Origin of the sequence: Streptomyces sp. NPDC051576 (genome assembly GCF_040681835.1) — a bacterium.
GTDB lineage: Bacteria > Actinomycetota > Actinomycetes > Streptomycetales > Streptomycetaceae > Streptomyces.
In genome coordinates, this window is sequence record NZ_JBFAZO010000017.1 from 90,072 (window position 1) to 147,533 (window position 57,462).

Consider the following 57,462-nt stretch of genomic DNA (forward strand, 5'->3'; position numbering starts at 1 on the left):
GCACCACTCCACGGGCCCATGTCGTCGCCCGCCTCTGCGATGTCGCCCCGGACGGCTCGTCCACGCTCGTCACCCGTGGCGTGCTCAACCTGCTGAGCCGGCACGGGCGTGACCGCGCCGTCGAGTGGACGCCGGGGACGTACGAGGACGTCGAGTTCGAGCTGACCGGCATCGGCTACGCGATCCCGCCGGGGCACCGGATCCGGCTCGCCGTGTCCGACACATACTGGCCGTGGGTCTGGCCGCACGGCGAGCGGGGCGAGCTGCGGGTCGTCCCGGCCGACAGCGCCGTACTGCTGCCCCTGCGGGAGGCAGGCGACGAGCCGGTGATCCGCTTCGAGGAGCCCGAACAGGCGGCCCCGCTCGACGTGACCTACGACCGGCCGGCCGAGCCGACGCCCGAGCGGCTGGTCACGCACGATGTCGCCAAGGGGGAGTGGACGCTGGAGGTCGACCCCAACTACGGGGGATCGCGGACGTATCCGGACGGGCTGCGCTACGAGGAGAGCGCGCGGGAGACGTACCGCATCCGGAGTGACGACCCGCTGTCCGCGCGGGCCGTGTCGGAGTGGCGCGTCCGGTTGCGGCGCGGGGACGAGTGGGACGCTGAGATCATGGCGCGGACGGAGCTGCGCGCCACGGCCGACGACTTCGTCATGGACAGTCGCGTCGAAGCACGGGCGAACGGAGAGACAGTGGCCAAGCGCGCATGGCACCGCACCACCCCGAGGACGTCGGGATGACCGCCGCCAAGCAGCCCCAGCCGGCCGCCAAATCCCCGCGTCGTGCCGTCGCCGCCGCCGACCGCACCCGGCAGCCCACCGAGGTGCGCCGCCGGCTCATCGTGGAGGCGGCCGTCCCGCTGATAGCGGAACGCGGCTACGCGTCCGTCGGTGTGCGGGACGTGGCCGCCGCCGCCGGGGTCTCCGTCGGCACCGTCACGTACCACTTCGGCAGTGTGCAGGAGATCCTCTCCGAGGCGATGGTCCTGCACATCGAGCGCTACTACGCCGAGTTGAGCGAGGCCGCCGAGCAGGCGACGAGCGGGGCCGAGGCGCTGCGGCTGCTCGTGGACGCCCTGTTCACCGAGGACACCGACCGGCACTGGAGGATGTGGTTCGACTACTGGAACGCGGGCGAGCAGGGCACGGACGCGGCGTTCAGCAGCGGACAGGCCCGGCGGTACGAGGACTGGCATCGGCAGATCCGCGCGCTGGCCGAACGGGGCGTCGCCGACGGCGAGTTCGGCTCCGACGACCTCGGCGGCTTCACGGTCCGCTTCGCCGCCCTCGCCGACGGCCTCGCCCTCCAACGGCTGCGGCAGACACCGCCGTTGAGCACCCAGGACGCCCGCCGGCACCTCAACCGGCTGATCGAGACGGAGCTGGGGCGCCGATCACCCGGGTGATCTCGCGGGCGATCCGCAGGATGCCGGGGGAGGGGACCGGACACGGCCTGGGCTTCGAGGTCGTCGGCACCAGGCAGAAGTGCAGGTAGTCCGTGTCGAGGTGCAGGGCCGTGCGGTCGTTGCCGGGCTGGGTGCAGTAGTCGGGGTGGGCGCGCTCGTAGGCGGTGCAGGGCAGGTACTGGGCCCAGGTGTAGCGGGCTCCGGCGGGACTCACGGTCCTGCCGGCGTCGGCGACGGTGTCGCCCGTGGACCTGGCCTGTGCCGCGTAGAGCGCGTTGACGGCCCGGACGCGCTCGGGCGTGATCGGGTCGGGGCCCTGCAACACCCAGACGATCGTGGGGCGTCGCGCGCCCCCTGCGGTCGCGATCTGCGCGGTGAGTTTCCTGATGTCGGCCTTGTAGCGGGCGAAGTACGTCTCCCGGTCGGCGGCGTAGGTGATCCCGTCCATGCAGGGCGTGTAGGCCCACGCGTTGCCCCAGAACTGCAGCACCACGTAGTCCGGATGGAGCGAACGCACCAGCGCGGCGGCCTTGTCCGCGTCCGGGACCAGTGAACCCGTCCTCGCGCCCTCCAGGTAGTCGCACGGAGTCGTCCCCGAGTACGGGGCGCTCGTGTACGTCGCGTCCAAGGTGTCGCGGAGCTCCCGCCCGAGCACGTTCTGGCTCTCCGTCGCGAGGGAGTCCCCGAGGTACAGCACGCCCGGTGCCGACTTCGCGGGCGCGCTGGGCGAGGCCGGCTCCTGCCGGGGTGCGGTGGTCGGCACGGAGGGTGTGGGCGGGGCTGCTTCGGGCCCGGACGCCGGGTCCGTGCACGCGCCGAGCAGCACCGCGGCCAGCACCACACCCACGATCCACGGCTTCCGCATACGGCAACTCCCGCCCCGGGCACCGGAAAACGGCACCCCAGGCAAGCACAGCCCGGCGGAATGAGGAAGACGTGACCGCCGGCCGCCGAGACCTCAGATCCGGTCGGCCACGATCAGCAGATACTGGAAGCTGCCGTTGCGGTAGGCGCTCAGGAAGGTGTCCTCGATCCCGGTGACCAGATGGTCGGCCCGCCTGCGCAGCGCCCAGTACGGGATGGCGTCCTCGGTCAGGTCCTGGACGTGGACCGGCACCAGCCGGTTGCGGGCCATCGCCCGGAAGTACTCCGACCGGGGGTGGATGTCGCAGATGTAGTGGGCGTTGATGAGGGACACCTCGCGCGAGGCCCGGCCGTAGGTGTCGTTGTAGCAGCCGGTGATCACCGCATAGCGTCCGCCGCGGCGCAGCAGCCGGGCGTGCTCGGCGAACAGCAGGTCCAACTCGACGTACATCGTGGACTCGTTGTTCCACGACGCGGTGAACTCCCCTGTCGGGAAGCCGGTGTCGAGCATGTTGCGGTGGTGGTAGCGGACCTTGCCGTCGATGCCCCGTTTGCGTGCCTGCGCGTTGGCGAACTCGGCCTGCTTGGCGGAGATGGTGACCCCGTCGGCCCCGCAGCCGTAGCGCAGATGTGCCACCACGCTGCCGCCGCCGCGCCCGCACCCGGCGTCGAACACCCGGTCCTCCGGGGTGAGTCGGCCGAGCCAGGAGGCGAGCAGTTCGGCCTGGGCGTGCTCCAGGCGGTGCAGTTCGGCGGTGAGCCGCTCCCGGCGCCGGACGGGATCGGGCTCGTCGAGCACGGACTCGTCGGCCCCGCCGATTCCGTAGTGGTGGTGGTACAGGTCGTCGATCTGTCCGAGGTCGAGGTTGACCGGGTTCTCTTCGGCGTTCCAGTAGTCCGCGACACGGGTCTGGTACGTGGACTGGGTCGGCACCGGTGCTGCCGTGGTGCCGGCGTCGGTGGTGGTCAACGGTGACTCCTAGCGAGGTGCGTCTGACAGGACGTCAGGGGTCGGGCTGTTACCAGTAGTTGGGCAGGTGGTAGCGGTGGGTGTTGGTCGCGTGCCACTCGTGGTTGCCGGCCACCCAGGCGGCCAGGCCCTCGGTGTACCGGCCGAGGAGGGGCGAAGTGGCGGACAGGACCGCGGACTCCTCCTCGAAGGCGTCCATGACCCGGTTGTGGATCTCGACGGACTTCAGATAGGCCGCCTTCAGCCCGCGCCGCTCGTTCGCGGCGACGACCTGCGGCAGGTTGAGGTGGGTCGGGTCGCTCGCGAGTTCCTTCGTGAACGAGTAGAGGTCGTTGACGATGGTGGTGGCGTTGCAGGCGAGTGCCGTGACCCGCTGGACCTCGTGCCGGGCGTAGACCTGCTCGGGCAGTTCGTAGCCGTCGATCGCGTCGACGATCGACAGACAGGGCCGGAAGTTGTTGAACTGCCGCATCACCAGGTACTCCCAGACCCGCGGCGCGTAGCGGATCTCGGCCCAGGCGGCCTCGGCGAGATAACCCAGGTGCAGCCGGGCGATGTCGTGCACGAACCGGTCGGTCTGGCTCGGGGTGGCCAGCAGCGCGTAGTCCTTCAGCGCGAAGTGGTACGAGCGCAGCGGTCCGTCGGCCTGCACGCCCTGGCGCCATTCCGCCTCCAGTTCGGGGGTGCCGTGGAACGGGTCGAGCGCCGACTGGGCGATGATCAGCCGGCCGCCGAGCCCGCGGTGCGCGCCGCCCTTGCCCTCGTCCTCCTCGCAGTAGCAGTTGTCGACGATGTTCTCCGCGAGCAGCAGCTTCCCGGCGGCGGTCAGCCGCTCCAGGTCGGCCGCCCCCGGGTGCTGGAGCACCACGGCCCGGCCGAACTGGAACCCGGCGAAGTCCCCGTTCCACGCCGTGGGGAACAGATCGAGGCCGCGCGCCCAGGCCTCCAGCCTGCGGTCGATCTCCGCGGCCTTCTCCGGGTCGGCGGGCGCAGTCGGCCGGTACCTGAGGCCGGGGATCGCCCCGGTGCGACGGGCGCGCACCGTACCGGCCGGGCTCGGCGGTCCGGGCAGGGGGAGGTAGGTCGTGGCGGGTGTGGTCATGGGGTGCTCCAGGCCGTCATTCGGCGGTGCGGCCGATCTGGACGTTTTCGAGGATGCCCGCCGCGTCCGGGACCAGGATGGCCATCGAGTAGTACGCGGTGACGAGGTAGCGGATGATCGCGGCGGCGTCGATGCCCATGAAGCGGACGTTCAGGCCGGGTTGGTACTCCTCGGGGATACCGGTCTGGAACAACCCGATCACGCCCTGGTCGGCCTCCCCGGTGCGCAGCGCGATGATGCTGCTGGTGTGCTGGGGAGAAACGGGGATCTTGCCGCACGGGAGGAGCGGGACTCCGCGCCAGGCGGGCACCTCGTGCCCGTCGATGCTCGTCGTACCGGGCACCAGCCCCCGCTTGTTGCACTGCCGGAAGAAGGCGGCGATCGCCTTCGGATGCGCGAGGAACACCTTGGTCCTGCGCCGCATGGCGAGCAGTTCGTCGAGGTCGTCCGGGGTCGGCGGACCGGTGAAGGTGCTGATCCGCTGGGTGTAGTCGACGCTGTGCAGCAGCCCGAACTCCCGGTTGTTGACCAGCTCCCACTCCTGCCGCTCGCGGATCTCCTCGATGGTGAGCCGCAGTTGCTGCTGGGTCTGGTCCATCGGGTCGTTGTAGAGATCGGCGACCCTGGTGTGCACCCGCAGCACGGTCTGGGTGAGGGACAACTCGTATTCACGCGGGGCGAGTTCGTAGTCGACGTAACCACCGGGCAGCGTCGGCTCGCCGATGTGACCGGCCCGCACCGGCACATCGGCCTCGCCCTTGCGGTTCATCGGCAGCCGCTGCCGCTCGGCGTAGGCCTCCAGATGGGCCGCCAGCGACGGCACCCGCTCGGTGAACTCCTCGACGACGTCCCACGGGAGCACGAGCAGCACGCCCGCGGTCTCGGCGCGTACGGAACTCAGCCACAGCGGGTCGGACTGCCCGATCGCCTCGTCGCCCATCTGGTCGCCGTCCGTGACGACGCCGATGACCTCCTCCTCGTCGTACTTGCCGGCCGTGTAGCGGGTGAAGCGGCCATGAGCGACCAAGTAGGCCTCCGTGACGGGCTGTCCGGCCTCGAAGAGGACCTGGCCGGCCCGGACCTCCCGGACCCGGAACCGGCCCGCGACCTCCTTGAGGACCTCCGTGTCGGAGTAACCGCGCAGCACGGGCAGTTCGGTGAGCGTCTCGGGGATGACCCTGATGTCGTCGGCGCCGTTCTGCTCGAACCGCACCCGGCCGCGGCCGACGCGCAGTTGGAGCCGCCGGTTGACGCGGTAGGCGCCGCCCTTGACGTCCACCCACGGAAGCATCTTCAGCAGCCATCGCGAGGTGATGGCCTGCATCTGCGGTTCGGACTTGGTGGTGGTCGCGAGCTGTCGTGCCGCGTGGGTGCTGAGGCTGGTGAGCTGTCCGTCGGCGGTCGCTTCGGTGGTGGGTTCGTTGACGCTTTCCGGAGTGGACACATTCCCTCCCGGGAGGTGAACAGGGGTGAGCGCGTCGGGGTGCCGTCGTCGATGGCGATGGCGTCGTCGGTGTACAAGGCAAGCAGCCGTGACAAAGGCCGGTAACCGCGCGAAGGGGGCGGCTTCACGCCCTGGAGTTCGTAAACCGTCGATGGGGGCAGGGGCCGGAAGGGATCGTTCCCACGCCCCGGCGCGTGGGGCGCGCAAACGCCGCACCCACGCGAAACGCCTTGCGCCGCCTACCTGTTGAGGTCGTTCACCAGCACCGCGGCCCCGTCGAAGCGGCCGGCCTTCAGATCCGTGAGCGCCCGCGCGGCCTCGGAGAGCGGATAGGTGTGGGTGGTCGCGTGCACCCCGTAGCGGGCGGCCACATCGAGGAACTCCCTCGCGTCCGCACGGGTGTTGGAGGTGACGCTGCGCAACTCCCGCTCGTAGAACAGCTCGCGCTCGTAGCGCAGCGGCGGAATGTCGCTCAGGTGGATGCCCGCGACCGCGAGGACCCCGCCCCGGTCCAGAGCCCGCAGGGCGACCGGCACGAGATCACCGACCGGGGCGAACAGGATCGCGCTGTCCAGCGGCTCCGGCGGCGCCTCGTACGCGTCGCGTGCCGAGGCGGCCCCCAGGTCGAGGGCGAGTCGCCGGGCGGCCCGGCCCCGGGTCAGCACATGCACCCTCGCCCCCTCGGCGAGCGCCACCTGCGCGCACAGATGGGCGCTGCCCCCGAAACCGTAGAGACCGAGCCGTCCGCCCGGCGGGAGCGAGGCGCGGCGCAGCGCGCGGAAGCCGATGATCCCGGCGCACAGCAGCGGCGCCAGGGACACGTCGTCGAGGCCGGCGGGCAGCCGGTGGGCGAACGCGGCCGGTACGGTCGTGTACTCCGCGTAACCGCCGTCGGCGTCCCAGCCGGTGTACTCGGAGCGCGGGCACAGATTCTCGGCCCCGCGCGAGCAGTACCCGCAGTCGCCGTCGGTACGGCGCAGCCACGCCACCCCCACCCGGTCACCGACCGCCCAACCGGAGACCGCCGTCCCGAGGCCCGCCACCTCCCCGACGACCTCGTGCCCAGGAGTCACCCCCGGGCGGTGCACCGGCAGATCCCCCTCGCCGACATGCAGATCGGTACGGCACACCCCGCACGCGTGCACCCGCACGAGCAGTTCGTCGTGCGCGGGCACCGGAACAGGCCGTTCCACGAACCGGAGGGAGCCGTGCTCGACCGGCCCCGGATCGCCGACCGTCCATGCGCGCATCGTCGTCGCATCCGCCATGCGTCCAGTGTGGAACGGACTCCGGCGTTCGGCGCGCGCCCCGCTCCCCGGGTGACTAGCGTGAGAATTCGGACAACCCGACCTACCGGAGAGGGCCACAGTCATGGCCGTACAACCTGAGGGAACCCCCTGTTGGGCCGACGCGATGTTCGGCGACGTCGAGGGAGCCAAGAGTTTCTACGGCGACGTCCTCGGCTGGACCTTCGGCGAGGCGTCGTCGGAGTACGGCAACTACACCCAGGCCTACGTCGACGGAAAGGCCGTGGCGGCCGTCGTACCGCCGATGTCGGGACAGGAGGGGCAGTCGCAGTGGTGCCTCTATCTCGCGTCACCGGACGCGACGGCCACCGCGGCGAAGATCCGGGAGAACGGAGGCGAGGTGCTGATGGAGCCGATGCGGGTCGGCGACTTCGGCACGATGTGCCTGGCCCGTGAGCCCAGCGGCGCCGTCTTCGGCGTGTGGCAGGGCGGCACGCACGAGGGCTTCGAGGCCGCGGGCGTGCCCGGCGCCTACGCCTGGGCCGAAGTCTTCACCCGTGAGCCCGAGAAGGCGGACGGTTTCTTCCCCGCGGTCTTCCCCTACTCGGCGAAGCAGATGGAGGACGACAACGTCGACTTCCGCGTCTACAACCTCGGCGAGAACACGGTCCTCGGCCGGATGAGGATGGGCGACGAGTTCCCGCCCGAGGTGCCCTCGTACGTCAACGTCTACTTCACCGTGGACAACTGCGACGACGCCGTCGCCAAGGCCACCAAGCTCGGCGGCGTCCTCCGCTTCGGTCCGATGGACAGCCCCTTCGGACGGTTCGCGGCGCTGAGCGATCCGCAGGGCGCCTCGTTCTCGGTGATCGACATGTCGACCACCCAGGGCGAGATGCCGGGGATGACGGACGTCTAGCCGGGCAGCTCGCTCGTCACCGACACCCGGTGCACCACGGCGAACCCCCAGGGGACGCTGAAGAGGAGCACGAGAAGCAGGCCGAGGACGAGCGGTGCCGGGCGCAGCGCGCCCACGCCCACACAGAGGACGGCCATCGCGGCGCAGATGCGGGCCAGTGGCCGGTAGAGCCCGGGGTCCTCGTCCCAGACGCGCAAGGACGCCGCGAGCACCATCGTCGCGCAGAGGACGACGGCCGCACCCCCGCCGAGCACCCAGGCCGTGGCGGCGGGGGTGCGGCCGTCGTGGGCGTGCTCGACGAGGCCGACCATCGCGGCGCCCATGGCGGCCACCGCGGCCGTGAGCGGCAGATGGATCGTCATCCACTGGAGGGCGCCCGCGCGCGTGGGCCTCGGGAGCCGGTGCCCGGCGAAGTCGAAGTAGGTCCACCAGGCGCCGAATCCGACGACGACGGCGACGAGCCCGACCGCGAGGGTGAGCGCGTTGGTCGGCTCGTGGGCCAGTCCGTCGACCACCCCCGTCACGTTCTCGCCGAGCACGATGATGATGAACAGCCCGAACCGTTCGGCGAGCGAGTCCGTCACAGTGTGCCCGACCACCTGCCCCGGAACGGCCCTGCCGAGCACGAACACGAACCCCACCAGATATCCGGCGGCCAGCACACCCCACGTCAGTACTCGGGCGTCCGCGGGGAGCGCGGCGCTCGCCGCCAGGACGAGCGCGCAGAGCGCCGTACCCGTCACGAACAGCGCGCTGGGGCGCCGGAATTCGGGACTGTCACCGCGCGAGACCAACAGCCACAACAGCGCCAGCACCCCGAACAGCACCCCCGCGTCCACGGCGAACGCGGCGCCCCGCGCCCCGCCCGCCTCGGGGATGAACGCGCCCAGTGGGACGAGCACCAGGATCTGGAGCAGGAACGTGCTCCGGCCGCGGGCGTCCTCGCGCCCGTGCAGTTCGTGATGCAGGCTGCCGTTCAGCCAGGCGATCCACACCAGCGCGAACACCGCGGCGAACAGCCCGAGACCGTGCCAGGCGAGATCCCCGGCCAAATGGTGGGCGGCCTGGGCGACCAGCACGACCACGACCAGGTCGTAGAAGAGTTCGAGCGGCCCGACCACCCGCTCGCGCGGCTGCTCACCGTGCGGACGCGGAGGCCGCCACAACTGACGCCGGAGCCGGGCCCACTGCTCGTGTCGCGAGGTCATGCGCGCAGCGTAGAGCCCGGCGGACGGGATCTTCGGATACGGCCCACAGCGGGGCCGCGTCGGTTCGGGGGGACGCGGAAGCCCTCGCGCGGTCATGGCATGATCGGGCGTATGCGTGAACGTGTGGTGGCCGCGTGCGACGGGGCTTCTAAGGGAAATCCCGGGCCGGCGGCCTGGGCCTGGGTCGTGTCGGACGACAAGGAGAGCCCGGCCCGCTGGGAGGCGGGGCCGCTCGGCAAGGCCACCAACAACGTCGCCGAACTCACCGCGCTGGAGCGCCTGTTGGCGGCGACCGCACCGGACGTACCGCTGGAGATCCGGATGGACTCGCAGTACGCCATGAAGGCGGTCACCACCTGGCTGCCCGGCTGGAAGCGCAACGGCTGGAAGACCTCCGGCGGCAAGCCGGTCGCCAACCAGGAACTGGTCGTCCGCATCGACGAGCTCCTCGACGGCCGCTCGGTCGAGTTCCGTTACGTCCCCGCCCACCAGGTCGACGGCGACCCGCTGAACGACTTCGCGGACCGCGCGGCCAGCCAGGCGGCCATCGTCCAGGAGCCCGCGGGCAGCGACCTCGGCTCCCCACAACCGCCCCCCTCGCCCGACACCCCGAAGAAGCCCGCCCGTGCCGGCGGCGTCAAGTCGCCCCGCAAGAGCGCCGGTTCGGCCTCCCGCACCATCAAGGCGAAGTTCCCCGGCCGCTGTCTGTGCGGCCGCGCCTACGCGGCCGGCGAGCCCATCAGCAAGAACGCCCAGGGCTGGGGTCACCCGGAGTGCCGTACCGCTGAGGCCTGAGGTCTGAGGCCGAATCGGTCCACTTGTCCACTTGTTCACGTCCACGACGTTCGGCGCGCCCCCATGCTGCTACTCTGCGGATCCACTTGACCACTTTGAGTAAAATCCAGGGGTGTGCGCGTGAAGGTCGCCTGTGTCGGAGGCGGGCCCGCCGGCCTGTATCTCTCGATCCTGTTGAAGCGGCAGGACCCGTCCCACGACATCACCGTCTACGAGCGCAACCCCGAGGGCTCGACCTACGGCTGGGGCGTCACGTACTGGCGCGGACTGCTCGACCAACTCCGGGCCTGTGACCCGGAGTCGGCGCAGGCCGTCGACGAGCACTCGGTGCGCTGGAGCGACGGCGTCGCCCGCATCCGGGATCTGACGACCACTCAACCCGGTGACGAGGGCCACGGCATCGGCCGCCACCGGCTCCTCAAGATCCTCGCCGAACGCGCCCGATCCCTGGGCGTACGGCTGGAGTTCGACCACGACATCACCGCCGACGACCTCCCCGACGCGGATCTGATCGTGGCCGCCGACGGCGTCAACAGCGCACTGCGCTCCCGCCACGCCGACCACTTCGGCACCGACCTCAAGCCCGGCCGCAACCAGTACATCTGGCTCGGCACCAGCAAGGTCTTCGGCTCCTTCACCTTCGCGTTCGTCGAGACCGACCACGGCTGGATCTGGTGCTACGGCTACGCGTTCGGCCCCGAGGGCAGCACCTGCGTCATCGAGTGCGCACCCGAGACCTGGAGCGGCCTCGGCCTCGACACCGCGGGCGAGGCCGACGGACTCGCCCTGCTGGAGAAGCTCTTCGCCGACCTCCTGGACGGCCACTCCCTGATCGGCCGCGCCTCGGCCGACGGCAGCGCCCAGTGGCTGAACTTCCGCACCCTCACCAACCGCACCTGGCACCGCGGCAACCTCGTCCTGCTCGGCGACGCCGCCCACACCACCCACTACTCCATCGGCGCCGGCACCACCCTCGCCCTGGAGGACGCCATCGCGCTCGCCGACGCCCTGCGCGACCACACCGACCTGCCACAGGCCCTCGCCGCCTACGAACAGCGGCGCAAGTCCGCCCTGTTGTCCATCCAGAGCGCGGCCCGTTACAGCGCCCAGTGGTACGAGAACCTCCAGCGCTACATCCACCTGCCCCCGCACCGCATGTTCGCCCTGCTCGGCCAGCGTCACTCGCCCCTGCTGCCGTACGTCCCGCCGCAGGTGTACTACGGCCTCGACAAGGCGGCGGGACGGCTGGAGGCGCTGCGCCGGTTCAAGCGCTGGCTCGGCCCCCGGCTGGCGCGGACCGTGCACGCTCGGGCGCTCGCCTCCCGCAAGTAGGCCGCCCGTCGCGCGCGGCAGGGCCCCCGCGAGCGGTCCGAGGAGGTTGGGTGAATGGCTATTCACCAGATATGGTGAATAGCCATTCACCTTCTTTTCTTGTCCGCTGGAGTGCCCATGGGCCAGCCCGTTCCGATACCCCACCCGCCCGGCACCAGCACCGGGCGGCCCCCCTTGCGGGACCGGCTCACCGTGCCGGTGCTGGCGTTCGGCGGGATCCTCATGGCGGTCATGCAGACCGTGGTCGTACCGCTGCTGCCGTCCCTGCCCCGGCTGACCGGCTCCTCCGCCGGCGCAGTCTCCTGGATGGTCACGGCGACCCTGCTCTCCGGCGCCGTCCTCACCCCGGTGCTCGGCCGGGCCGGCGACATGTACGGCAAGAAGCGGGTGCTGACGGGCGCCCTCAGCCTGATGACCGTCGGCTCGGTGATGTGCGCCCTGTCCTCCGACATCCGCGTACTGATCGTCGCCCGCGCCCTGCAAGGCGCGGCCGCCGCCGTCGTACCGCTGTCGATCAGCATCCTGCGCGACGAACTGCCCCCCGAGCGCAGGGGCGGCGCGGTGGCGCTGATGAGTTCCACCGTCGGCATCGGCGCCGCGCTCGGACTGCCGCTCGCGGCACTGATCGTCCAGTACGCCGACTGGCACGTCATGTTCTGGGCGACCAGCGCCCTCGGCGCGCTGGGCGTGGCGGCGATCTGGTGGGCGGTGCGCGAGTCGCCCGTCCGGGAACCGGGCCGCTTCGACGTCCTCGGCGCGCTGGGGCTCGCCGCAGGCCTTGTGTGTCTGCTCCTCGGGGTGTCGCAGGGCGGTCAGTGGGGCTGGGGGAGCCCGCGGATCCTCGGGCTGTTCGTCGCCACCGTCGTCGTGTTCGGCCTGTGGTGGTGGCAGCAGTTGCGCACCGAACTCCCGCTGGTGGACCTGCGGTTGGTGTCACGGCCCAGGGTGGGCCTGTCCCACGTGGCGGCCCTGCTGACCGGTTTCGCGTTCTACGCCAACTCCCTGTCCACCGCACAGTTGGTGCAGGCGCCCAAGGCCACCGGGTACGGGCTCGGACTGTCGATCGTCGAGACCGGCCTGTGCCTGCTGCCCGGCGGCGTCATCATGCTGCTGCTGTCCTCCACGTCGGCCCGGATCTCGGCGGCCCGCGGCCCGCGCGTCACGCTCGCCATCGGAACCGCGATCATCGCGCTCGGTTATGTGGTGCGCATCATCGACAGTCGCGACCTGTGGACGATCATCCTGGGCGCGACCGTCGTGGCCACCGGCACCACCTTCGCCTACTCGGCGCTGCCCACCCTCATCCTGCGCGCCGTCCCGGCGGGCCAGACCGCGTCCGCCAACGGCGTCAACGTCCTGATGCGCACCATCGGCCAGGCCGTCTCCAGCGCCGTGGTGGCCGCCGTGCTGGTGCACCACACCAGCCTGGTCGGCGGGCTCCCGCTGCCCACGCTGCACGGATACCTGATGGCGTTCGGCATCGCCGGAGTGATCGCCCTGGTGGCGAGCGCGGCGGCACTGACCATCCCGGGCGACGCCGCTCCCGACGACACCCGACCCGCCCGGGACCGTGCCGAGGGCGCGCGGGACCAGGCGCTGGAGGGAGCATGAGTGCCGTGAGCACCACTCCACCCACCGCGTCCCCGCCCGCACGCCGCGACGCCGAGGCGACCAAGGCGGCCATCCTCAGGGCCGCCCGCTACCTCCTCGCCCGGAACGCGCACGCCGACATCACCCTCAAGGCCGTCGCCGAACGCGCCGGTGTGAGCGCCCCGTTGATCCTCAAGTACTTCGGCAACAAGGACGCCCTCTTCGCCCGCGTGATGTCCTTCGAGACCGACGCGGACGCCCTGCTGGACGCCCCGCTCGACGGACTCGGCCGCCACATGGTCCGGCACGTCCTGGTCAGTCAGCGCGAGCGGGGCGCCGACCCGCTGCTGCGCATCGCGTTCGCGCCGCTCCAGGGCGACCACGGCGACATCCTGCGCGTCAACTTCCGCGCCCAGGTGGTCGACCGCCTCGCCGACCGCCTCCCCGGCCCCGACGCCGCCCTGCGCGCCGAACTCGCCGTCGCGACCATCCTCGGCCTCGGTGTCATGTACGGCATCGCCCGCGGCACCCGGCTGCGCGCGACCGCGATCGACACCATCGTGGACCGCTACGGACCGTCCGTGCAGGCGCAGTTGACGTCCTAGCGGTGCTACCCGAACAACCGGTCCAGAAAGGCGTTCCCGAACACCCCGTGCGGGTCGAGCCGGTCGAAGGTCCCCGCCGCCTGTCCCCACACCGACTCCCCGAACGAGGCCGGGATCGCCGTGTTCAGCACCTCCGCGTCGCTCCACGCGGCCTGCTCGGTGTACGCCCAGCCCTTGGACCACTCGACCCGGGTCAGGGCGTCCGTGCCGTCGTACGTGCGGTACAGGAACTGCTCCAACTCCCGCAGGAACTCCTCCGCGTACGGAGTGCCGGGCAGCGTCAGGACGTCCAGCCAGATCGCCGTGTCCCACTCGGGGTGCTCGGCGCTGGGCCGTAGCGCGGAGAGCAACGGGGCTCGGGCGCCGGTGAGTTCGGTGTCGGCGGGGTGGTCGAGGCCGGTGACCCGGATCTCGACGGTGCCGTTGACCGGGAAGCGGTTGAGCGCGGCGTAAGCGGTGAGCCGCTCCCGGTAGAACTCGGTGAACTCGTGGACCACGCGCTGTACTTGGGCCCTGGTGGTGAGCACCGCGTAGCCGTTGGCGGTCTCCCGCAGTGTCGTCGGTTTGACGTAGAGCAGCGTGTTCTTCGACGGCCCCCAGATGTCCGCCGACAGGGTCGTCGTCAACCCCAGGGCCGCGTCCAGTTGGGCGTTGCCGAGCACCGGCGCCAGATACCACGCGGCATCGGACAGGATCCGCCCGACCAGATCCGCCACCACCTTGGGCACGTTGTCGGAGAACGGGTAGTTGTACGGCGACGTGACGTGCCGCGAGGTCAGCGGCCGGGTCGGTGCCACGCTCCACACCTTCAGCCAGGGGAACTCGGTGAACGCGAACCAGATCGCCTCGGCCCGTCCCGACTCGTCCAGGAAGCTCGCGAAGGTGCGCCCGCCGGACCCGGGTGCCGCGAACAGTTCGGTGGCCGGGATGTCCGTACGGCTCACACAACGCAGGTTCGCGTTCGACCCGACGCGCAGCACGACCTCGGTGACCAGCGAACGCCCCAGATGGGTGAGCAGCGCCGCACAGTCCCCCTCGTCGCGGGTGTAGGTCCGCAGGGCGTATTCGCCGGTGTCCGCGTCCCACACCACCGCCGTCAGCGACAGGACCAGATTGCTGAGCGACCCGAAGGTGTGCCCGGCCGTCCGCTGCTCGCCGTCCGCCGGAACGGCCGTGCCGTGCGCGTCGATGGCGAGGGCGCCGCCGAGGGTCAGATCGCCGGGCGCGGGCGCGGCGGTGAGACCGAGGCCCTGCCCCTCCAGGTAGGTGAGCAGCGCCTCCAGGGTGACTCCGGTGCCGGCCCGGACGGCGGAGGCCGAGTCCAGGGACACGGCGGTGAGGTGCGGGGCGGTGTCGACCAGCAGCACCGGCGCGTCCGACGCCGTACCCGACTCGATCGTCAGCGGCGACCAGCCGTGCGAGGAGCCCCGGGCACGCACCCTCCAGCCGTGCCGCCAGGCCCAGTTGACGACGGACACCACCTGGTCGGCATCGGTCGGCGCGCACGCCCACAGTCCGTCGGCGGTGATCTCGCCCACCCAGTTGCGGTACGCCGAGCGGTAGAGGCCGACCTCGGCCGGGAAGTCGGGCAACTCGGCCGCCGCCAGCGCCGGATCGGCCGTCAGGAGGACGGGTACGGCGGCCAGGGCGGCAGCGGAGCGGAGGAAGCCGCGACGGGTCCAGGCAGAGGAACTGCCCTCTCCCGACCGGAGGTTGTTCGGCACATGATCGGTCACGCGCACACGCTAGGGTCCGGTTGACACGAGTAGGCAATATGCCGACCCCTTTCACTCGTGTGAGTGAAAGGTTCACAGGTGACGGCCCGGAGGACGCCGTTCCGCGCATGTCAGTGGCGGATGACAGACTGACGGCATGGACGAACGGGTAATCGGCAGGTCGCAGCAGCAGGCATCGGTGGTCGGTCTCGGCACCTGGCAGTTGGGCGCCGACTGGGGAGACGTCGACGACAAGGAAGCCCTCGCGGTGCTGGAGGCGGCCGCGGAGTCCGGCGTGACCTTCTTCGACACGGCCGATGTGTACGGCGACGGACGCAGCGAGCAGACCATCGCCACATTCCTGAGCGGCCGGCCCGATCTGCACGTCCTGGTCGCGACCAAGATGGGCCGCCGCGTCGACCAGATCCCCGAGAACTACGTCCTCGACAACTTCCGCGCGTGGAACGACCGCTCCCGCCGCAACCTCGGCGTCGACCGCATCGACCTGGTGCAACTGCACTGCCCGCCGACGCCGGTGTACTCCTCGGACGAGGTGTTCGACGCCCTCGACACCCTGGTCGCAGAGGAGCGCGTCGCCCGGTACGGCGTCAGCGTCGAGACCTGCGAGGAAGCCCTCACCGCGATCGCCCGGCCGAACGTGACCAGCGTGCAGATCATCCTCAACGCCTTCCGCATGAAGCCCCTGCTCCAGGTGCTCCCGGCCGCCCAGGAGGCGGGCGTCGGCATCATCGCGCGCGTGCCCCTCGCCTCCGGTCTGCTGTCGGGCAAGTACACCAAGGACACGGTCTTCCCCGACAACGACCACCGCACCTACAACCGGCACGGCGAGTCCTTCGACCAGGGCGAGACCTTCTCCGGCGTCGACTACGCGACGGGCGTCGAGGCCGCCGCCGAGTTCTCCGCCCTCGCCCCGGAGGGATTCACCCCGGCCCAGCTCGCCCTGCGCTGGATCATCGACCAGCCCGGTGTGACCACGGTGATCCCCGGCGCCCGCTCACCCGAACAGGCCCGCGCCAACGCGGCCGCCGCAAAGCTGCCCGCCCTGTCCGAGCACACGCTCACCGCGATCCGGGACCTCTACGACCGCCGGATCAAGGACCAGGTGGAGAGCCGCTGGTAGGACCGGCTCCGTTTGAAGGTCATGCGGCGCGGTTACCCGTGCCGCATGACCCAGGTGGAGCGGCGTACGGGGCGCGACGAGACCGCGGAGGAGCGGGCGGACCGGATGTGGGGAGAACTCATCCAGGAGGTCCGCGTCGCGCAGACGGGCGTACAGATCCTGTTCGGCTTCCTGCTCACCGTCGTCTTCACCCCGAAGTACGCCCAGCTGGAGCACGCGAACCAGGTTCTCTACATCGTGACCGTCGTCCTCGGCGCCACCGCCACCGGAGCGCTGATCGGCCCGGTGTCCCTGCACCGCCTGGTCTCCGGCCGGCAGGTGAAACCCCAGGCGGTGCGCTGGGCGTCCCGGATGACCTTCGTCGGCCTCGTCCTGCTGCTCGCCACCATGGCCTCCGCTCTGCTGCTGATCCTCCGGGTCGCCACCCACGACGCCTATGTGCCCTGGCTGGTCGCCGGGGTGGCTACCTGGTACGCGCTGTGCTGGTTCGTAGTGCCGCTGTGGGCGCGGCGGCACGAGCGGACCCGGTGACACCGAGCCGCGCCATCTGCCGGTCGTGGACACGGCCGAGCAGCAGCACCGAGACCGTGGCCCCGATCAGTGCGCAGAACATGTCCCACTGGGTGTCCCAGACATCGCCCTGAGTGGCCAGGAAGGCGTCCGCGCCGTGCCCGCCGATCACGGCCGCCGCCCACTCGAACAGCTCGAAGAGGGCGCTGAACGCGAGACACGCGCACACCGTGAGCGGCGCCAGCCAGCGGCTGCCGCGCAGGGGCGAGGTGCGGGTGAGCACCTCGCGTACCAGGACCGCCGGTACGAAGCCCTGCATCAGGTGGCCGAGACGGTTGTAGGGATTCCGGCTGAGGCCGAACGTGTCCCGGACCCAGTCGCCCACCGGCACCTGCGCGTACGTGTAGTGGCCGCCCACGGCGAGGACCAGCGCGTGCGCCGCTAGCAGACAGCACAGCAGGCCGGTGAGCGGGAAGCGGCGCCAGGTCAGGACGATCACCGGCAGCCCGACGAAGACCCACACGGTCTCCAGGAACCACGTCGTGCGGTCGTGCGGATGCCATGCCGAGACGGCCAGGCCCGCGACCACCAGCGCCACCATGAGGGCGGGCAGCCGGCGCGGCGGCGCGGAAGGAACGACGGACACGATGGGGCTCCCTTGTCGTGGGGAGCCCCATCGTGTCCGAAGGTCCGGGCCGCTACATGAGTACGGCTACTCAGCCGGCGTGGTGGAACCGCGCAGCGCGGTGAGGCAGCTGCCGATGGCCTGCTGGAGTTCCTCCAGACGCTGCACCATGTCGTCCTCGTAGAAGTCCTGGGCGTCGTCGAAGGTCAGCTCCTCGAACGCCTTCGTGGCCTTCTGGAGACTGCTGTAGAACTTCGTCCGCCGCTCCTGGACACGGAGTTCGGGGTCGGCCTCCACCGCCTCGACGACCAGGTTCTTCATCGTGTCGTAGGCCTCGGTGGCCCACTCGCCGGTGTCCTCGCCGTCCTCCAGCTCGTCCAGCAGCGACAGGTGCCGCTCGGCCTCCTGGCGCAGGTCGACGGGCGCGTCGACGGTCTGGCCCGCGGGCGTCTTGATCTGGCCCGACTCGGCGATCTGGCGTACATAGCCGATCCGGTCCGCCGACCGGCTCTCCGTCGCCACCGCCTTCTTCAGGTCGTCGGTGCGCACCACGTCCCGGGCCAGCTCCGACTGCAGCTCCGGGTCCTCGCGGACGCGGTCCAGGAGCGCCTGCCGGGCCGCCCGCGCGGTCGACGGGTCGGCGAGGATCGCGGCACGCAGCGCGGTCGGGTTCTCCGCGACCTCCAGCGCCTTGGTGGGCCGGATGCCCTCGGCCTCGGCGGCCTCGGAGATGGCGGTGCCGCGCTCGGAGGCCGCGCTGGACCGGGAGACGTAGTAGTTCAACCACACGTCGGCGTCCGGCAGTTCGACCTCCTGGCCGGGTGCCAGCTCCTCGAAGTGCGGGACGAGACCGTCGTCCGCGGCCCGGTCCCAGGCCTTGTAGTAGCGCATCACGCGCTCGGGGGAGCAGTCGGCGAGTTCGGCGAACTCCTTCGCGGACACCTTCGGCGTCTCGTCCGCGCTCTGCCCGCCGGGCCGCACGCTGCGCGCCACCTTGAGGCCGAACGCCCAGCCGCCGGTGCGGGCGTAGGCTCCGAACTCGTGCGCGTCCCGGGCGACGAGGCCGGCGTCGTCGAGGGCGGTGAAGGACGTCTCGGCCTGGTCGATCACTACGGTCAAGGCGGACTCTCCTGGGCTGTTGATGAGGCTTGGTGCGAACAGGCAGCCTATATCCACCCATTGCCGCTGGTTTGAGCGCCCGGCCCTCGCGTCGCCGTCAGTCCGCGTCAGTCCGATTCCCGCCGGAAGGTCTTGAAGAAGGTCTGCAGGGCCTGGCGGTTGGCCGCGTCGTTCCACTCGTCGGCGGGCGTCGTCCACCGTAGCGAGAAACTCCGCCCGCCGCCGATCAGGAACCCGCGTCCGACAGTACGCAGCCGGGCGTCGCCGGTTCCGGAGAGCCACTCCAGGTCGGCGGCCTTGTCGCCCTGGAACGTGGTGGCCCTGATGTCGCCGATCTGCTGGAAGCCCTCGGTCTGCCTCAGCCCCGGCAGGACGTCGTCCCGCCACACCGCGACCGGGTCCGGACCCGCCTGGGTGCTGTATGTCACGGCCAGCGTCCGCGGGTCGCCGGAGGCACCGAAGGTCACGCGGTAGGCGGCATCCGACGCCCGCTGGGTCTCCAGCGCCTTCCAGCCCTTGGGGAGCGCGACGGAGAAGCCCTGCGGCGCCTTGAACACCCGGAAGCCGGCCGGCAGCGCCGAGGTGGTGGGGGAGGGGGACGCGGTGACCGAGGGCGAAGCGGACGCGGCGGGGGAGGTGGGCGGCGTGGGCGAGGGCGTGGCGGACGGGCTGGAAGCGTTCCCGTCGACATTCTCGCCGGAGGTGGAGACCGGGGCGGAGGCGGACGGCCGCGGGGAGGGGGCGGTGGCCGCCGAGGACTCGGTGCCGGGCAACTGATGGGTGGCGGCGAGGACGGCGACCGTGACCGTGCCCACCGCGAGGGCGGTCCCGGCGGCCATGCCGCGCCCGCTCCAGGTGGTCCCCGCCCCGCGAAAGGCGTCGTAGGCCCGTCGCAGCCGGGGCAGTTGGACCGGTTCCCGGTCGGCGTACGGGTCGTCGTCGAGGATGCGGGTGAGGGCGTCGCGGACCACCTGGCGGGTCGGCCGCTCACGGGATTCCTTGCGCAGCAGCCCCTGCACGACCTGCGCCAGCGGCCCGGCCCGGGACGGGCCGCGCATCGGGAGCCGGTCCACTCCCTTGAGCGTCGCCTCGGGGCGGCCCCGGTCGCGGAACGGCGGGTGGCCCTCGACCAGGGTGTAGAGGATCGCGCCCAGCGCCCACAGGTCGGCGGCCGGTCCGATGCGCTCGTCGCGGGCCTGTTCGGGGGAGGCGTACGACGGCGCGGTCACGCGCGGGGCGAGGGTGGCGCCGGCGAGGCCGAAGCCGGTGAGGACGACCGTGCCCCGGTCCCGCACGAAGACCTGGCCGGGGCTGAGTTCGCCGTGTGTGATGCCCTCGCTGTGCGCCTCCTCCAGGATGTCGAGCAGTTCGAGTCCTATGCGGGCGGCCCGCACATAGTGGAACGTGCCCTGCTGGGCGAGGAGTTCACCGAGCGGCGTGCCGTCGATCCAGTCGGTGACCGTCCACAGTGTGCCGGCCTCCTCGATCGCGTCGACGACCTGGGCGACCCGGGTGGGACTGAGCAGGACCATGATCTCGGAGGTGCGCAGGATGGCGGCGGTGGTCCGCCGGGAGCTCTCCTCGTCCAGGGCGGCGGGGAGCGTCACCTGTGTGAGGAGGCAGGGGCGTTCGGCGGCCGTGTCCTCGCCGTACCAGGAGACACGGTTCGTCTCCCGGTGCGCGACCTCCATGAGCCGGTATCTGCCGGCGACCAACTCGTGTACGGAGACATGTGTCTCGACCATGGCCATCCCTCGCTGAACCCCTGGCTCTCATTCCTTTCCCAGTGGTACGGAGGGTGTGATGGGGTGGTTCAAAGGAAGCCCAATTACCCGGTGGTTCTTGCCTTTTATTCAATCGCGGCGAGCAGGTGTGCGAAAAAAGGGAGTCGCGAGGGAGGTCCCAGGTCGCCGCTCGTGTCGCGGGGCCGGTGAATTCGCCTCCGGGGCCCGGCGAGCGAAATACCCCCGCCCCGACCTGGTGGTAACCAGCGGTAAACGCAGGCGTGAAGACCGCGAATACGGGCCCCCTTTTGTCGACAACGTAGTCAACGGTCCCGCCGAAGACCCGCTGACGGGAAGTCAGGAGAGCCCGAAGCGGTCCGACCAGTCCGCGACGTCCCCCACCGTAGCGTTGCCCCCGCACACCACGAGACCGAGCCGGGCGCCGTCGCCGACCCGCTCCAGCACCTGCCGTGCCGCCGGCAGCAGACAGCCCGCGGCGGGCTCGGTCCACACCTTGGCGTGCTCGGCGAGGTCGAGACACCCCTGTACGGCGTCCCGGTCGGGGACGGTCAGCACCTCGGTGACGAGGGCCGACACATGGTCGTACGTCAGTTGTGACACGGCCGGCGCGCTCAGCGTGGTCACGATCGACGACGGTACGACCGGCACCGGACCGCCCGCCGTGAGCGCCGCGGACATGGCCTCGGCGCCCTCGGTCTCCACACCCCAGATCCGCACACCGGGGCGGCGGGCGTGCAGGGCGGCGGCGATCCCGGCGATGAGCCCGCCGCCACCGATACTGACGAGGACGTCGGTGAGTTCACCGGCGTCCTCCGCCAACTCCAGCCCCACGGTGCCCTGTCCGGCGATCACCACCGGGTCGTCGAACGGGTGGACCAGGGTCAGCCCCTCGTCCCGCAACCGGTTCACCAGCTCGAACGCGCTCGGCATGTCGTCGGTCAGCCGCAGCGACGCGCCCGCCGCCTCCACCAGTGCGACGGACCGCGCCGGCGCCGAACGCGGCATCACCACCGTCGCCTTGACGTCCAGTGCCGCCGCCATCACCGCGAGCGCGATCCCGTGATTGCCGCCGCTGACCGCCACCACCCCGGCCGCCAACTCGCCCTCACCGAGCGACAGCAGCTTCGCCGTCGCACCGCGGGCCTTGAAGGACCCCGTGCGCTGCAACAACTCGAGCTTCGCCGCGACCGGAACACCGAGCAGCTCCGAGAGCCCGAAGCTCTCCACGGTCGGGGTGCGTACGACGTGTCCGGCGATCCGCTCGGCGGCGGCTTCGATCTCCGAGATGCCGATCAAGGCAGTTCATCCTCCCGGCACGGGGCAAGGTGGTCCGCGCCGTATCCGACCCTGACGCGTCAAGGACGCGCAGGTCAACACGTTTCGGAGTGCACGGCACGGACCATCCGCCCGGACCTCAGTGCTGCTGCGCCTTCTGCGGAGTCTCCTCGCTGGGGCGTACCACGACGAATCCCTCGCCCTGGAGCATGAGTTGGACGGCTTCCCCGGAGCCGCCGCGCAGCATCGACCCGATGGACTGCGAACGGTGCAGCGAGGTCTGGAGGTTGGCCGACCAGCCGACCACCGCGTCCGTGTCGACGTACACCGGGTACTGCGGCGAGACGGGTATCACCAGCGGGTTGCCCTCACAGACCAGGCCGAGCTTGCCCTGCCCGGTGAAGACGCTGTTGAAGAGACCGCCGCCCGCGATGCCGGAGCCCTTCACCGTCCTGATCGCGTACGACAACGAGGCGTCGAAACACAGGACGTTACGGCCGTTGACGGTGAACTCGTCCCCGGGGTCGATCTCGACCACGAAACAGTTCTGCGCCTCGTGCGCGAACCATGCCTCGCCCTGCCCGCGCACCGCCATCAGCGGCAGACCCTCACCGGTGACCGCGCGCTTGAGCATGCCGCCCACGCCCTGGCCCTTGCGCTCGAACTGGAGATTGCCGCGGTAGGCGATCATCGCCCCCTGCCGGGCGAGCATCTCGCCGTTGACCGCGTACCTGATGCACTTGGCATTCTCCACGGTCATGCCCGGCGCGGTGGCCGGCTGCACCATGTGCTCACTGGAAAACAGATCACCCTTCATGCGGGCATCCTGTCCCGGAAGATCTCATTCCGCCAAGATCGTGGCGCGGTCGACCGCGCGGACCGGTCAGGCTCCGAAGAGTTGCGTCCAGTACGTCCCCATCTGCCCGCCGCCCGCGAAGCCGATACCGATGTGGGTGAAGTCCGGCTTGAGGATGTTGGCGCGGTGACCGGGGCTGTTCATCCAGCCCTCCACGACCTCGGCGGGGGAGCGCTGACCGCAGGCGATGTTCTCGCCGATCGTGCGCCTGCGCGAGCCCGCGGCGGCGGCCCGGTCCCAGGGCTGGGAACCGTCGGGCGAGGTGTGCGAGTAGAAGGCGCGCGCCACCATGTCCGTGCTGTGCGCCTGCGCGGCGGCGGCGAGGAGTGGGTCCACGGCCAGCGCGGGCAGTCCGGCCCCGGCCCGCTCCCTGTTCGTCAACTCGACGACGCTCGCCGCCGTTTGAGCCAGGTCGCCCGCGGTGAGCGGCCTGGCCCACAACGCCGTCCAGTAGATGTCGCCGGAGCGGGGGTCGACGGCCTGGGCGAGGCCCGCGTGCGTGAAGTCCCGGTCCAGCAGCGTGCGGCGGGCCTGCTCGGTGCGGAGGCAGTAGTCGACGAACTCCTCGGGGGTGCGCGGACCGGAGACCAGGTGTTCGCCGACGGTGAGATAGGCGTATCCGACGTGGACCACCCGCTGGTACACGGAGGTGCCGTCACGGCTCTCGGCGCTCAGGTTCCCGGCGGCGGCCATGTCGGTGACGTGGGCCTGCGCGGCGGAGGCGAGACGGGCGTCAGGGGACACGGGCGGTGAACCGACGTCGGCGCGGGCGGAGTTGACCACGCTCAGGAAACCGGTGGGGTCGGGTGCCGGGCTCGGTCGGGACGCCGACCGGGGTGCGGGTACGGATGCGGACCCCGATCGTCGCGGGCTGGTGTCGCGGCGGGGTGCGAGTGGCGTCGTGGCGGCACCCCCTGCTCGTGCGACGACACCCGACCCTCGTGACGTCGTAGCGGCGCCGCCGCTTCGCCCGGAGGTTGACGCTTCGGCGGGACCGGGAGTCGCGTCCTCCACGATGTCCACGCCGAAGTCCCGCGCGATGCCCGCGAGTCCGTCGGCGTACCCCTGCCCCAGTGCGCGCAGTTTCCAGCCCGGGCCGCGCCGGTACAGCTCGGCGAGAAGCAGGACCGTCTCCCGCTGCGGGCGCGGCGGGGTGAAGCGGGCGAGGCGCCGGCCGTTCGGGTCGGTGAGGTGGAGAGTGGGTGCCGGGAGGCGGCCCAAGGGGGTGCCGGGGTCGGCGGGGCTGATGACGACCGTGACCCGGGCGGCTCCGGTGCGCAGACGGGCCGGGTCGACGGTCAGGGTGTCTCCCCGCAGACGGGCTCCGGGCGCGGTCGGCTGGTTGTAGAACACGAAGTCCGCGTCGCCGCCGACCTTGCCGCTCTCGTCAGTGATCAGCGCCGACACGTCGAAGGGGCCGGGCACCCGCAAGGTCAGGGCGCCGCCAGGGAGAGGCAGATTGCCGCCCGGCACCAGCTCGTCCATGGCGCTGCCCTCGCTGTTCGTGCCCGGTGGGGGAGTCCGTCCTCCACTCAACGTCCCGCCGATGCGGGAGGGTTCCCGCACGACGTGCTGGGGGCGGGCGAGGCTGCCCGGCCCGCCCCCACCTTCACGCGGACTCAGTCCCGGGCGATCCCGGGAGCGATGTCCTCGTAGGCCATGTGCCGTTCGGTGACGTAGGAGCCCCGGCCGGTTTGCGACGAGCCCTCGATCGCCTTCGTCCGCTTGCCGCAGAACGCCGACTCCAGGGTGCCCGCCATCGTGTTCAGCACCGTGCCGTTGTTGGAGGTGTTGGCCAGCGCGGTGAGGCTGCGCCGGCCGTCCTTCGAGGTGAAGGAGTAGGTGTAGAAACCCTGGACCGCGCCCGTGTGGCCGTACACGGAGATGCCGCAGGACAGATCGCGGCGGCGCAGCCCGAGGCCGTAGCGCGTCGTGCTGTTGACCGGGGTCCAGCGCTCCATCTGCGCGAGCTGTGCGGCGGAGGTGAGCCTGCCGCCGAGCAGTGCGGAGAAGAAGGTGTTCAGGTCGCGGGTGGTGGAGATGACCGCCCCCGCGCTCTGCGCCCAGGACACCGTCTGGTCGGTGGCGTCGACGAGTTCCGCGCCCGCCCGGTCCGGGGTGAGATAGCCGCGGGCGTGCCGGCCCGGGATCTTCGTGTCCGGATGGACGTAGAAGGTGTCGCGCAGCTTGAGCGGCTCGATGATGCGCTTGCGGTACTCGGTCGCGACGGAGTGGCCCGTCAGTTTCTCGATGAGCATCCCGGCGACCACGAAGTTGGTGTTCGAGTACGAGTAGGCGGCGCCGGGCGCGTTGGTGCGCGCGTGCTTCAGGGACAACTGGACCAGTTGCCGGTAGGTGAAGACCTTGTCGCGCACGGCCTCGAAGCCGGAGACCGAGCTGGCGAACATCGAGTTCGTGTAGTCGTAGAGGCCGCTGCGGTGGCTCAGCAGATGCCGCACGGTGATCCGCTTGTCGGGCAGCAGCCCGGGGAGGTAGCGGTCGACCGAGGCGTCCAGGTCCAGTTTGTGGGCGGCGGCCAGTTGGAGCAGGACGACGGCCGAGAACGACTTGGTGACGCTGCCGATGCGGAAGCGGTCGGCGTTGCCGATGGCCCGGCGGGTGGTGCGGTCGTCGATGCCCGCGGCCGCCGTGCGGACAATCCCGTGGTCGTCGATGCGGGCGATCGCCCCGGGCGCGCCCTGGGTGGTGAGTGTGCGCAGCACGGCACGCAGGCCCGCCATGTCGGGGGCGGGGAGCGCGACCGCCGCGCGGTTCTTCGAGTCCGGCTCGTGGGTCGCCGCGTGCGCCGGTACCACCGCGAGCGTCAGCAGTGCCGCCGCCGATGCCGTTGCCCTGCGCGCCGTTCTTGAGACCAGCCAGTCCATCCGGTCCATCCGGTTCTCTCCCGTTCTCTGTATGCGAGATCGGTCACAGTCGCGCGAGGCAACCTTCTCGCATCCCGTCACATCTCCACAGGCGACGCACAGTTGGTCACTCGCTGATCACTGAGCGACGTGGATATGCAAAGTATTGCCGTGAAAGGTGAGGAAACCGCTCATTTCGGCTTTACATGCACATGACGGATCCGCAAGGGTTTCGCCTCGGGGCCCGACCAGCCCCCTGGGTGCGTTCAACAGCGCCCTGTCTCAAGGCGGTTGGTGATCCGGCTGCCTTCGTACGGAGGAGCCCTCATCCATGCGTAGACCCCACATACGCAGCCTGGCGGTCGCCGTCGCGGTGACGACAGCCGCCACGGGCCTGGCCGGAACGGCCTTCGCGGGACCGGAACACGCGGTCGCCTCGACGACCGCCACCACCGCGGCGTCGGTTGTCTCTGCCGCGCGTGCCGCCGCCTTCGCCCACGCGTCCGCGACCGGTGTCACACCGGGCGACGTACTCCGGGCCCAGGACGTGATGATCGACCCCGAGGGTGCCCGCCATGTGCGGTTCATACGCACCCACCAGGGCATGCCGGTCCTCGGCGGCGACCTCGTCGTCCATCTGTCCCACCGGCTGGCCTACACCGGCGTCACCCGGGCGGCCGATCAGAGCGTCGAGCCCGCCGCCACACGCGCCGAACTGACGGCCGCTCAGGCCGAGGCGAAGGCCGCCGCGGTCGCCAAGGGCGAGGCGGGCACCGCCCACCTCGTGGTCGACGCCCGGGACGGGGGAGCCGCCCTCGCCTACCAGGTGCCCGTCAGCGACAGCACCACCGCCGAGGCCGCCGGCACCCGCACGGTCGTCATCGACGCCGTCACCGGCAAGGTCCGCAGCAACACCCCCGACAGCGACGAGTTCCTCTCGCCCAAGCTGCTCGACACCCTGCGCGAGCGCGGCGAGAGCCTCAACCCCGCCACCGGCACTGTCCCGTCGGCGGTGTCGCTCACGTCGGCCGCCGCGGCCCGCGCGGTCCACTACCCCGTCGCCGCCTCGGGCACCGGCACCTCCCTCTTCGTCGGCAAGGTGCCGCTGACCACCACCCGCACGGCACGCACCAGCTACCTCCTCAAGGACCCGACCCGCTGGGGCACCGAGACACGGGACGCCAAGGGGCAGGAACTGGAGAGCTTCGCCCGCGGCAAGGCGTTCACCAGCACCACCAACAAGTGGGGCAACGGCGCTGTATCCCACCGCGACAGCGCCGCCGTGGACGCCCAGTACGGCATCACCGCGACCCTGGACTTCTACAAGAAGACCTTTGGCCGCAAGGGCATAGAGAACAACTCCAAGGCCGCGCGCGGCATGGTCCACTTCGGCGACAAGGTGGCCAACGCGTTCTGGGACTCCACCTGCGACTGCATGCTCTACGGCGACGGCGACGGGGACATGTTCAAGAAGCCGCTCGTCGTCCTCGACGTCACCGGCCATGAACTCACCCACGGTGTCGTGGACGCCACGGCAAAGCTGGAGCCGACCCGCGTCGACGCGGACGGCAACCAGTACGGCGAACCGGGCTCCCTGAACGAGTCCCTCGCGGACATCTTCGGCTCCAACGTCGAGTTCAGCGCCAACAACCCGAAGAACCCGCCGAACTACCTGATCGGCGAGAAGCTCGGCCTCGCCCAGAAGTTCCTGCGCCGCCTCGACCACCCCTCCCTCGACAAGCTCGAAGGCACCATCGACTACTGGTCGCCGCAGACCTACGACGCCGAGGTGCACGCCGGGTCCGGTGTCTCCTCGCACGCCTACTACCTCCTCGCGGAGGGCAGCGGCCGCAAGACCGTCGGTGGCGTCGCGTACGACTCGCCCACCTACGACGGCTCGACGGTTACCGGCATCGGACGCGCCAAGGCCACGGCGATCTTCTACCGCGCGCTCACCCGCTACATGGTGTCCACCACCGACTTCCACGACGCCCGCACCGCGACACTGAAGGCGGCGGCGGACCTCTACGGCGCGAACAGCGCGGCCTACCGGACCGTCGACAAGGCCTGGGCCGCCGTGAACGTCACGGTCGCCAACACCCCCGCCCCCAGGCGCTGATGACCGTCCGGGCGCCCTGCCACGAGCGGGGCGCCCGGCCTCACACCCACTGCTTCTCGACCTCCTCCGACACCGTGAACACGGCCTCGCACGACGGGCAAGTCGCCTTCCCGAAGACGTACGTCAACGCCGTCGCGACCTCCGTCCGCCCCGACTCGACCGCCTCGCCGTGCAGCCGCGCACCGATACCGTGGAGTCCCTCGGGCGCGGCCGGTATCAGCTCCGTCCGCCCCTCCGTGTCCGGCTCCCGGCCCGTCCCGGTCACGTAGTCGCCGGCCGAGGTGAAGACGCCGTACGAGCCGAACGCGACGAACATGCTCTCCTCGCACTCGGGGCACGCGAGGTCGTACTCCTCGCTGTTCACACCCTCCAAGGCCTCGGCCCATATCCCGCCGTCCTCGAAGGCGAGCACGGCCATCTGGAGGTAGACGAAGGTGTGCGCGTCCTGCGTGGGGTCGGCCCGCAACCGGCGTGCCACGTCGAGGAGTTGACTGATCTCGTCCGCATACCGCTCGCGGCTGTCCTCGTCCGGGTCCGTGGCGATCAGGCCGGCCATCGTGACCGCGTGGACCGGCCCGCCCGGTGCCCGGCCCAGTGCGATGTCGACAAGCACGGGCATTGCCGCCCAGCTCGCGTCGTACACCGAACCCTGGTGACACAGCGAACCCCACAACTCCTGCCACACCGCGTCGTCCTCAGTGCCGCCGAGGCGCGCGAAGAGGTCCGGGATGTTCTCGGCGCTGCCGTAGGCGTGGGTCAGCCCGGACCAATTGATCGTCGTCATACGGCGATTGTGCCGCCCGGCACCGACAACGCCCCTTCGACGAATCCTGCTTCTTTTATTGACGGCGGAAAAGAACGCATCTAGGTTCCGGCCATGCGCTCGATCCCCCGTACCGAGTCGTTCCCGGCCCACACGCCGGCCGTCTCACAGGTCTTCACGACCGTTCTGTCCCACGGCCCCCTCACCCGGCTTGAGGTGGCCCGTCGGGCGGGGCTGTCGGCGGCCGCCGTGACCAAGGCGGTCCGGCCGCTCATGGAGGCCGGGTACCTGGCGGAGGGCGCCGACCAGGACGCGCCCCCGGCGCTCGGACGGCCCGCGAACCTCGTACGGGTCGACGGCGGGCGGGCGTTGTTCATCGGGGTCAAGGTGACCGGCGACGAGATCATCGCGGTCCTCACCGACCTGTGCTGCCGTATCCGCGTCGCCCGCCATGTGCCGCTGACCGACCACGACCCCAAGGCGGTGCTGGCCTCCATCGCGGACCTGGCCCAGGAACTCCGCACCCAGGCCGACGAGTTCGGCGTACAGGTGCTCGGCCTGGGGCTCGCGGTCTCCGGTGACGTGGACCGCGGCGAAGGGGTCGTCCGCTACTCGCCGTTCCTGGAGTGGCATGACGTACGCCTCGCCGAACTGGCCGCCATGACCACCGGGTTGCCGGTCACCGTCGACAACGACGTACGGGCGCTCACCGTCGCCGAGCAGTGGTTCGGCGCCGGCGCGGGTCTCACCGACTTCGCCGTGGTGACCGTCGGCGCGGGTATCGGCTGCGGACTGGTCGTGCACGGCCAGGTCGTCGCCGGCGCCCATGGGGTGGCGGGCGAGATCGGCCATGTGGTCGTCGACCCCGCCGGGCCCCGCTGCCACTGCGGCAACCGCGGCTGCGTCGAGGCGATCGCCGGGGACGCCGCGATCGTCGCCCGCGTCCGGGAGGTGACGGGCGTGCAGGTCGCCGACACCTCGGAGGCCGTGGCCCTCGCCCACCGGGGCGACGCCGGAGCGCGCGAGGTGTACGCGCGCGCCGGCGAGGCGATCGGCCGCGGCATCGCCACCGTGGCCAACCTGCTCGGCCCCGAGCGCGTGATCATCTCCGGCGAGGGCCTCGCCGCCTACGACCTGTTCGCCGAACAGATCCGCGACTCCTTCGCCGCGGCCGCCTTCGGCTCCGCCGCCCGGTGCGACGTGCACACCCGCCCCCTGCCCTTCGACGAATGGGCGCGCGGGGCCGCCGCCACCGCGATCCAGTCCTTCATCCGAGCCGCCGACTAGCCCGACAGATCACTCTCCGCACCCGCACAAGGAGCCGATGATGTCTTCCCGTACGTCCTTCCGCGCCCTGAGATCCATGGTCGTCCTGGCTCTCACCGCGGGCTTCGCCACGACCGTCCCCGCGGCCGCGCAGGCGGACCCCCCCGCGCCGGTCGCCGCCAAGCCCTATATGGGCTGGTCGAGTTGGAGCATGCAGTCGTCCAAGTACCCCGGCCTCAATCCGGACGGCGACTACAGCTACCTCACCGAGGCGAACGTCGCCAAGCAGACCGACGCCCTCGCCGGCAAGCTGAAGAAGTACGGCTACGACTACCTCAACATCGACGCCGGCTGGTGGATGGACAAGACCTGGAAGTCCGGATACGACCAGTACGGACGCCAGAAGGCCGACCCGGTCCGCTTCCCCAGCGGCATGAAGGCCGTCGCCGATCGCATCCACTCCAAGGGCCTCAAGGCCGGCATCTACCTTCCCGCCGGCCTGGAGAAGGGGGCCTACGGCGACGGCAAGACACCCATCTGGAACGCCGACGGCTGCACCACCGCCGACATCGTCTACAGCGACCTGCGCACCACCAACGGCTGGGACAGCGCGTACAAGATCGACTTCTCCAGGCCCTGCGCCCAGAAGTACATCGACTCTCAGGCCCAGTTGATCGCCGGCTGGGGTTACGACTTCCTCAAGCTGGACGGTGTCGGTCCCGGCTCCGGAAAGAGCGGCGACCAATACGACAACGTTGCCGATGTGGCCGCCTGGAACAAGGCCATCACCGCCACCGGACGCCCCATCCACCTGGAAGTCTCCTGGTCACTGGATTACGGACACGCGGCCGACTGGCAGAAGTACTCCAACGGCTGGCGCATCGACACCGACGTCGAGTGCTACTGCAACACCCTTGTCACCTGGGAGAACTCGGTCGACGACCGCTGGGACGACACCCCCGCCTGGACCGACAAGGCGGGCCCCGGCGGCTGGAACGACCTCGACTCCCTCGACGTCGGCAACGGCGCGATGGACGGCCTGACCAAGGCGGAACGGCAGAGCTACGCCACCCTCTGGGCCGTCGCCAAGTCCCCGCTCTTCACCGGTGACGACCTGACCCGCCTCGACGACTACGGCCTCTCCCTGCTGACCAACCGCGAGGTCATCGCCGTCGACCAGAGCGACGCGCCGCCCGCCCGTCCGATCACCCCGTCCGACTCCCAGCAGGTCTGGGCCGCGAAGAACCCCGACGGCACCTACACCGTGGCGCTGTTCAACCTCGCCGACTCTCCCGCCGCCGTCTCCGCGAACTGGACGGCCCTCGGCTTCACCGGCAAGGCCGCCGTCCGCGACCTCTGGAACCACGAGGACCTGGGCACCTACACCAACAAGGTCACCCAGGCCCTGCCCGCCCACGGCTCCCGCCTCTTCACCGTCACCCCGCACGGCAGCGCCGTCACCGCGACCGCCTACGAGGCCGAGGCCACCACCAACACCCTCAGCGGCAACGCCGTCGTCGCCGACTGCTCGGCCTGCTCCGGCGGCCACAAGGTCGGCAACCTCTACGTCGGCGGCAAGCTCACCATCAACAACGTCGTCGTCGCCAAGGCCGGCACCTACCAGGTGAAGATCGCCTACGTCAGCGGTGATGCCCGCTCGGCCGCCGTCTCCTCGAACGGCAACGGCGCCACCAGCCACAAGTTCCCGTCCACCGGCGACTGGGGGACCGTCGGGACGGTCAGCGTGCCACTGACCCTCAAGGCGGGCGCCAACACCATCACCTTCGACAGCGGTTCGGGCTACGCGCCGGACATCGACCGGATCGACGTACCCAAGTCCTCCTCCTGAGCCGACCCTTTCGGAGCCCCGCCATGTCCAGTGCACCGTCCGCCCTGCCCAGACGTAACCTGCTCGCCCTCGCCGCGGCCACCGGCGCCCTCGCCGGCCTGCCCGCCTTCACCGCCTCCGCCGCACCGCAGCGGCCGGCCAACACCTCGTACAGCAGCGGCACTTCACGCCACACCCTGTGGTGGCAGGCCCCCGCCGCCGACACCTCGATGATCGAACAGGGCCTCCCCGTCGGCAACGGCCGGCTCGGCGCCCTCGCGAGCAACGACCCCGGCCACGAGGTCCTCCTCGTCACCGACGCCACCATGTGGACCGGGGGCCTCAACGACACGCTCGACTCGGACGGCCAATTCCCCTACGGCCGCGACGACTTCGGCTCCCTCACCCTGCTCGCCCGGCTCACCGTCGACATCCCCGACCACGACCTCGGCGCGGTCTCCGGCTACCGCCGCACCCTCGACCTCGAACAGGGCGTGGTGAGCGCCTCGTACGTCCGCTCCGGAGTGACGTACGAGCGGCGGCTCTTCGCCAGCCGCCCCGACGACGTGATCGTCCTGCACCTCACCCAGAGCGGCGGCGGACGCTACACCGGCACCGTCGACCTCGCGGGCACCCACGGCGAAACGATCGATGACGCCCGCTCGTTCGGCGCCACCCTCGGCAACGGCCTGCGCTACGGCGCCGCCGTCACCGCGTACGGCACCGGCGGCAGCGTCACGGTGACCGGCTCCCGCGTCGCCTTCTCCGGCTGCAAGGACGTCACCGTCCTGCTCAGCGGCGGCACCAACTACGCGCCCAACTCGGCGGCCCACTACCGCGATCCGTCCCTCGACCCGCGGAAGCTGGCCCGCACCAAGGTCGCCGCGGCCGCCCGGCACTCGGCGGACACCCTGCTGCGCACCCATGCCGCCGACCACGGCGCGCTGTTCGGGCAGTTGGACATCTCGCTCGGCACGTCCTCCGCCGACCAGCGCGCCCTGGACACCTGGGAGCGCATCCAGGCCCGCGCCCGGGATGGCGCGCCCGACCCCGAACTCGAAGCCGCCTACCTCCAGTTCGGCCGGTATCTGATGATCGCCGGCTCCCGGAACAGTCTCCCGATGGGCCTTCAGGGGAACTGGCTCGACGGCAACGACCCCGACTGGATGGGCGACTACCACACCGACATCAACATCCAGATGAACTACTGGATGGCCGACCGCGCCGGACTCTCCCAGTGCTTCGACGCGTTCACCGACTACTGCGTCGCCCAGTTCCCGTCCTGGACCGACCTCACCCGCAGGCTCTTCAACGACTCCCGCAACCGCTTCCGCAACTCCAGCGGCAAGAACGCCGGTTGGACCGTCGCCTTCTCCACCAACCCGTACGGCGGCTCCGGTTGGTGGTGGCATCCGGCGAGCAACGCCTGGCTGTGCAACAGCCTCTGGGAGCACTACGAGTTCACGCGGTCGCGATCCCACCTGGAGAAGATCTACCCGCTCCTCAAGGGTGCCTGCGAGTTCTGGGAGGCTCGGCTGCTGACCATCACCCTCCCGGGCACCTCCCGCGAGGTACTGGTCGACGACAGCGACTGGTCGCCGGAGCAGGGTCCGCAGGACGCCAAGGGCATCACCTACGCCCAGGAACAGGTGTGGACGCTGTTCGGCAACTACTGCGCGGCGGCGGCCGAACTGAAGGGGGACAAGGAGTACGCGGCGACGATCGCCGAACTCCGCAAGCGGTTGTATCTCCCGCAGGTGAGCCCGAAGTCCGGTTGGCTGGAGGAGTGGATGTCCGAGGACAACCTCGGTGAGACCACGCACCGGCACCTCTCGCCGCTCATCAACCTGTTCCCCGGCGACCGCATCCGCCCCGACGGCTCCACCCCGAAGGACATCGTCGCCGGCGCCACCGCCCTGCTCACCGCCCGCGGCATGGAGAGCTTCGGCTGGGCCAACGCCTGGCGCAGCCTGTGCTGGGCGCGGCTCAAGAACGCCGACAACGCCTACCAGCTGGTCGTCAACAACCTCCGCCCGTCCTCCGGCGGCAGCAACGGCACCGCCTTCAACCTCTTCGACATCTACCAGACCGAGCCGGGCCGCGGCATCTTCCAGATCGAGGCCAACTTCGGCACCCCCGCCGCGATCATCGAGATGCTGCTCTACTCCCGCCCGGGACATCTGGAAGTGCTCCCCGCCCTCCCCGACGCCTGGGCCGAGTCCGGCTCCGTGACGGGTGTCGGCGCACGCGGCGGCTTCGTCGTCGACCTCCACTGGCGGAACGGGAAACCGACCGAGGTGAAGCTCCGCAGCATCGGCGGCCGGACCACGACGGTCGCCTTCGGCACCACCAGCCGGACGGTGAGCCTGTCACCCGGCGCGTCCGTCACACTGCGGGACCTGGCCCGGTGACGGCCCGACGGGCACGACTGCGCCACGCGGTGGCACTGCTCCTGCTGGCCGCAGCCTTCCAGGCCGGGCCCGCACAGGCGCAGCCGCAGGCACAGGCACCGGCGAAGCCCTCGAACGCCACGAAGGACGTCATCACCTGGGGAGCCAGCGCCGACCACCTCGGTGACGGTGTCGCCGACCGCGGCTACCGCCTGGTCGTGCACACCAGCGTCGGCGGCGGCGATCTGCGCATCCGGCTCTCCAACGCCTTCGGCGACCGGCCGGTGACCTTCGACGACGTCTACGCGGGCGTCCAGCAGACCGGCGCCGCACTGGTGCCCGGCTCCAACCGCCCGCTCACCTTCGACGGCGCCCGATCCGTCACCATCCCCGCCGGCGCGGTCGCCTACAGCGACCCGCTGTCCGGCAGGCTGCCCGCCGCGACCAACCTGGTGGTCAGCATCCACAGCCCGGACGCGGCGGGCCCGGCCACCGGCCACGGCATGGCCATGCAGACGTCGTACGCCACCCAGGGCGACCACACCGCCGAGGAGGGCGCCGCCGCCTGGACCGACACCACCGGCTCCTGGTACTACCTCGACGCCGTCTCCGTACGGCCGAGCGCGGGCACCGGCGCCGTGGTCGCACTCGGCGACTCCATCACCGACGGCTGGGCCTCCACCACGGACGAGAACCGGCGCTGGCCGGACTACCTGGCCCGACGGCTCCAGAGCGCCCACACCACGGTCAAGGGAGTGGCCAACGAAGGGATCTCGGGCAACAAGGTCCTCGCCGACGGCGCCGGGCAGAGCGCCCTCAACCGGCTCCAGCGGGACGTCCTGTCCCAGCCCGGCGTCCGCACGGTGTTCTTCTTCGAGGGCGTCAACGACATCAAGTCCCACAGCGGTGTCACCGCCCAGGACATGATCGCCGGCTACCGCGAGGTGATCGCGCGGGCGCACGCGGCCGGGAAGTGTGTCGTCGGCGCCACCGTAGGACCGTTCGAGGGCTGGTCCGAATGGGACCCGGCCGCCGAGGCCGTACGACAGGAGGTCAATCAATTCATCCGGGACAGCGGGGAGTTCGACGCCGTCACCGACTTCGACCACATCCTCCGCAGCCCCTACGACCACGAGAGGATCCTCCCCTTCTTCGACGGCGGCGACCATCTGCACCCCAACGACAAAGGGATGGCGGCCATGGCCGACGCCGTCGACCTGAAGAGTCTCGACTGCGCGAAGTGATCCGAACGTCAGCCGGACGCCGTCGCCTCCGGGGTGATCAGGCCCTGGCGGTAGGCGATCGCCACCGCTTCCGTGCGGCTCGCGGCGCCCAGCTTCGCGAGGATGTTGGACACGTGGACGCTCGCCGTCTTGCCGGTGATGAACAGCTCCTCGCCGATCTGGCGGTTGCTGCGGCCGAGGGCGAGCAGCCGCAGCACGTCCCGCTCGCGGGCCGTCAGCGGCGAGGGGCGGTCCCCGGCGTCCGAAGCCTGGTCGCCGAGACGGCCCCGGCGGACCAGCGTGTCCACCTGGGCGAGCAGGGGTGCGGCACCGAGCCGGGTGGCCGTCTCCCGGGCCGCACCGGCCTGGGCGGCGGCCTCCTCACGGCGGTCGGCCGCCAACAGGGCTTCCGCGAACCGGAATTGGCAGCGGGCCCGCTCGTACGGGTCGCCGTAGTCGAAGGCGGCCACCGTCTTCTCCCAGGCCGCCGCGTCCGTTCCCGTGGCCGCCCGTACCCACTCCGCTTCGGCGCGGGCCAGCCAGGCCATCCCCTCGGGTCCCTGCGGAAGGCCGTTCCGTCCCTCCGTCGCCGTGGTCCGCGCCAGCTCGACGAGCTCCGTCGCGGTGTCCGTCCAGCGGCCCGTCCCCGCCTCGTCACCGGTGAGCCGCAGCGCGGCGGCCCGGTCGGCGACGGCGGACAGGGCGAGCGCGGCGAGCCGGACCGTGACATCGGGACGCCGGCCGGAGTCGTCGGTGAGCGCCGTGACCGCCGCCCGCATCCGCTCCACGGCCGCCTCCGGATCCCCCTGGAAGGCGGCGGCATCCGTCAGCACGATGCCCGCCACCAGCGCGGCCATCCAGTCGAACGGCCCGTCCAGCAGGGCACGCGCCCGCTCGGCGGCCCTCGAGTCACCCCGCGCCAGCGCCACATACAGTGCCGGCCCCATGGTGAAGCCGCCCGCACGCGGCAGCACCTGCGCGTCGCTCGCGGCGACCTTCGCGCACTCGTCCCAGCGGCCCAGCGTGTACAGCACCAGCAGGTGGAGATAGCGCATCTCCAGCGGATACGGCGACGAGAGCAGCCCGGCGCGACGGGCCCGGTCCAGCCCCTCGGTGAGCCAGGGCAGGCACTCCTCCAGGTCCCCGGACTCGAAGCTGCCGATGGCGAGGTTGAACAGGGCGCGCATCTCCAGGGGCGCGTGTCCCGCGCGACGGGCCAACTCGCGTGCCTCCGCGAGCCGTTCGCGCCCCTCCCGGGTGCGTCGGCCGCCGCCTTCGAGTCCGGCCAGCGAGATCAGCAGATCGGCCCGGGCGTCGTCCAGCCGGAGTTCCTCGGCAGTGCGCAGGGCCTGGCGGGCGACCCGCAGCGCGATCTCGTCCTCGCCGACCTGCCGCGCCGCCATCACATGCGTGGCCGCCGCCCACACCCAGGTCCGCGAGGGCGGTTCGGCGGGGATCATCGCCAACGCCTCGCTGCTGTAGGCGAACGCGGCCGTCAGGCTGTCCACGCCGATGAGATTGCCGGCCAGGGTGTAGCGGACCCGGGCGGCCAGCTCGGAGTCGGTGTCCTGGCCGATCCCGGCGAGTGCGGACCGGGTGAGGGAGACCGCCCGGTGCGCGTCCCCGGCGTGCGCGGCCGCGGCCGAGGCGCGCAGCGTGAGGGTCACACTGTCGATGCCCTCGCGGGCGGGCCGGGCCGCCGGGTCGACCGAGGTCCACAGGTCGAGGGCGGTTTCGAGATGCCGTAGCTCCTCGGCGGGCGCGCCCACCCGCTGGGCGTGGTCGGCGGCCTCCAGCGAGGCGGCCAGGGCCTCGGCCGGATCATGGCTCTCGCGGTAGTGGTGGGCGCGCTCGGCCGCGCTCTCGGCGGGGTGCCCGCGCCCGGCGAGGAGACGGGCGAACGAGCCGTGCAGCCGGGACCGCTCGCCGGGCAGCAGATCCGCGTACACCGCCTCGCGGGCGAGGGCGTGCCGGAAGGAGTACGTGTCACCGTGCCCGGGGACCAGGAGCTGCCGCTCGACGGCCTCCCGCAGCGCCGACTCCACCTCGTCCTCCGGGAGTTGGACCGCGTCCCGCAGCAGGTCGTACTCGACCCGGCGTCCGGCGACGGCCGCGGTGCGCAGCACCTGCTGGGCGGTGTCGGAGAGTTGCTCGAACCGGAACAGCAGGACGTCGGCCAGACCGCTGGGCACCCCGCCCGCCTCCAGGTCGGTCGCCGCGAGCAACTCCTCGGCGTAGAAGGCGTTTCCCTCGGCGCGCTCGACGATCCGGCGGACCGTGCCGTCCGGCACCGGAGCCGTGCGCAGGGCGCGCACCAGCCGGGCGACCTCCGCGTCCCCCATGGGCCGCAGCTCCAGGCGCTCCACGGCGGGCAGCCGCACGAGCTCGGCCAGCAGGGGCCGTAGCGGATGCCGGCGGTGGAGGTCGTCCGCGCGGTACGAGGCGAAGACCGCGAGGCGGTGGGTGGGGGCCCCGCCGGCCGGACGCTGGAGGATGCCGCGGCTGAGCAGGAAGCGCAGCAGGTCGCGGGAGGACTGGTCGGCCCAGTGCAGGTCCTCCAGGACCAGGAGCAGGGGAGCGAGGTCGGAGAGGTCGGCGAGCAGTCCGGCCATGCCCTCGAAGAGCCGCAGCCTCCCGCCCGCGTCCCGGGCCGCGTCCGTGCCCGCGCCGAGCAGCCGGTCGACCGCCGGATGCGCGGCCAGGGCGGCGGCGAACCGCTCGTCGTCGGCGAGCACCCCGAGGATCTCGGTGAACGCCAGATACGGCAGACCGACGTCACCGAGATCGACACAGTGCCCGGTGAGCACCGTCATCCCGGCGGTCGCGGCCCGCCCGGCGATCTCGTCCAGGATCCGGGTCTTGCCGACGCCCGCGTCCCCGGCGACCAGCACGGCCCCGGCCGTGCCCGCGCGGGCACGCTCCAGTACACCGGTGAGACGGGCCAGTTCCTCGTCCCGGCCGATGAGCGGCGCGGCTGCTACGGATTGCGACACGTCCCCATCCTGGCACGCGCCACCGACAACGCACCTGGCCACCGGGCAGGAGGCACCTCCCGCGCGATGGGCCGGTTCAGCGCAGCGTCTCGGCCCAGTTCGCCGGCACCCGTCCCGCCGGACCGGGCGTCGGCTGGTCCTTCGGGTGGCTCACCGGGGCGGCGAGTTCGGGCCCGGAGTCGTACAGCTCGGAGGTGCCGAAGTTCCAGAACCAGTTCTCGCCCGGCTCGTAGCTCTGGATGAACGGGTGTCCCGTGGACTGGTAGTGGGCGGTGGCGTGCTTGGCGGGGGAGTCGTCGCAACAGCCGATGTGACCGCACTGGGCGCACCGCCGGAGGTGGAACCACCAGCCGCCGGCCGCGTCGCACTCCACGCACCCGGCACCGCTCGGCGGGACACTGGGGTCGATTCCGGTGATGTCGTTCATGCGGACTCCTCGGGCGTCTCGTTGTCCGTGGCGGTGAGGGGGAGCAGGACCTGGAAGCGGGTGTCGCCCGGTGCCGACTCCACCTGGAGCGTGCCGTGGTGCTTGTTCACGACGATCCGCCAGGAGATGTCCAGACCGAGGCCCGTGCCCTCGCCCACCGGCTTGGTGGTGAAGAACGGATCGAAGATACGGCCGCGGATCTCCTGCGGCACACCCGGTCCCGTGTCACGGAACTCCACCATCAACTGGTCGCGCACCAGGGCCGTCCGTACCGTCAACGTGCCTTCCCCGCCCGCGCTGTTCATGGCCGAGACCGCGTTGTCGATCAGATTCGTCCACACCTGGTTGAGCTCGGCCGGGTAGGCCGGGATCCTCGGGAGCGTCCGGTCGTACTCCTTGACGACCTTGATCCGGTCGCCGAACTTCCCCGCGAGCATCAGCAGTGTGCTGTCGAGGAGTTCGTGGACGTCGGCGACCTGGTAGGGCGCGCGGTCCAGCTGCGAGTACTGCTTGGCGGCACCGACGAGATTCGAGACGCGGGTCGTGGAGTCCTCGATCTCCGTCATCAACAGCTCTGTCTCGACCGTGTAGTTGAGCCAGCCGATCGCCCCGGGCAGGATCTCCGCGTCGACGGCCGCCGCGATCTGGTCCAGCCACTCGACGTCGAGACCGGCCTGCACGAACGTCGGCGCGATCTGCCAGCTCTCCGTGATGCCGTGGTCGTCGAGCCAGTCCGTCAGCTCGTCCTCGCGGTCCGAGGCCTCCAGCGGGCTCAACGAGGGTGCCTTGGCGACCCGTTCGGCCGTGCGCTCCTGGATGTCGATGAGGTTGGCGAGGTCCTCGCGCGAGTACGGGCCGGAGGAGATGACACGGAGCTTGTGCCGCATCTTCGCCACCCGCTCCCGCAGCGTCGAGGTGGCCCGGACCGCGGCCGCCGCCGGGTTGTTGAGTTCGTGGGTCAGCCCGGCCGACAACGAGCCGAGCGCCAGCAGCCGTTCACGCTGGCTGATCGCCAACTGGCTGCTCTTCTGGCCGAAGAAGAGCCCCTCCAGCAGATGGACCGCCATCGGGAACCACTCGCTCATGATGGCCGCGAACGTCTCGGCGGGCAGCACGAAGAACCGCGTCGGCTCCGTCACCCGCATCGAGTTGAGGTACACCTGCTGCACCCGGTCCCCGATGTAGGCCTGCATCGCGCCCGTGTACACCCCGCGTTGCGAGGTCCGGGCCACCTCCACGTCGTCGCCGCCGACCCGGCGCGACAGCACCACGGTGCCCTCGATCATGACGTAGAAGCAGGTGGCGGGATCGCCCTCGGTGTAGACGGGCCCGGCCTCGAACAGCTCCACCCGCCCGTCGCAGCACAGCCTGCCGAGCTGCTCCGGCGTCAGCTTCTCGAACAGGAACAGCGTGCCGATCTCCTGCGGGCTGCACGGCAGCACCTGGCCGCTCATGACTGCTCCAGGTAGCGGTGGACGAGCATCACGGCCATGGCTCCCTCTCCGACGGCGGACGCGACACGTTTCGCGGACTCGGCGCGCGCGTCGCCCGCCACGAACACGCCGGGAATGTTGGTCTCCAGGTGGTACGGCGGCCGGTCCAACTCCCAGTCCGCGGGCGGCTTTCCGTCCGCGGTGAGGTCGGGCCCGGCCAGGATGAACCCGCGCTCGTCGCGCGCCACCGCGCCGTCCAGCCAGTCGGTCAGCGGGGCCGCGCCGATGAACACGAACATCCACTGCGCGTCGACGAGTTCGGTCTTCCCGCTCTCCGTGTCGCGCAGGGTGAGCTGCTCCAGGTGGTCGGAGCCGTGCGCGGCGTCCACGACCGTGCCGGTGCGCACGGAGATGTTCTCCGCCTCGTTGATCTGCTGGATCAGGTAGTACGACATCGACGCGGCCAGCGAGGAACCGCGCACCAGCAGGGTCACCGACTTGGCGCCCCGGGCCAGGTACATCGCCGCCTGCCCCGCCGAGTTGGCGCCGCCGACGATGTACACGTCGTGCCCCTGGCAGGAGGCGGCCTCGGTGAGCGCCGAGCCGTAGTAGACCCCGCAGCCCGTCAGGTCGGGCGTGCCGGGCGCCTCCAACTGCCGGTAGGACACACCGGTCGCCAGGATCACGGCGTGCGCGGCGACCGCCGAGCCGTCCGCGAACCGTACGACCCGCGCCGACCCGTTGGCCTCAAGCCCCGTGACCTCGCGCGCGGTCAGGATCTCGGCACCGAACTTGGTGGCCTGCCGCCTTGCCCGGTCGGTGAGTTGAGCCCCCGACACACCGTCCGGGAAGCCGAGGTAGTTCTCGATCCGCGAACTCTGCCCGGCCTGGCCACCGGTGGCCGACCGTTCCACGAGAACCGTGCGCAGCCCCTCCGAGGCCCCGTACACGGCCGCGCCGAGCCCGGCCGGTCCGCCGCCGATCACGACGAGGTCGTAGAAGTCGGCCGTGGGCGTGGTCGCGAGCCCCACCTCCGCGGCCAGCTCGGGTGCCTCCGGCTCGACCAGCACCGACCCGTCGGCGGTGATGACGAGCGGCAGCCGCTGCCCGTCCTGCCCGGCGGCGGACATCAGCCGCAGCCCCTCCGGGCTGTCCGCCGCGTACCAGCGGTACGGAACCTGGTTGCGGGCCAGGAACTCCCGCACGTCCGAGGAGCGCGCGGACCAGCGGTGCCCGACCACCTTCGTGGCGGGCACCGGCCGGTAGTCGCTGTTCCGCCACGCCTCCAGGAGGTCGTCCAGGACCGGGTAGAGCTTCTCCTCCGGCGGGTCCCAGGGCTTCAGCAGATAGTGGTCGAGGTCCACGACGTTGATCGCGTCGATCGCCGCGTCCGTGTCCGCGTACGCGGTCAGCAGCACCCGGCGCGCGCCCGGATAGACATCGAGGGCCTGCTCCAGGAACTCGATGCCGTTCATCTGCGGCATGCGGTAGTCGGCCAGGATCACGGCCACGAGATCCCCGCGCAGTTTCAGTTCGCGCAGTGCGTCCAGCGCGGACTCCCCGGACTCCGCGCGCACGATCCGGTACGACTCGCCGTAGCGCCGCCGCAGGTCACGGGCGACGGCCCGGGACACTCCCGGGTCGTCGTCCACGGTCATGATGACGGTCCGCGCGGCTTCGGCGGCCTGTGCCATACGTCTCCCACCCCGAGTGGTCGGCTTCACGGCACGGCGGCGCCGTTGTCACCGCGCCGGCTCCCGACCATCGTATGTTCGATCGCCCCGGTGCGCTCCGCTACACCCGATACGGCGGCCTCAGCGGCGCCGGGAGCGCAACACGCAGAACTCGTTGCCCTCCGGATCCGCCAGCACCACCCACGACCGCTCGCCCTGCCCGACGTCCGCCGTCCGTGCGCCGAGTGCCAGCAGCCGGATCACCTCGGCCTCCTGGTCGTCGGGCCGGAAGTCCAGATGCAGCCGGTTCTTGACCGTCCTGCTCTCGGGCACCGGCACGAACAGCAGCCCGGGCAGGCGGTCCGGCTCCGGGCGGATCTCGAACTCGTCCGGTGCCTCGCCCACCACCACCCACCCGAGCGCCTCGGCCCACCAGCGCCCGAGCACGACGGGATCGGCCGCGTCCACGACCACCTGCTCCCACTCCAAGGTCATGCGCGCAGGGTAGTGAAGACTGGGTCCGGTACAGGTGACCGCAACACAGGGAGGCCGCGGGATGACACGCCCGATCACGGCAGGGGTCGACGGATCGGCGGAGAGTCTCGCCGCGCTCGCCTGGGCGGGCCGGGAGGCGGTACGGCGGGGGCTGGCGCTGCGGGTGGTGCATGTCTGGCGGTACGAGCCGCATCAGGCGCTCGGCGCCGGGGACCGGGACACCCAGGACCGCTGGGTGCGCGACGCGGCCGCCGAGGCCGCCCGGACCCTCGCCGAACGTCACCCGGAACTGGACATCACCACCGACATCCTGGAGGGCGACCCCGTCGCCACGCTGACCGCCGCCGCTGCCGACGCGGAACTGATGGTGCTCGGCTCGCGCGGGCACGGGCCCGTCGTCGGCTTCCTCCTCGGTTCGGTCGGACAGCAGGTGATAGCCGATGCCGTACGGCCTGTCGTGCTCGTGCGCGCAGGGGACGAGGCGTCCGGGGAGGCCGCCGGGCGCGACATCGTCGTAGGTCAGCAGGGCGACCCGGAGGACAGTGCCGCCGCACTGGGCTTCGCCTTCGCGACGGCGGCGGCCCGCGGTGCCACCGTGCGGGCGGTACGGGCGTGGACCCTGCCGCCCGTGTTCGCCTACAGCCCGGGCTCCCTGAAGCTCCTGGACGAGGTCGGCGGCCTCGAACCGTACGAGAAGCAGGCCCTCGCCGAGGCACTGGAGCCATGGCGGGAGCGCTTCCCCGACGTCCCCGTGATCGAGCACGTGGAGATGGGCAGCGCGGGGCAGGTGCTGCTGGCGTTGGCCCGGCGGGCGCAGTTGACGGTCGTCGGGCGGCGCGCCCACCGGACGGCGGTGGGCGCGCGGATCGGCTCGGTCGCGCACGGGGTGCTGCACCACGCGGAGTGCCCGGTGGCCGTGGTGCCGTCGCCCCGGGCCTGAACCCGGGTCAGACGGTGAACGCGGTGCGGAAGCGGTCCAGGGCGCGCTCGCTGTCGCTCTCCGAGGCCCAGGCCTCCATCGCGACCGTGCCGTCGTAGCCGATGTCGGTGAGGGCGCGGGCGATCGCCGGGTAGTTGATCTCGCCGGTGCCGGGCTCCTGGCGGCCGGGTACGTCGGCCACCTGGATCTCGCCGATCAGGTTCAACAGGTGTGCCTTGCGGACGAGTTCGATGAGGTTTCCCTCGCCGATCTGGGCGTGGTACAGGTCCAGGTTCATGCGCAGACCGGGACGGTCCACGGCCGCGACCAGGGCCAGGGTGTCGGCGGCCGTCCCGAAGGGGACGCCCGGGTGGTCGACCGCGGAGTTGAGGTTCTCCAGCGTGAAGGTGACCCCGTTGCTCTCGCCCAGCTCGGCGAGGCGGGTCAGGGTGCGGTGGGCGGCGATCCACATCGGACCGGTGGGCTCGCCGCGCACCGGCACCACCGGCAGGCCCTCGGAGTCGAGCCCCGTGCCGTGCAGGTTGAGGCGGGGGCAGCCCAGTTGGTCCGCTGCCTTGACCGACTCCTCGGCGGTGCGCAGGAGTTCGTCGGCGCCCGCCTCGTCGGTGAGGCTGCCCCGGATGTAGCCCGTCATCGACGAGAACTCGGCCGGGGTCCGCGAGAGCGCGTCCAGGTCGTGCCGGGTCCAGTCCCAGATCTCGACCTGGAAACCGGCCTCGTGGACGCGCCGCGCCCGCTCGTGGATCGGCAGGTCCCGGAAGACCATCTCGGCACAGACCGCCAAGGTGTACATGACTTGCTCGCCCTCTTCTAGAACGTTCTAGACGGCAGTAGTACGCCATCGCCCGATGTCCGTGTCAAGGCTTCACGGGGGAGAGGTTCTAGAACGTTGTAGAACCTCTCCGAGCAGCTACGATCCTCCGGACGAACACACCCCGACCCCTCGACCGGGAGGACATCCGTGCCGGCCAACCCCGCGGTGCCCGACGGCAAGCGGCCCACCCTGGCCCATGTCGCGGCCCGCGCGGGCGTGTCCGTCGCGCTGGTCTCCATCGTGATGCGCGGTGCCTACGGCGCCAGCGCCACCACGCGTGAGCGGGTGCTCAGGGCCGCAGAAGAGATCGGTTACCGGCCGGACACCCGGGCGAGGGTGCTGCGCAGCAACCGCTCACGGCTGCTCGGTGTGCAGTTCGGGCTGCGCCATCCCTTCCACACCGACCTGGTGGAGGGCATCTACGCCGCCGCCGAGCCGGCCGGCTACCAGGTCGCCCTCAGCGCGGTCGCGCCCACGCGCGGTGAGCGGCAGGCCGTGGAGGCGCTGCTCGCCGACCGGTGCGAGGCGCTCGTGCTGCTCGGCCCCGAGGTCCCGGCCGCCCGCCTCGCGCACCTGGCGACCCAGGTGCCGGTGGTCTCGGTGGCCCGGCGGCTGCGGCCCGCCCCGCCGGGCGTGGACGTCGTCCGCACCGCCGACGACGAGGGCGCCCGCCAGGCCGTGGACCACCTCGTCGCGCTCGGCCACCGGGCCGTCGCCCACATCGACGGCGGCCGGGCGCCCGGCGCCGCCGACCGCCGCCGCGGCTACCGCACCGCGATGCAGCGGCACGGCCTCGCCGGCCACGTCCACATCGTGCCGGGCGGGCCCACCGAGGAGGACGGTGCGCGGGCGGCCCGCGCCCTGCTGGCGGAGAAGTCCCGGCCCTGTGCGGTCCTCGCCTTCAACGACCGCTGCGCCACAGGCGTCCTCGACACCTTCCTGCGGGCCGGTGTCACCGTCCCCGGCGAGATCTCCGTGGTCGGCTTCGACGACACCAGCCTGTCCCGCCTCGCCCACATCGACCTCACCACCGTCGCCCAGGACGTCCCCCGCCTCGCGGAACTCTCCGTCGGCCGCGCGATCGCCCGGCTGGACGGGATCGACGTACCGGACGGCGAGCAGGTCGTACCGCCCCGCCTCGTCGTGCGGGGCACCACGGGCCGGCCCGGGTCACCCCGGTGAGGTCGGCTCCAGGGTCTCGCGGGCCTTCGGCAGGATGTTCTTGACGTAGTCCGCGACCACCGTGTCCAGGTCGATGTCGTGCTGGGCCCGCTCGGCGAGATACCAGCGGTGTTCGAGCAGCTCGTGGTAGATCTCGGCCGGGTCCATAGAGCCGCGCAGTTCTAGCGGCACGGCGCGCACGGTCGGCCGGAACACGTCCCGCACCCAACGGTGCGCGAGCACCTCGGGCCGGGCGTTGAGCGGATCGCCCGGGGCGTAGTCGTCCTGGGTGGCCATCCAGCTCTCCAGGTCGTTGAGCAGCCGCCGCGCCTGGTTCTCCTCGGCGTCCAGGCCGGTCAGGCGCAGCAGTTGACGCTGGTGGTGGCCCGCGTCGACGACCTTGGGCACGAAGGTGACCGTGTCGCCGTTCGAGGAGTGCTCGATCTGCATCTCGGCGACGTCGAAGCCGAGTTCGTTCAGGCGCCGGATCCGGCGTTCGATGAAGTGGTACTTGCCCGCCGGATACACCGAGACCCGGGTCAGCTCCTCCCACAGGCTCTGGTAGCGGGCGCAGATCTCCATGCCGAACTCGATCGGGTCGACGGCCGGGTGCAGCGCCCCGGACGCCTCCAGGTCGAGCAGTTCCCCGCTGATGTTCACGCGGGCGAGGTCGAGGTCGTACTCCCGCTGTCCGTCGCTCAGCCGCGGGTGCAGATCGCCGGTCTCGGCGTCCACCAGATACGCGGCGTAGGCGCCCGCGTCCCGCCGGAACAGCGTGTTGGACAGCGAGCAGTCGCCCCACGCGAACCCGGCCAGGTGCAGCCGCACCAGCAGCACCGCGAGCGCGTCCATCAGGCGGTGCATGGTGGCCGGGCGCAGCGTCGTCTCGAACATAGAGCGGTACGGCATCGAGCCGCCCAGGTGCCGGGTGATCAGCACCGGTTCCAGCGGCTCGCCGAGGGCGTCGGCGCGTCCGGTGACCACGGCGAGGGGGTCGACGGCCGGGATGCCGAGCCGGTCCAGGTCGCGCAGCAGCTCGTACTCGCGCAGCGCGGGCCGTTCCGCCAGCTCCTTGACGGCTATCACCTCGCTGCCGGCCCGGGCGTAGCGCACCACGTGGCGGGAGATGCCGCGCGGCAGGGGCACCAGGTACTCGTCGGGCCACTCCTCCAGGGGAACGTCCCACGGGAGTTCCAGCAGGAGGACCGGATGCTCCGGGTTGGTCGCGTTGATCTGCAGGGCCATGAGGTGACCTTAGATCGCGTGTTCGCGGGCGCGCTGTGCCGCTCCACGGACCGGACCGGTGTGCACGGGGCCGTGGCCGGGCAGCAGCGTGTCGGCGTCCAGCGCTTCGAGGACGTCCAGCGAGGCCACGGCACGGTCGCGCTCGTGATGGAACATGTCGGGCAGCAGTTGCGGGCCCTTGATCCGCGAGGTGGGGTGGCCGCTCACCAGGGCGTCCCCGGAGATGACGATCCCGCGCTCCGGGAGGTGGAAGACACAGTGCCCGCTCGTGTGGCCGGGGGTGTGCACGGGGACGGGCCGACCGGGCAGGTCCAGCGGGCCGCCCGCGCCGGGAAACGCCTCGGCCGTGGCGACCGGATGCTGCTCGGTGCCTCCGACCCGGATCGTGTGCACCATCCACGGCAGCACTCCCGGACGCCAGACGTTCCTCAGCACGTCCGCGACGGTCACCTGCTGGAGGAACTCCCGGCGGGCGTGCGGCACTTCGGCCTCGTGCGCGTACACGGGCGTGCCGTGGGCGCCGTGCAGGTACGCGGCCGAACCGAGGTGGTCGTTGTGGGCGTGGGTGATCAGCACCGCCGCGACCGCCTTCGGTGAACTCCCCACCTGCTCAAGGGAGTCGAGCACGAGCTCGCGGTCCCCGGGGTAGCCGGTGTCCACCAGCGTGGCCGTGTCACCGTCCTTGAGGATCACCCAGTTGGTGTTGCTGCCGTGCACCAGGTAGGTGCCGTCGGCGACTTGGTGTACTTCTGCCCGCATGATCGTCCCTTGCGTGGTGGTGCGTACGGGGACAGCCAACCAGACGTGCGCGTTCCCGGCGCGCGCGGGGGAAGCCGCCTCCGGCACCGTCCGCCGGAGGCGGCCCCCGCGTGCCTCCGAAGCGGCCGCCTCTCCGCCTCAGCGCACGCCGTGCGGGCGGAACTGCACGCTGATGCGTCCTCCCGCGGCTCGGGTGGTCTTGGGGACGCAGTGCTCCCAGGTCCGCTGGCAGGAGCCGCCCATCACGATCAGGTCGCCGTGCCCCAGCGGGCGGCGCACCGACTCGCCGCCGCGCAGCGGACGCAGCAGCAGATCACGGGGCGTGCCCACGGAGAGGATCGCCACCATCGTGTCCTCCCGGGCACCCCGCCCGATCCGGTCGCCGTGCCAGGCCACACTGTCCCGGCCGTCCCGGTAGTAGCACAGCCCGGAGGTCGCGAACGGTTCGCCCAACTCCCGTGCGTAGTACGCCGAGAGCGCGTCCCGCGCCTCGGCCAGCACCGGGTGCGGCAGCGCGTCCCCGTCGTCGTAGAAGGCGAGCAGTCGTGGTACGGCCACCATCTGGTCGTACATCTGACGGCGCTCCGCGCGCCACGGCACCTCGGCGGCCAGTTCCTCGAAGAGGGCGTCGGCGCCGCCGAGCCACCCGGGCAGCACGTCGATCCAGGCGCCGAAACCCAGTGCGGTACGGCGTATCCCGTCGAGGGAGCCGAGGCGAGGCCGGTCGGTCTGGTCGAAGAGGGAGCCCTGGAGGTGGTGCGCGGTCATGGAACCAGCGTACTCCTTATTCGAATATCTGTTCCCATGAAAATCGCGGCCTTTCGATACACGACCTTTCGATACATCGGTGTATCGGATACATTCGCGTATCCAGCAGCGGACGCACGGAGGGACCGGGCATGGCGGCGGAGGCGACGGCCAAGCGCGTGACCAGGCGCCGGGTCCGCACGCGCGCCAACCTGCTGGACGCCGCGTTCGCCGTGTTCGCCGCCAAAGGGTTCGGCCGGGTCTCCATCGAGGAGGTCTGCGAGGCCGCCGGCTACAGCCGGGGCGCCTTCTACTCGAACTTCGCCACCCTGGACGAGCTGTTCTTCGCGCTCTATCAGGAGCGGGCCGACCTGATCGCCGAGCAGGTGGCCGGCGCCCTCGCCCTCGACGGTCCCGACCTCGACGTGCCCGCCGCCGTGGACCGCGTCACCGACGTGCTCCTCCTCGACCTGGACTGGCTCCTGGTCAAGACCGACTTCCTGGTGCACGCGGCCCGGGACGCCGAGGTCGCGCAGACCCTGCTGGACCACCGGGCGCGGCTGCGCGGGGCGATCGCGCACCGGCTCACCCGCGCCCGGGGCCTGGCCGAACTCCCCGCCGTGCTCGGCGACGTCGACGCGGCGGCACACGCCGTGGTCGCCGCCTACGACGGAGTCACCACCCAACTGCTGCTGGACAAGGACGTGGAGCACGCCCGCGTCTGGCTCAAACAACTACTCACCGCCCTGCTGACCGACGGCAGCGGCACATCCGAATGAGGAAGGCGGCGATCGCATGGACGCGGACGTCATCGTGGTCGGAGCGGGTCTCGCGGGACTGGTCGCGGCCCATGAACTGACCAGCCGGGGACGCCGGGTCGCGCTCGTCGACCAGGAGAACGCCGCCAACCTCGGAGGGCAGGCGTTCTGGTCCTTCGGCGGCCTGTTCCTCGTCGACTCCCCGGAGCAGCGTCGCCTCGGCATCAAGGACTCCTTCGACCTGGCCTGGAACGACTGGCAGGGCAGCGCCGGCTTCGACCGGGTCGACGACGAGGACGCGTGGGCGGTGCGCTGGGCGCGCGCCTACGTCGAGTTCGCGGCCGGCGAGAAGCGGCCCTGGCTGGAGAGTCACGGCATCAAGCTGCTGCCCACGGTCGGCTGGGCGGAACGCGGCGACCTGCGCGCCCACGGACACGGCAACTCCGTCCCGCGCTTCCACGTCACCTGGGGCACCGGCACCGGAGTCGTCGAACCCTTCGTCGACCACGCGCGCCAGGCCGCCCGCGACGGACTGCTCACCTTCTACCACCGCCACCAGGTCGACGAGCTGGTCGTGGCCGAGGGCGAGGCGCGCGGCGTGCGCGGCACGGTCCTCGCCCAGGACGACTCGGCGCGGGGCGTCGCTTCCAGCCGCGAGGCGATCGGGGAGTTCGAACTCACCGCGCAGGCCGTCGTCGTCACCACCGGCGGCATCGGCGCCAACCACGACATCGTCCGCCGCTACTGGCCCGAGCGCCTCGGCACCCCGCCCGCCGAGATGGTCACCGGCGTCCCCGCCTACGTCGACGGGCGGATGCTCGACATCAGCGCCGAGGCGGGCGTACGGCTGGTCAACCGCGACCGCATGTGGCACTACACCGAGGGCCTGCAGAACTGGAACCCGGTCTGGCCCGGCCACGGCATCCGCATCCTGCCCGGCCCGTCCTCCCTGTGGTTCGACGCTCTCGGCCGCCGCCTGCCCGACCCGTGCCTGCCGGGTTACGACACCCTCAACACCCTCAAGTACCTGCGCACGACAGCGGACTTGGCGGAGCACGACCACTCCTGGTTCATCCTCACCCAGAAGATCATCGAGAAGGAGTTCGCGCTGTCGGGCTCCGAGCAGAACCCCGACATCACCGCCAAGGACAAGAAGGCGGTCCTGCGCGACCGGCTGCTCGGCAAGGGCGCCCCGGGCCCGGTGGACGCCTTCCTGCGCAAGGGCGCGGACTTCGTGACCGCCGGCAATCTGGAGCAACTGGTCGAGAAGATGAACCAGTTGACCGACAAGCCGCTCCTGGACGCGGCCGTGGTGCGCCGCCAGATCGTGGCCCGCGATCTCCAGATGGCCAACCCGTACAGCAAGGACTCGCAGATCCAGGGCATCCGCAACGCCCGGCGCTACATCGGCGACCGCCTGGGCCGCGTCGCCACCCCGCACCGCATCCTCGACCCCGCGGCCGGCCCGCTGATCGGCGTCAAGCTGCACGTCCTGACCCGCAAGACCCTCGGCGGCATCCAGACCGACCTCGACTCCCGCGCCCTGGGCTCCGACGGGCAGCCGATCGGCGGTCTCTACGCGGCGGGCGAGGTGGCCGGCTTCGGCGGTGGTGGCGTGCACGGCTACAACGCCCTCGAAGGCACCTTCCTCGGTGGCTGCCTCTTCTCCGGGCGCGCGGCGGGACGCGCGGCGGCCCAGCAGACGGCCTGACCGGGCGCTGGGGCCCGTCTCCTCAGTCGTCGAGGAGGCGGGCCAGCACCGAGGCGTGGCTCTCCTGCGGAGACCTGACCGCCGTCAGCAGGGTCACCGGCCCCATACGGACCAAGTTCCGCAGCGTGTGCAGGAGTTCGGCCGCCTCGGGCGCGTTCAGCTCCGCCTCGTAACGGCCGCTGAACTCCTCGTAGGAGCCCTCGCCCGCGTGGTACCAGCGGCGCAGTTCGGCGGACGGGGTGAGGGCCTTGGGCCACTCGTCGACGCGGGCCGCGTCCTTGGACAGACCGCGCGGCCACAGCCGGTCGACCAGGACACGCACTCCGTCCTCCGGCTCGGGCGGATCGTAGACACGGCGCACGCGGACGGTCACGGGCAGGGCTCCCTCGGGCGGCGGTGGTGCGGCGAGCCTACGACCGGGGACACACCAGGCGCGGCGGCGACGCGGCGTAACTTGACCTGAATGAGAGGGATTCCGATCGAGGCCGCCGCCTAGTCTCTGAGACGGATGATCACCCCTCTCACCCTGTAGGAGCGCATGTGACGCACCTCCGGCAGCAGTCCACAAGACGCACCGCGGGTCTCCGGCGCGGCGCCGTCGCCGGGACCGTCCCCGTCGCCGTCGCGGCCCTGCTCGCGGCGGCCTCGCCCGCGGGCGCGACGACGATCGGCTCGTCCGGCGCGGGCGACCCGTACTTCCCGCTCTCCGGCAACGGCGGCTACCACGTCGCCCACTACGGCCTGACGCTCCGTTACGACCCGGCGAGCCACCACCTCGACGGCAACGCGGTCCTCACCGCCCGCGCCACCGAGCAGCTCACCCGCTTCGACCTCGACCTCGACGGACTCAAGGTCACCGGTCTGACGGTGGACCACGTCAAGGCGGGCTTCCGCCGCGACGGACAGGAACTCGTCGTCACCCCGCGCAGGGCCCTGCGCAAGGGCCAGGAGTTCCAGGTCACCGTCACCTACAACGGCACCCCCCAGCAGGTCACCGACCCGGACGGCTCGGCGGACGGCTGGATCACCACCGACGACGGCGCCTTCGTGGCCGGCGAGCCGCAGGGCGCGATGACGTGGTTCCCGGCGAACAGCCACCCCAAGGACAAGTCGTCGTACGACTTCACGATCACGGTCCCGCAGGGCCGCACCGCCGTCGCCAACGGCGTGCTCCTCGGGCAGCGGACCGCCCACGGGAAGACCACGTTCCGCTGGCACGCGCCGGAGCCCATGGCCGCCTACCTCGCCACCGCCACGGTCGGCAAGTTCAAGGTCGAGCAGTACACCACCCGCGACGGCGTCAAGGTGTACAACGCCGTCGACCCCCGCGAGGCCACCGCCGCCGCTCCCGTCCTGAAGCAACTGCCCGCCGTCCTGGAGTGGGAGAGCAAGCTGTTCGGCCCCTATCCGTTCCGCTCGGCCGGGTCGATCGTCGACCACGCCCCGGACGTCGGCTACGCCCTGGAGACCCAGGGGCGGCCGATCTACGACTCGGCGCCGGACCTCGCCACCCTCGTGCACGAGAACGCCCACCAGTGGTTCGGGGACTCCGTCTCCCTCACCGCGTGGAAGGACATCTGGCTCAACGAGGGCTTCGCGACCTACGCGGAGTGGCTCTACAGCGAGCAGCACGGCGGCAGGACCGCACAGCAGACCTTCGACGCGCTCTACGCCCGCAAGGCGACCGACGGCCTGTGGGCGTTCCCGCCCGGCGACCCGGGCAGCGGCGCCGACATCTTCGGCACACCGGTGTACGACCGCGGGGCCATGACCCTGCACGAACTGCGCCTGGCCGTCGGCGACAAGACCTTCTTCGCGATCCTCCGCGCCTGGGCAGGCGACCACCGCTACGGGCACGGCACCACCGCACAGTTCATCAGCCTTGCGGAGAAGAAGTCGGGGAAGAAGCTGGACGTTCTGTTCCACACCTGGCTCTACACGAAAGGGAAACCGGCCCAACCGTAGGAGCTGACGAGTTCCTCACATGTGTCGGTCATCGTCGACTCATGATCACTCGTATGTCCCCGGTCGCACTGGTCGCCGCGTCCCTTCTTCTCACGGGCTGCGGCGGCGGTGCGCTGGCGGCGACGGACCACACGTCCGCCGCCGCTCCCGCCGCCGCCCCCGCGGCCTCGCCCTCGCCGTCGTCGGAGATATCCGCGGAGTCGGCCCCACGGCAACTGCCGGGCGTGGGGGCCAAGACCCTGGCCCGGATACCCGCCGACACCCGGCAGGTCGTCCTGGTGACCGGCCGGGGCAAGGACTCCCCCCTCTCCACACTCGCCCTGTACGAGCGCACCGACACAGGCTGGCAGCCGGTCGCGAGCTGGGCCGCGCACAACGCCCTCAAGGGCTGGTCGGACCACCACATGGCCGGTGACCTGCGCTCGCCGATCGGTGTCTACTCGCTCACAGACGCGGGCGGGCTGCTCAAGGACCCGGGCACCAAACTGTCGTACGACCAGGGGACGGGCTTCACCTCGCCCGGCACCGGCTTCGAGGGCGAGTCGCTGGCCGGCTCCTTCGACTATGTGATCGCCATCAACTACAACCGGCAGCCCGGCACTTCACCCCTCGACTGGACCCGCCCCCTCGGCTCCTCGCGGGGCGGCGGCATCTGGATCCACGTCGACCACGGCGGCCCCACCCACGGCTGTGTCAGCATCGCCGAGAACCACATGAAGGAACTCCTGCACACCCTGGACCCCGCTCAGCACCCCGTCGTCGTCATGGGCGACGCGGCCTCCCTCTCCCACTGACCGCCTAGGATCCGCCGAGTGTGCGCACATGTGCTGGTCGCCGAGGACGACGAGATGCAGGCCGAGCTGATCCGCCGCTCCCTGTTGACGGAAGGCCACACCGCGACCGTGGTCCACGACGGGGCCGCCGCCATCGCGGCGGCCCGGGAACTGCGACCCGACCTCGTGGTGCTCGACCTCATGCTGCCCGTGATCGACGGCTTCGGGGTCTGCCGGGTGCTGCGCGGCGCCGAGGACGGCACGGACATCCCCGTCCTGATGCTGACCGCCCGCTCCACCGAGGACGACGTCCTGCTCGGCCTGGAACTCGGCGCCGACGACTACATGACCAAGCCGTACAGCCCCCGCGAGCTGATGGCCCGCATCCGCACGGTACTGCGGCGCAGCGGCCGGACCACCGAGGACCGCCAGGAGGACACCGTCGTACGGGCGGCGGGTCTGTCCGTCGATCCGGTCCGGCACGAGGTGCGCTGCGACGGGGCGCCGGTGGACTGCACACCGGCCGAGTTCGAGATCCTGCTCGCGATGACCACCGAGCCCGAACGGGTCTTCTCCCGGCGGCAGTTGCTGCAGTGCACCCGGGGCCTGGACCGGGCGTCCACGGAGCGGGCGGTCGACGTCCACATCATGAACCTGCGCAGGAAGATAGAGGCCGACCCGCGTCGGCCGGCCCGGCTGCTGACCGTGTTCGGCGTCGGCTACAAGCTGCGCGGCGGTCGCGCGTGAGGCCCCGGATACCGTTGCGCAAGCGGCTCCTGGTCCGGCTGCTCGTCGCCACCGTGCTGATCGCCCTCTGCTCGGTCGGCGCGACGGCCTGGCTGGCGGTGGAGACCACCACCCGGGCCATCCAGGAGGAACAGGGGCAGGACCTCAGGGACGACATGCGCATCCTCGCGCAGCTCAGCGGATACGCCGCGGCGCACCCCGACTGGAAGGGCGTCGCCCCCACCCTGCGCGCCCTGTCGAAGAAGATGGGCCGCCGGATCGCCCTCACCGCCTCCGACCGCACCCTCATCGCCGACTCCGCACCGCACGGCACCTCGCTGCCGCCCCGCGCCGCCGCCACCGTCGACCCGCTGCACACCGACACCTACTCGGAACCCGGCGCACAGCGCAGCGGCGTCGATCCCCGAGTCGTCGGGCCGTACCGGCTGACGGCCGCGGAACGCGTGCGGCTGGAGAAAGAGGCCAAGGAGCAGCAGCAGTGCTACGCCAGGTTCGGCGTCGCGAAGAAGGTCACGACGACGCCGAGCGGCCGCCCCGTCCTCACCGACACGGACGCGACGGCGAGCGACGGCCCCGCACCCACCTCGGACGGCAGCGACACCTCCGACTTCCTGCCCGAGAAGTGCGGCTACAACGGGCTCAACACGGCGACGGCCACCGAGGAGAACGCGCTGGACGACCTGATGGCGGACGCCAAGGACTGCCTCAAGCCGGCGGGCGGCGACGCCCTCAAGGTCTCGTACTACGGGGTCGACGTCACCGACAAGAACCTCGCCTCGCGCTACATCACAGCCCCGTACTCCAAGCTGCCCGCAGCACAGGCGCGCGAGGCGGGCGCCTGCCTGGACGACGCGCGCCGCGCCCAACTCGACCCCTACGTCGCGCCCGTGGCCGAGCTGTTCCTGGGCGGCGGCGACACCACCGCGCCCCGCTTCGACGTCTCCCCGGCGAACAAGATCAAGGTCGTCGGCGCCGCCGCCGCGGTCCTCGCCCTCACCGTCCTGGTGACGGCCGTCGTCGCCACCCGGCTGGTGCGCCCGCTGCGCGCGCTGACCGAAGCGGCCCAGCAGCCGCCGGAGCTGCACGTCCGGGTGCCGGTGCGGACCCGGGACGAGACCGGCATCCTGGCCGAGGCGTTCAACGACCTGACCGAACGCAGGGAACGCATGGAGGCCCAGCGCAAGGCGATGGTCAGCGACATCGCCCATGAACTGCGCAGTCCGCTCACCAACATCCGCGGCTGGCTGGAGGTCACCCGCGACGGCTTCGTCGAACCCGACCCCGCACTGCTCGGTTCCCTGCACGAGGAGGCGATGGTCCTCCAGCGGGTCATCGACGACCTCCAGGACCTCGCCGCCGCCGACGCCGGCACCCTGCCCCTGCACCGCGAACCCGTGCGCGTCCACGACCTCGTCGACCAGGTCGTCGCCGCCTACCACGTCGCCGCGGGCACGGCCGGGGTCGCCCTGACCGGCAAGTCGGACGACACCCTGTGGCTGCACGCGGACCCGGTGCGCATGCGCCAGGTGCTCGGCAACCTCGTCTCCAACGCCCTGCGCCACACACCGGTCGACGGCAGCGTCACCCTCACCGCGTGGCGCGACGGCGACGACATCGTCCTGACCGTCGCCGACACCGGCATCGGCATCGCGCCCGAGGACCTCCCGCACGTCTTCGAGCGGTTCTGGCGCGCCGACCAGTCCCGCAGCCGGCGCACCGGGGGCAGCGGCCTCGGCCTGTCCATCGTCCGGGACCTGGTCGCCGCCCACAGCGGCACGGTCGAGGCGGCGAGCGAACCCGGCGCGGGCTCCGTCTTCACCCTGCGACTGCCCAACTCACGGCCACCAGAAGGTGATTGACGTGCCGTCACCTCCTGTGTGCCGACCGGGCATCGAGCCCGCTCACTGCTCCCGCAGCCCCCAGGGCGAGCCGTAGGCCGTCAGCAGGTCCAGGAACGGGCCGGCCGGGAACGCCTCCGGGCCCAGCACGCCCGAGCCGGTCCACGCGCCCGTGGCCAGCAGCTCCAGGGCGATCACCGGGTTGATCGCGGTCTGCCAGACCACGGCCTGGGAGCCGTACTCCGCCATCGACCACTGGTTGTCGACCACGTGGTAGAGGTACACCTCGCGCGGCGCGCCGTCCTTGGTGCCGCGCACCCAGGTGCCCGCGCACGTCTTGCCGTGCATGCGCTCGCCCAGCGTCGCTGGGTCGGGCAGACAGGCGGCCACGACATCGCGCGGCGACACGGCCACCGGCCCGTCGGCGCTGGGCACGGTGACCGGCGCGGTGCGGTCCAGGCCCAACAGGTGCAGGGTCTTCAGCGTCTCGATGAAGTCGTTGCCGAGCCCGTACTTGAAGGTGACCCGCCGTGCGTCGACCCAGCGCGGGACGAGCAGCACCTCCTCGTGCTCCACGTTCACGCACTCGACCGGGCCGATGCCCTCCGGGAAGACGAACACCTCGGGCTCGCTGAACGGTTCGGTGGTGAACCAGCCGCGGCCGGCCTCGTAGACGACCGGCGGGTTCAGGCACTCCTCGATCGTGGTCCAGATGCTGAAGGAGGGCGCGAAGTCGTAGCCGTCGACGGTGAGGTTCGCGCCGTCGCGGATGCCGATCTCCTCGATCTCGTCGAAGAGTTCATCGGCCGCGTAGCGCGCGAAGACGTCCGAGAGACCCGGTTCCACCCCCATCCCGACGAGCGCCAGCGCACCGGCCTCCGCCCAGTCGGCCGCCTCCTCGAACTGGGCGTCGCCGAGCTTGACCCCGCACTCCTCGTACGGACGCTCCGGATGCGGCCGGGACAGCGACATCGCCATGTCGAGATAGTTCGCCCCGGCGGCACGCGCGGCCCGGAACAGGGGGAGGACGAAGCGCGGGTCGGTCGCGTTCAGCAGCACGTCGCACTCATGCGCCCGCAGCGCCGCTTCGACCGCCTCCGGGTCGCTCGCATCAAGCCGCTCGGCACGGAACCGTGCGCCGTCGGCCCCGAGCGCGGCGACCGCTGCCTCCGCCCGGGACAGGTCGTAGTCGGCGACCACCATCGCGTCGAAGAACGGCCGCCGGGCCGCGATCCGGGTGACCGCGGTACCCACACCGCCGGCCCCCACGAGCAGTACACGCATGGCAAGAACTCCTTCACCGCAGAGGTACGAAAGTCGACGAGGCCCTGCCGGAGATGGAACGCCGGTCTCGTGGATAAGGTCAATGGCGTTGGCATAAGGGTGCACAAGGGAGGCTTTCCGCGATGCCGAAACCGGTGGTGCCCGAGGAGAGACGGCGACGGCGCCGTCCCACCAAGAGCGGCACCGTCCTCTCCGAGCGACTCATCGTCGACACGGCCCTGCGCATGCTCCGCGAACACGGCAGCGCCGGCCTGACCGCCCGCCGCCTCGGCCTCGCCCTGGACGCCGACCCCAGCACGCTCTACCGCTACTTCCGGGGCATGGACGAACTGACCCTGGCCATCGGCGACGCCCTCGTCGGGCAGGCGCTGCGGGGCTGGGAACCTACGGGGGAGTGGCGCACGGACCTGCGCGCGATCGGCCTGCGCATCCACGCCGCGTACGTCGCCCACCCACAGGCAGCCCAGCTCACCGCGAGCCGAGTCACCGGCCGGCCCAACGAACTGGCCGCCGACGAGGCCGTGTTGGACGTACTGCGCACGGCCGGCTTCCCCCTGCCGCACACGGTGCGGATCTACCACGCCTTCATCGACCAGACCCTGGCCTTCGCCGCCCTCGACGCCGCGTCCCTGGCCCTGCCCAGCGCGTCCCTGCGCGCCGACGAGGCGATGTGGCGCTCGACCTACGCCCGCCTGCCCCGCACCACCCACCCCCGCATCGCCGAGGCGGCCCCGCTCTTGGCGACGCGGATGGTCGAGAGCGCGTATCCGACGGCG

At 71.3% G+C, this 57,462-nt stretch carries 49 protein-coding genes (2 of these 49 running past the window's edge); 23 read left to right on the forward strand and 26 right to left on the reverse strand.

The genetic code is table 11. From position 1 onward, the window contains the following. Positions 1–743 carry the end of a CocE/NonD family hydrolase gene (locus AB0M63_RS41530; RefSeq protein WP_366023028.1) on the forward strand. It extends 1,264 nt beyond the left edge of the window, so the window shows 743 of its 2,007 coding nt (coding positions 1,265–2,007); its start codon lies off the left edge, out of view; it ends in the stop codon at positions 741–743. Then, positions 740–1,408, forward strand: a complete 669-nt coding sequence (locus AB0M63_RS41535; RefSeq protein WP_366023029.1) for a TetR family transcriptional regulator C-terminal domain-containing protein — start codon at positions 740–742, stop codon at positions 1,406–1,408. The genes AB0M63_RS41530 and AB0M63_RS41535 overlap by 4 nt, the downstream gene beginning before the upstream one ends. Here the strand turns inward: AB0M63_RS41535 and AB0M63_RS41540 are convergent. From AB0M63_RS41540 to AB0M63_RS41560, 5 genes are all read right to left on the reverse strand, one after another. Beyond that, positions 1,362–2,273 (reverse strand): SGNH/GDSL hydrolase family protein, encoded by a 912-nt coding sequence (locus tag AB0M63_RS41540; RefSeq protein WP_366023030.1) that lies wholly within the window; start codon positions 2,271–2,273, stop codon positions 1,362–1,364. The genes AB0M63_RS41535 and AB0M63_RS41540 overlap by 47 nt on opposite strands. A gap of 93 nt (positions 2,274–2,366) precedes the next feature. Then, positions 2,367–3,242: a geranyl diphosphate 2-C-methyltransferase gene (locus tag AB0M63_RS41545; protein ID WP_355902487.1), complete on the reverse strand. Its 876-nt coding sequence runs from the start codon at positions 3,240–3,242 to the stop codon at positions 2,367–2,369. Positions 3,243–3,291: 49 nt separating this feature from the next. Continuing rightward, positions 3,292–4,344, reverse strand: coding sequence for a family 2 encapsulin nanocompartment cargo protein terpene cyclase (locus tag AB0M63_RS41550; RefSeq protein WP_366023031.1), 1,053 nt, complete (start codon positions 4,342–4,344; stop codon positions 3,292–3,294). A 16-nt stretch (positions 4,345–4,360) separates the two neighbouring features. After that, positions 4,361–5,788, reverse strand: coding sequence for a family 2B encapsulin nanocompartment shell protein (locus tag AB0M63_RS41555; RefSeq protein ID WP_366023032.1), 1,428 nt, complete (start codon positions 5,786–5,788; stop codon positions 4,361–4,363). Between the two features lie 239 nt (positions 5,789–6,027). Beyond that, positions 6,028–7,038 (reverse strand): zinc-binding alcohol dehydrogenase family protein, encoded by a 1,011-nt coding sequence (locus AB0M63_RS41560; protein WP_355902939.1) that lies wholly within the window; start codon positions 7,036–7,038, stop codon positions 6,028–6,030. 121 nt (positions 7,039–7,159) lie between these two features. Between AB0M63_RS41560 and AB0M63_RS41565 the strand changes: the two genes are divergently transcribed. Continuing rightward, a complete protein-coding gene (locus tag AB0M63_RS41565; RefSeq protein WP_355902483.1) occupies positions 7,160–7,954 on the forward strand; it encodes a VOC family protein in 795 nt (264 codons plus the stop codon). On the opposite strand, the gene AB0M63_RS41570 is transcribed toward AB0M63_RS41565, so the two are convergent. Next, positions 7,951–9,162, reverse strand: a complete 1,212-nt coding sequence (locus tag AB0M63_RS41570; RefSeq protein WP_355902481.1) for a low temperature requirement protein A — start codon at positions 9,160–9,162, stop codon at positions 7,951–7,953. The genes AB0M63_RS41565 and AB0M63_RS41570 overlap by 4 nt on opposite strands. 99 nt (positions 9,163–9,261) lie before the next feature. On the opposite strand from AB0M63_RS41570, the gene AB0M63_RS41575 reads away from it, so the two are divergent. The 4 genes from AB0M63_RS41575 (at position 9,262) to AB0M63_RS41590 (ending at position 13,484) form a co-directional block, all read left to right on the forward strand. Then, complete coding sequence (locus AB0M63_RS41575) at positions 9,262–9,957, forward strand: ribonuclease H (RefSeq protein ID WP_366023033.1); 696 nt, start codon at positions 9,262–9,264, stop codon at positions 9,955–9,957. Positions 9,958–10,071: 114 nt separating this feature from the next. Then, on the forward strand, positions 10,072–11,289 hold the full coding sequence (locus tag AB0M63_RS41580; RefSeq protein WP_366023034.1) for an FAD-dependent monooxygenase: 1,218 nt from the start codon (positions 10,072–10,074) through the stop codon (positions 11,287–11,289). A gap of 117 nt (positions 11,290–11,406) precedes the next feature. Beyond that, positions 11,407–12,900 carry an MFS transporter gene (locus tag AB0M63_RS41585; protein WP_366023035.1) on the forward strand — a complete coding sequence of 498 codons (1,494 nt, stop codon included), beginning with the start codon at positions 11,407–11,409 and terminating at the stop codon, positions 12,898–12,900. Continuing rightward, positions 12,897–13,484 (forward strand): TetR family transcriptional regulator, encoded by a 588-nt coding sequence (locus tag AB0M63_RS41590; protein WP_366023036.1) that lies wholly within the window; start codon positions 12,897–12,899, stop codon positions 13,482–13,484. The genes AB0M63_RS41585 and AB0M63_RS41590 overlap by 4 nt, the downstream gene beginning before the upstream one ends. 5 nt (positions 13,485–13,489) lie before the next feature. Here AB0M63_RS41590 and AB0M63_RS41595 read toward each other — a convergent pair whose 3' ends face one another. Then, positions 13,490–15,220, reverse strand: a complete 1,731-nt coding sequence (locus AB0M63_RS41595; protein WP_366023037.1) for a cholesterol oxidase substrate-binding domain-containing protein — start codon at positions 15,218–15,220, stop codon at positions 13,490–13,492. 136 nt (positions 15,221–15,356) lie between these two features. Here AB0M63_RS41595 and AB0M63_RS41600 point away from each other — a divergent pair, with 136 nt between their 5' ends. Together AB0M63_RS41600 and AB0M63_RS41605 are read left to right on the forward strand one after the other, a co-directional pair. Continuing rightward, complete coding sequence (locus tag AB0M63_RS41600) at positions 15,357–16,340, forward strand: aldo/keto reductase (RefSeq protein ID WP_355902469.1); 984 nt, start codon at positions 15,357–15,359, stop codon at positions 16,338–16,340. 45 nt (positions 16,341–16,385) lie between these two features. Further along, complete coding sequence (locus AB0M63_RS41605) at positions 16,386–16,871, forward strand: DUF6328 family protein (RefSeq protein WP_355902467.1); 486 nt, start codon at positions 16,386–16,388, stop codon at positions 16,869–16,871. Here AB0M63_RS41605 and AB0M63_RS41610 read toward each other — a convergent pair. The 7 genes from AB0M63_RS41610 to AB0M63_RS41640 all read right to left on the reverse strand — a co-directional run bounded on the left by AB0M63_RS41610 (position 16,804) and on the right by AB0M63_RS41640 (position 25,355). Next, entirely contained in the window at positions 16,804–17,451 is a 648-nt protein-coding gene (locus AB0M63_RS41610; protein ID WP_366023071.1) for a DUF2238 domain-containing protein, read from the reverse strand. The two genes, AB0M63_RS41605 and AB0M63_RS41610, sit on opposite strands and share 68 nt — an antisense overlap. A 111-nt stretch (positions 17,452–17,562) precedes the next feature. After that, on the reverse strand, positions 17,563–18,594 hold the full coding sequence (locus tag AB0M63_RS41615; protein WP_366023038.1) for a hypothetical protein: 1,032 nt from the start codon (positions 18,592–18,594) through the stop codon (positions 17,563–17,565). Positions 18,595–18,701: 107 nt separating this feature from the next. Beyond that, complete coding sequence (locus AB0M63_RS41620; protein ID WP_366023039.1) at positions 18,702–20,345, reverse strand: serine/threonine-protein kinase; 1,644 nt, start codon at positions 20,343–20,345, stop codon at positions 18,702–18,704. 330 nt (positions 20,346–20,675) lie between these two features. Next, on the reverse strand, positions 20,676–21,635 hold the full coding sequence (locus AB0M63_RS41625; protein WP_366023040.1) for a threonine/serine dehydratase: 960 nt from the start codon (positions 21,633–21,635) through the stop codon (positions 20,676–20,678). 118 nt (positions 21,636–21,753) lie between these two features. Then, a complete protein-coding gene (locus AB0M63_RS41630) occupies positions 21,754–22,431 on the reverse strand; it encodes an AIM24 family protein (RefSeq protein ID WP_355902461.1) in 678 nt (225 codons plus the stop codon). Between the two features lie 66 nt (positions 22,432–22,497). Continuing rightward, positions 22,498–23,955 (reverse strand): CAP domain-containing protein, encoded by a 1,458-nt coding sequence (locus AB0M63_RS41635; protein WP_366023041.1) that lies wholly within the window; start codon positions 23,953–23,955, stop codon positions 22,498–22,500. 134 nt (positions 23,956–24,089) lie between these two features. Beyond that, a complete protein-coding gene (locus AB0M63_RS41640) occupies positions 24,090–25,355 on the reverse strand; it encodes a serine hydrolase domain-containing protein (RefSeq protein ID WP_366023072.1) in 1,266 nt (421 codons plus the stop codon). Positions 25,356–25,665: 310 nt separating this feature from the next. Between AB0M63_RS41640 and AB0M63_RS41645 the strand changes: the two genes are divergently transcribed. Then, on the forward strand, positions 25,666–27,453 hold the full coding sequence (locus AB0M63_RS41645) for a M4 family metallopeptidase (protein WP_366023042.1): 1,788 nt from the start codon (positions 25,666–25,668) through the stop codon (positions 27,451–27,453). Between the two features lie 40 nt (positions 27,454–27,493). Here AB0M63_RS41645 and AB0M63_RS41650 read toward each other — a convergent pair whose 3' ends face one another. Continuing rightward, entirely contained in the window at positions 27,494–28,237 is a 744-nt protein-coding gene (locus tag AB0M63_RS41650) for a hypothetical protein (protein WP_366023043.1), read from the reverse strand. A 93-nt stretch (positions 28,238–28,330) separates the two neighbouring features. Between AB0M63_RS41650 and AB0M63_RS41655 the strand changes: the two genes are divergently transcribed. The 4 genes from AB0M63_RS41655 to AB0M63_RS41670 are packed head-to-tail and all read left to right on the forward strand — an operon-like array spanning position 28,331 to position 34,944. Further along, entirely contained in the window at positions 28,331–29,503 is a 1,173-nt protein-coding gene (locus AB0M63_RS41655; protein WP_355902453.1) for an ROK family transcriptional regulator, read from the forward strand. A gap of 40 nt (positions 29,504–29,543) precedes the next feature. Beyond that, positions 29,544–31,331, forward strand: a complete 1,788-nt coding sequence (locus tag AB0M63_RS41660; protein ID WP_366023044.1) for a CBM35 domain-containing protein — start codon at positions 29,544–29,546, stop codon at positions 31,329–31,331. 23 nt (positions 31,332–31,354) lie between these two features. Next, positions 31,355–33,721, forward strand: coding sequence for a glycoside hydrolase N-terminal domain-containing protein (locus AB0M63_RS41665; RefSeq protein ID WP_366023045.1), 2,367 nt, complete (start codon positions 31,355–31,357; stop codon positions 33,719–33,721). Continuing rightward, entirely contained in the window at positions 33,718–34,944 is a 1,227-nt protein-coding gene (locus AB0M63_RS41670) for an SGNH/GDSL hydrolase family protein (protein ID WP_366023046.1), read from the forward strand. The genes AB0M63_RS41665 and AB0M63_RS41670 overlap by 4 nt, the downstream gene beginning before the upstream one ends. 8 nt (positions 34,945–34,952) lie before the next feature. Here AB0M63_RS41670 and AB0M63_RS41675 read toward each other — a convergent pair whose 3' ends face one another. The 5 genes from AB0M63_RS41675 to AB0M63_RS41695 form a co-directional block, all read right to left on the reverse strand. Next, positions 34,953–37,916, reverse strand: coding sequence for an AAA family ATPase (locus AB0M63_RS41675; protein ID WP_366023047.1), 2,964 nt, complete (start codon positions 37,914–37,916; stop codon positions 34,953–34,955). Between the two features lie 76 nt (positions 37,917–37,992). Then, entirely contained in the window at positions 37,993–38,343 is a 351-nt protein-coding gene (locus AB0M63_RS41680; protein WP_355902443.1) for a UBP-type zinc finger domain-containing protein, read from the reverse strand. Continuing rightward, positions 38,340–39,797: an ATP-binding protein gene (locus AB0M63_RS41685; RefSeq protein ID WP_366023048.1), complete on the reverse strand. Its 1,458-nt coding sequence runs from the start codon at positions 39,795–39,797 to the stop codon at positions 38,340–38,342. The genes AB0M63_RS41680 and AB0M63_RS41685 overlap by 4 nt, the downstream gene beginning before the upstream one ends. After that, positions 39,794–41,470, reverse strand: coding sequence for an FAD-dependent oxidoreductase (locus AB0M63_RS41690; RefSeq protein WP_366023049.1), 1,677 nt, complete (start codon positions 41,468–41,470; stop codon positions 39,794–39,796). Before AB0M63_RS41690 ends, AB0M63_RS41685 begins: the two co-directional genes overlap by 4 nt. Before the next feature lie 120 nt (positions 41,471–41,590). Beyond that, positions 41,591–41,944 carry a VOC family protein gene (locus AB0M63_RS41695; protein ID WP_366023050.1) on the reverse strand — a complete coding sequence of 118 codons (354 nt, stop codon included), beginning with the start codon at positions 41,942–41,944 and terminating at the stop codon, positions 41,591–41,593. Positions 41,945–42,005: 61 nt separating this feature from the next. Here AB0M63_RS41695 and AB0M63_RS41700 point away from each other — a divergent pair, with 61 nt between their 5' ends. Continuing rightward, entirely contained in the window at positions 42,006–42,884 is an 879-nt protein-coding gene (locus AB0M63_RS41700; protein ID WP_366023051.1) for a universal stress protein, read from the forward strand. Positions 42,885–42,891: 7 nt separating this feature from the next. Here AB0M63_RS41700 and AB0M63_RS41705 read toward each other — a convergent pair whose 3' ends face one another. Further along, positions 42,892–43,677, reverse strand: coding sequence for a TIM barrel protein (locus AB0M63_RS41705; protein WP_366023052.1), 786 nt, complete (start codon positions 43,675–43,677; stop codon positions 42,892–42,894). A 168-nt stretch (positions 43,678–43,845) separates the two neighbouring features. Here AB0M63_RS41705 and AB0M63_RS41710 point away from each other — a divergent pair, with 168 nt between their 5' ends. Next, positions 43,846–44,880 carry a LacI family DNA-binding transcriptional regulator gene (locus tag AB0M63_RS41710; protein WP_366023053.1) on the forward strand — a complete coding sequence of 345 codons (1,035 nt, stop codon included), beginning with the start codon at positions 43,846–43,848 and terminating at the stop codon, positions 44,878–44,880. Here AB0M63_RS41710 and AB0M63_RS41715 read toward each other — a convergent pair. The 3 genes from AB0M63_RS41715 to AB0M63_RS41725 form a co-directional block, all read right to left on the reverse strand. Next, entirely contained in the window at positions 44,869–46,104 is a 1,236-nt protein-coding gene (locus AB0M63_RS41715) for a DUF4032 domain-containing protein (RefSeq protein ID WP_366023054.1), read from the reverse strand. The genes AB0M63_RS41710 and AB0M63_RS41715 overlap by 12 nt on opposite strands. Positions 46,105–46,113: 9 nt before the next feature. Next, the gene (locus AB0M63_RS41720; RefSeq protein ID WP_366023055.1) at positions 46,114–46,863 is read right to left on the reverse strand and encodes an MBL fold metallo-hydrolase; all 750 of its coding nucleotides are present in this window, start codon (positions 46,861–46,863) and stop codon (positions 46,114–46,116) included. Between the two features lie 138 nt (positions 46,864–47,001). Continuing rightward, positions 47,002–47,631 (reverse strand): alpha-ketoglutarate-dependent dioxygenase AlkB, encoded by a 630-nt coding sequence (locus AB0M63_RS41725; protein ID WP_366023056.1) that lies wholly within the window; start codon positions 47,629–47,631, stop codon positions 47,002–47,004. Positions 47,632–47,762: 131 nt separating this feature from the next. Between AB0M63_RS41725 and AB0M63_RS41730 the strand changes: the two genes are divergently transcribed. Further along, positions 47,763–48,389, forward strand: coding sequence for a helix-turn-helix domain-containing protein (locus tag AB0M63_RS41730; RefSeq protein ID WP_366023057.1), 627 nt, complete (start codon positions 47,763–47,765; stop codon positions 48,387–48,389). A 16-nt stretch (positions 48,390–48,405) separates the two neighbouring features. After that, entirely contained in the window at positions 48,406–50,079 is a 1,674-nt protein-coding gene (locus tag AB0M63_RS41735; protein ID WP_366023058.1) for an FAD-binding dehydrogenase, read from the forward strand. A gap of 22 nt (positions 50,080–50,101) precedes the next feature. Here the strand turns inward: AB0M63_RS41735 and AB0M63_RS41740 are convergent, their stop codons facing one another. Continuing rightward, positions 50,102–50,452 carry a DUF488 family protein gene (locus AB0M63_RS41740; protein ID WP_355902420.1) on the reverse strand — a complete coding sequence of 117 codons (351 nt, stop codon included), beginning with the start codon at positions 50,450–50,452 and terminating at the stop codon, positions 50,102–50,104. A 167-nt stretch (positions 50,453–50,619) separates the two neighbouring features. Here AB0M63_RS41740 and AB0M63_RS41745 point away from each other — a divergent pair, with 167 nt between their 5' ends. The 4 genes from AB0M63_RS41745 to AB0M63_RS41760 are packed head-to-tail and all read left to right on the forward strand — an operon-like array spanning position 50,620 to position 55,423. Further along, positions 50,620–52,044: a M1 family metallopeptidase gene (locus AB0M63_RS41745; RefSeq protein ID WP_366023059.1), complete on the forward strand. Its 1,425-nt coding sequence runs from the start codon at positions 50,620–50,622 to the stop codon at positions 52,042–52,044. A gap of 41 nt (positions 52,045–52,085) precedes the next feature. After that, entirely contained in the window at positions 52,086–52,838 is a 753-nt protein-coding gene (locus tag AB0M63_RS41750) for a L,D-transpeptidase family protein (RefSeq protein WP_355902416.1), read from the forward strand. Positions 52,839–52,856: 18 nt separating this feature from the next. After that, positions 52,857–53,564 (forward strand): response regulator transcription factor, encoded by a 708-nt coding sequence (locus AB0M63_RS41755; RefSeq protein ID WP_355902414.1) that lies wholly within the window; start codon positions 52,857–52,859, stop codon positions 53,562–53,564. Continuing rightward, positions 53,561–55,423 (forward strand): HAMP domain-containing sensor histidine kinase, encoded by a 1,863-nt coding sequence (locus AB0M63_RS41760; protein WP_355902412.1) that lies wholly within the window; start codon positions 53,561–53,563, stop codon positions 55,421–55,423. The genes AB0M63_RS41755 and AB0M63_RS41760 overlap by 4 nt, the downstream gene beginning before the upstream one ends. Before the next feature lie 42 nt (positions 55,424–55,465). Here AB0M63_RS41760 and AB0M63_RS41765 read toward each other — a convergent pair whose 3' ends face one another. Further along, complete coding sequence (locus tag AB0M63_RS41765) at positions 55,466–56,686, reverse strand: saccharopine dehydrogenase C-terminal domain-containing protein (protein WP_366023060.1); 1,221 nt, start codon at positions 56,684–56,686, stop codon at positions 55,466–55,468. 122 nt (positions 56,687–56,808) lie between these two features. On the opposite strand from AB0M63_RS41765, the gene AB0M63_RS41770 reads away from it, so the two are divergent. Next, on the forward strand, positions 56,809–57,462 hold the 5' portion of the coding sequence (locus AB0M63_RS41770; protein ID WP_355902408.1) for a TetR/AcrR family transcriptional regulator. The gene runs 54 nt beyond the window's last position; only the first 654 of its 708 coding nucleotides appear in the window; the start codon lies at positions 56,809–56,811; its stop codon lies off the right edge, out of view.

Coding starts and splice junctions, on each gene's coding strand:
- AB0M63_RS41650 (WP_366023043.1), bottom strand. CDS start 28,237: ATGACGACGATCAATTGGTCCGGGCTGACCCACGCCTACGGCAGCGCC.
- AB0M63_RS41570 (WP_355902481.1), bottom strand. CDS start 9,162: ATGACCTCGCGACACGAGCAGTGGGCCCGGCTCCGGCGTCAGTTGTGG.
- AB0M63_RS41610 (WP_366023071.1), bottom strand. CDS start 17,451: ATGGTGGCGCTGGTGGTCGCGGGCCTGGCCGTCTCGGCATGGCATCCG.
- AB0M63_RS41660 (WP_366023044.1), top strand. CDS start 29,544: ATGTCTTCCCGTACGTCCTTCCGCGCCCTGAGATCCATGGTCGTCCTG.
- AB0M63_RS41730 (WP_366023057.1), top strand. CDS start 47,763: ATGGCGGCGGAGGCGACGGCCAAGCGCGTGACCAGGCGCCGGGTCCGC.
- AB0M63_RS41560 (WP_355902939.1), bottom strand. CDS start 7,038: ATGCGCGCATGGACGGTCGGCGATCCGGGGCCGGTCGAGCACGGCTCC.
- AB0M63_RS41695 (WP_366023050.1), bottom strand. CDS start 41,944: ATGACCTTGGAGTGGGAGCAGGTGGTCGTGGACGCGGCCGATCCCGTC.
- AB0M63_RS41655 (WP_355902453.1), top strand. CDS start 28,331: ATGCGCTCGATCCCCCGTACCGAGTCGTTCCCGGCCCACACGCCGGCC.
- AB0M63_RS41640 (WP_366023072.1), bottom strand. CDS start 25,355: ATGGACTGGCTGGTCTCAAGAACGGCGCGCAGGGCAACGGCATCGGCG.
- AB0M63_RS41630 (WP_355902461.1), bottom strand. CDS start 22,431: ATGAAGGGTGATCTGTTTTCCAGTGAGCACATGGTGCAGCCGGCCACC.
- AB0M63_RS41750 (WP_355902416.1), top strand. CDS start 52,086: ATGATCACTCGTATGTCCCCGGTCGCACTGGTCGCCGCGTCCCTTCTT.
- AB0M63_RS41685 (WP_366023048.1), bottom strand. CDS start 39,797: ATGAGCGGCCAGGTGCTGCCGTGCAGCCCGCAGGAGATCGGCACGCTG.
- AB0M63_RS41590 (WP_366023036.1), top strand. CDS start 12,897: ATGAGTGCCGTGAGCACCACTCCACCCACCGCGTCCCCGCCCGCACGC.
- AB0M63_RS41735 (WP_366023058.1), top strand. CDS start 48,406: ATGGACGCGGACGTCATCGTGGTCGGAGCGGGTCTCGCGGGACTGGTC.
- AB0M63_RS41540 (WP_366023030.1), bottom strand. CDS start 2,273: ATGCGGAAGCCGTGGATCGTGGGTGTGGTGCTGGCCGCGGTGCTGCTC.
- AB0M63_RS41575 (WP_366023033.1), top strand. CDS start 9,262: ATGATCGGGCGTATGCGTGAACGTGTGGTGGCCGCGTGCGACGGGGCT.
- AB0M63_RS41565 (WP_355902483.1), top strand. CDS start 7,160: ATGGCCGTACAACCTGAGGGAACCCCCTGTTGGGCCGACGCGATGTTC.
- AB0M63_RS41550 (WP_366023031.1), bottom strand. CDS start 4,344: ATGACCACACCCGCCACGACCTACCTCCCCCTGCCCGGACCGCCGAGC.
- AB0M63_RS41765 (WP_366023060.1), bottom strand. CDS start 56,686: ATGCGTGTACTGCTCGTGGGGGCCGGCGGTGTGGGTACCGCGGTCACC.
- AB0M63_RS41715 (WP_366023054.1), bottom strand. CDS start 46,104: ATGGCCCTGCAGATCAACGCGACCAACCCGGAGCATCCGGTCCTCCTG.
- AB0M63_RS41680 (WP_355902443.1), bottom strand. CDS start 38,343: ATGAACGACATCACCGGAATCGACCCCAGTGTCCCGCCGAGCGGTGCC.
- AB0M63_RS41665 (WP_366023045.1), top strand. CDS start 31,355: ATGTCCAGTGCACCGTCCGCCCTGCCCAGACGTAACCTGCTCGCCCTC.
- AB0M63_RS41645 (WP_366023042.1), top strand. CDS start 25,666: ATGCGTAGACCCCACATACGCAGCCTGGCGGTCGCCGTCGCGGTGACG.
- AB0M63_RS41535 (WP_366023029.1), top strand. CDS start 740: ATGACCGCCGCCAAGCAGCCCCAGCCGGCCGCCAAATCCCCGCGTCGT.
- AB0M63_RS41690 (WP_366023049.1), bottom strand. CDS start 41,470: ATGGCACAGGCCGCCGAAGCCGCGCGGACCGTCATCATGACCGTGGAC.
- AB0M63_RS41605 (WP_355902467.1), top strand. CDS start 16,386: ATGACCCAGGTGGAGCGGCGTACGGGGCGCGACGAGACCGCGGAGGAG.
- AB0M63_RS41600 (WP_355902469.1), top strand. CDS start 15,357: ATGGACGAACGGGTAATCGGCAGGTCGCAGCAGCAGGCATCGGTGGTC.
- AB0M63_RS41720 (WP_366023055.1), bottom strand. CDS start 46,863: ATGCGGGCAGAAGTACACCAAGTCGCCGACGGCACCTACCTGGTGCAC.
- AB0M63_RS41725 (WP_366023056.1), bottom strand. CDS start 47,631: ATGACCGCGCACCACCTCCAGGGCTCCCTCTTCGACCAGACCGACCGG.
- AB0M63_RS41585 (WP_366023035.1), top strand. CDS start 11,407: ATGGGCCAGCCCGTTCCGATACCCCACCCGCCCGGCACCAGCACCGGG.
- AB0M63_RS41700 (WP_366023051.1), top strand. CDS start 42,006: ATGACACGCCCGATCACGGCAGGGGTCGACGGATCGGCGGAGAGTCTC.
- AB0M63_RS41620 (WP_366023039.1), bottom strand. CDS start 20,345: ATGGCCATGGTCGAGACACATGTCTCCGTACACGAGTTGGTCGCCGGC.
- AB0M63_RS41635 (WP_366023041.1), bottom strand. CDS start 23,955: ATGGACGAGCTGGTGCCGGGCGGCAATCTGCCTCTCCCTGGCGGCGCC.
- AB0M63_RS41705 (WP_366023052.1), bottom strand. CDS start 43,677: ATGTACACCTTGGCGGTCTGTGCCGAGATGGTCTTCCGGGACCTGCCG.